This window comes from Pontibacter brevis, assembly GCF_054779655.1.
Genome location: NZ_BAAGXV010000089.1, coordinates 1 through 56,114 on the forward strand (window position 1 = coordinate 1; position 56,114 = coordinate 56,114).

At 46.8% G+C, this 56,114-nt stretch carries 67 protein-coding genes (1 of these 67 running past the window's edge); 9 read left to right on the forward strand and 58 right to left on the reverse strand.

Annotation, left to right across the window (positions count from 1 at the left end; translation table 11 throughout):
- The first annotated feature begins 176 nt into the window (after positions 1-176).
- The 5 genes from ACYVB1_RS20010 (at position 177) to tsf (ending at position 3,495) form a co-directional block, all read left to right on the forward strand.
- On the forward strand, positions 177-617 hold the full coding sequence (locus tag ACYVB1_RS20010; RefSeq protein ID WP_460925594.1) for a hypothetical protein: 441 nt from the start codon (positions 177-179) through the stop codon (positions 615-617).
- Between the two features lie 283 nt (positions 618-900).
- The gene (gene rplM / locus ACYVB1_RS20015) at positions 901-1,350 is read left to right on the forward strand and encodes a 50S ribosomal protein L13 (RefSeq protein ID WP_460925595.1); all 450 of its coding nucleotides are present in this window, start codon (positions 901-903) and stop codon (positions 1,348-1,350) included.
- Between the two features lie 4 nt (positions 1,351-1,354).
- Positions 1,355-1,741, forward strand: coding sequence for a 30S ribosomal protein S9 (gene rpsI / locus ACYVB1_RS20020; RefSeq protein ID WP_460925596.1), 387 nt, complete (start codon positions 1,355-1,357; stop codon positions 1,739-1,741).
- Positions 1,742-1,762: 21 nt separating this feature from the next.
- Positions 1,763-2,530 (forward strand): 30S ribosomal protein S2, encoded by a 768-nt coding sequence (gene rpsB / locus ACYVB1_RS20025; RefSeq protein WP_460925597.1) that lies wholly within the window; start codon positions 1,763-1,765, stop codon positions 2,528-2,530.
- A 131-nt stretch (positions 2,531-2,661) separates the two neighbouring features.
- Positions 2,662-3,495, forward strand: coding sequence for a translation elongation factor Ts (gene tsf / locus ACYVB1_RS20030; RefSeq protein ID WP_460925598.1), 834 nt, complete (start codon positions 2,662-2,664; stop codon positions 3,493-3,495).
- A gap of 566 nt (positions 3,496-4,061) precedes the next feature.
- Here the strand turns inward: tsf and ACYVB1_RS20035 are convergent.
- From ACYVB1_RS20035 to dapF, 18 genes are all read right to left on the reverse strand, one after another.
- Entirely contained in the window at positions 4,062-4,304 is a 243-nt protein-coding gene (locus ACYVB1_RS20035) for a hypothetical protein (protein WP_460925599.1), read from the reverse strand.
- On the reverse strand, positions 4,301-6,124 hold the full coding sequence (locus tag ACYVB1_RS20040) for a MutS-related protein (protein WP_460925600.1): 1,824 nt from the start codon (positions 6,122-6,124) through the stop codon (positions 4,301-4,303). Before ACYVB1_RS20040 ends, ACYVB1_RS20035 begins: the two co-directional genes overlap by 4 nt.
- 12 nt (positions 6,125-6,136) lie before the next feature.
- Entirely contained in the window at positions 6,137-6,586 is a 450-nt protein-coding gene (locus tag ACYVB1_RS20045; RefSeq protein WP_460925601.1) for a RidA family protein, read from the reverse strand.
- 134 nt (positions 6,587-6,720) lie between these two features.
- Positions 6,721-7,869 (reverse strand): DUF4097 family beta strand repeat-containing protein, encoded by a 1,149-nt coding sequence (locus ACYVB1_RS20050; protein ID WP_460925602.1) that lies wholly within the window; start codon positions 7,867-7,869, stop codon positions 6,721-6,723.
- Complete coding sequence (locus tag ACYVB1_RS20055) at positions 7,862-8,491, reverse strand: hypothetical protein (protein WP_460925603.1); 630 nt, start codon at positions 8,489-8,491, stop codon at positions 7,862-7,864. The genes ACYVB1_RS20050 and ACYVB1_RS20055 overlap by 8 nt, the downstream gene beginning before the upstream one ends.
- Positions 8,492-8,518: 27 nt before the next feature.
- Entirely contained in the window at positions 8,519-9,076 is a 558-nt protein-coding gene (locus ACYVB1_RS20060; RefSeq protein ID WP_460925758.1) for an RNA polymerase sigma factor, read from the reverse strand.
- Positions 9,077-9,989: 913 nt separating this feature from the next.
- Positions 9,990-11,567, reverse strand: coding sequence for an L-piperidine-6-carboxylate dehydrogenase (amaB, locus tag ACYVB1_RS20065; protein ID WP_460925604.1), 1,578 nt, complete (start codon positions 11,565-11,567; stop codon positions 9,990-9,992).
- 105 nt (positions 11,568-11,672) lie between these two features.
- Positions 11,673-13,163, reverse strand: a complete 1,491-nt coding sequence (locus tag ACYVB1_RS20070) for a Do family serine endopeptidase (protein ID WP_460925605.1) — start codon at positions 13,161-13,163, stop codon at positions 11,673-11,675.
- Between the two features lie 174 nt (positions 13,164-13,337).
- Complete coding sequence (locus tag ACYVB1_RS20075) at positions 13,338-13,874, reverse strand: Hsp20/alpha crystallin family protein (RefSeq protein ID WP_460925606.1); 537 nt, start codon at positions 13,872-13,874, stop codon at positions 13,338-13,340.
- 164 nt (positions 13,875-14,038) lie between these two features.
- Positions 14,039-14,836, reverse strand: a complete 798-nt coding sequence (locus ACYVB1_RS20080) for a DUF2490 domain-containing protein (protein WP_460925607.1) — start codon at positions 14,834-14,836, stop codon at positions 14,039-14,041.
- The gene (locus tag ACYVB1_RS20085) at positions 14,833-15,447 is read right to left on the reverse strand and encodes a hypothetical protein (protein ID WP_460925608.1); all 615 of its coding nucleotides are present in this window, start codon (positions 15,445-15,447) and stop codon (positions 14,833-14,835) included. Before ACYVB1_RS20085 ends, ACYVB1_RS20080 begins: the two co-directional genes overlap by 4 nt.
- Before the next feature lie 11 nt (positions 15,448-15,458).
- Positions 15,459-16,646 (reverse strand): M20 metallopeptidase family protein, encoded by a 1,188-nt coding sequence (locus ACYVB1_RS20090; RefSeq protein ID WP_460925609.1) that lies wholly within the window; start codon positions 16,644-16,646, stop codon positions 15,459-15,461.
- A 169-nt stretch (positions 16,647-16,815) separates the two neighbouring features.
- Positions 16,816-17,328, reverse strand: coding sequence for a sporulation protein (locus ACYVB1_RS20095; RefSeq protein ID WP_460925610.1), 513 nt, complete (start codon positions 17,326-17,328; stop codon positions 16,816-16,818).
- Positions 17,312-17,983: a deoxyribose-phosphate aldolase gene (deoC, locus tag ACYVB1_RS20100; protein ID WP_460925611.1), complete on the reverse strand. Its 672-nt coding sequence runs from the start codon at positions 17,981-17,983 to the stop codon at positions 17,312-17,314. Before deoC ends, ACYVB1_RS20095 begins: the two co-directional genes overlap by 17 nt.
- Positions 17,984-18,100: 117 nt before the next feature.
- Complete coding sequence (gene secA, locus ACYVB1_RS20105) at positions 18,101-21,481, reverse strand: preprotein translocase subunit SecA (protein WP_460925612.1); 3,381 nt, start codon at positions 21,479-21,481, stop codon at positions 18,101-18,103.
- Between the two features lie 302 nt (positions 21,482-21,783).
- A complete protein-coding gene (locus ACYVB1_RS20110) occupies positions 21,784-22,209 on the reverse strand; it encodes a GNAT family N-acetyltransferase (RefSeq protein WP_460925613.1) in 426 nt (141 codons plus the stop codon).
- Positions 22,210-22,284: 75 nt separating this feature from the next.
- Positions 22,285-22,803 (reverse strand): GNAT family N-acetyltransferase, encoded by a 519-nt coding sequence (locus ACYVB1_RS20115; RefSeq protein ID WP_460925614.1) that lies wholly within the window; start codon positions 22,801-22,803, stop codon positions 22,285-22,287.
- A 20-nt stretch (positions 22,804-22,823) separates the two neighbouring features.
- Positions 22,824-23,618 carry a diaminopimelate epimerase gene (dapF, locus tag ACYVB1_RS20120; protein ID WP_460925615.1) on the reverse strand — a complete coding sequence of 265 codons (795 nt, stop codon included), beginning with the start codon at positions 23,616-23,618 and terminating at the stop codon, positions 22,824-22,826.
- Positions 23,619-23,725: 107 nt separating this feature from the next.
- On the opposite strand from dapF, the gene ACYVB1_RS20125 reads away from it, so the two are divergent.
- From ACYVB1_RS20125 to ACYVB1_RS20140, 4 genes are all read left to right on the forward strand, one after another.
- Positions 23,726-24,616, forward strand: coding sequence for a class I SAM-dependent methyltransferase (locus ACYVB1_RS20125; RefSeq protein ID WP_460925616.1), 891 nt, complete (start codon positions 23,726-23,728; stop codon positions 24,614-24,616).
- 106 nt (positions 24,617-24,722) lie between these two features.
- A complete protein-coding gene (locus ACYVB1_RS20130) occupies positions 24,723-25,667 on the forward strand; it encodes a Ppx/GppA phosphatase family protein (protein WP_460925617.1) in 945 nt (314 codons plus the stop codon).
- Positions 25,668-25,947: 280 nt separating this feature from the next.
- Positions 25,948-27,015: an Ldh family oxidoreductase gene (locus ACYVB1_RS20135; protein WP_460925618.1), complete on the forward strand. Its 1,068-nt coding sequence runs from the start codon at positions 25,948-25,950 to the stop codon at positions 27,013-27,015.
- Positions 27,016-27,019: 4 nt separating this feature from the next.
- Positions 27,020-27,358 (forward strand): hypothetical protein, encoded by a 339-nt coding sequence (locus ACYVB1_RS20140; protein ID WP_460925619.1) that lies wholly within the window; start codon positions 27,020-27,022, stop codon positions 27,356-27,358.
- 246 nt (positions 27,359-27,604) lie between these two features.
- Here ACYVB1_RS20140 and dnaK read toward each other — a convergent pair whose 3' ends face one another.
- The 40 genes from dnaK to rpoB form a co-directional block, all read right to left on the reverse strand.
- Entirely contained in the window at positions 27,605-29,470 is a 1,866-nt protein-coding gene (gene dnaK, locus ACYVB1_RS20145; RefSeq protein WP_460925620.1) for a molecular chaperone DnaK, read from the reverse strand.
- A 177-nt stretch (positions 29,471-29,647) separates the two neighbouring features.
- Positions 29,648-29,944, reverse strand: coding sequence for an FtsB family cell division protein (locus tag ACYVB1_RS20150; RefSeq protein WP_460925621.1), 297 nt, complete (start codon positions 29,942-29,944; stop codon positions 29,648-29,650).
- Between the two features lie 90 nt (positions 29,945-30,034).
- A complete protein-coding gene (gene eno / locus ACYVB1_RS20155; RefSeq protein WP_460925622.1) occupies positions 30,035-31,312 on the reverse strand; it encodes a phosphopyruvate hydratase in 1,278 nt (425 codons plus the stop codon).
- 20 nt (positions 31,313-31,332) lie between these two features.
- Positions 31,333-32,445, reverse strand: a complete 1,113-nt coding sequence (gene carA / locus ACYVB1_RS20160; protein WP_460925623.1) for a glutamine-hydrolyzing carbamoyl-phosphate synthase small subunit — start codon at positions 32,443-32,445, stop codon at positions 31,333-31,335.
- Between the two features lie 75 nt (positions 32,446-32,520).
- On the reverse strand, positions 32,521-33,099 hold the full coding sequence (gene rplQ, locus ACYVB1_RS20165) for a 50S ribosomal protein L17 (RefSeq protein WP_460925624.1): 579 nt from the start codon (positions 33,097-33,099) through the stop codon (positions 32,521-32,523).
- Positions 33,100-33,169: 70 nt separating this feature from the next.
- Complete coding sequence (locus ACYVB1_RS20170) at positions 33,170-34,159, reverse strand: DNA-directed RNA polymerase subunit alpha (RefSeq protein WP_460925625.1); 990 nt, start codon at positions 34,157-34,159, stop codon at positions 33,170-33,172.
- A 37-nt stretch (positions 34,160-34,196) separates the two neighbouring features.
- The gene (gene rpsD, locus ACYVB1_RS20175) at positions 34,197-34,802 is read right to left on the reverse strand and encodes a 30S ribosomal protein S4 (RefSeq protein WP_460925626.1); all 606 of its coding nucleotides are present in this window, start codon (positions 34,800-34,802) and stop codon (positions 34,197-34,199) included.
- 20 nt (positions 34,803-34,822) lie between these two features.
- A complete protein-coding gene (gene rpsK, locus ACYVB1_RS20180) occupies positions 34,823-35,215 on the reverse strand; it encodes a 30S ribosomal protein S11 (RefSeq protein WP_460925627.1) in 393 nt (130 codons plus the stop codon).
- Between the two features lie 9 nt (positions 35,216-35,224).
- Positions 35,225-35,602: a 30S ribosomal protein S13 gene (gene rpsM / locus ACYVB1_RS20185; protein ID WP_460925628.1), complete on the reverse strand. Its 378-nt coding sequence runs from the start codon at positions 35,600-35,602 to the stop codon at positions 35,225-35,227.
- Positions 35,603-35,614: 12 nt separating this feature from the next.
- On the reverse strand, positions 35,615-35,731 hold the full coding sequence (gene ykgO / locus ACYVB1_RS20190; RefSeq protein WP_034256541.1) for a type B 50S ribosomal protein L36: 117 nt from the start codon (positions 35,729-35,731) through the stop codon (positions 35,615-35,617).
- A 5-nt stretch (positions 35,732-35,736) separates the two neighbouring features.
- Entirely contained in the window at positions 35,737-35,955 is a 219-nt protein-coding gene (gene infA / locus ACYVB1_RS20195) for a translation initiation factor IF-1 (RefSeq protein WP_115565614.1), read from the reverse strand.
- Positions 35,956-36,729, reverse strand: a complete 774-nt coding sequence (gene map / locus ACYVB1_RS20200) for a type I methionyl aminopeptidase (protein WP_460925629.1) — start codon at positions 36,727-36,729, stop codon at positions 35,956-35,958. It lies immediately after the preceding gene.
- A 3-nt stretch (positions 36,730-36,732) separates the two neighbouring features.
- Positions 36,733-38,052 (reverse strand): preprotein translocase subunit SecY, encoded by a 1,320-nt coding sequence (secY, locus tag ACYVB1_RS20205; protein ID WP_460925630.1) that lies wholly within the window; start codon positions 38,050-38,052, stop codon positions 36,733-36,735.
- 9 nt (positions 38,053-38,061) lie between these two features.
- Positions 38,062-38,508: a 50S ribosomal protein L15 gene (rplO, locus tag ACYVB1_RS20210; RefSeq protein ID WP_460925631.1), complete on the reverse strand. Its 447-nt coding sequence runs from the start codon at positions 38,506-38,508 to the stop codon at positions 38,062-38,064.
- Positions 38,508-38,690 carry a 50S ribosomal protein L30 gene (gene rpmD / locus ACYVB1_RS20215; protein WP_460925632.1) on the reverse strand — a complete coding sequence of 61 codons (183 nt, stop codon included), beginning with the start codon at positions 38,688-38,690 and terminating at the stop codon, positions 38,508-38,510. Before rpmD ends, rplO begins: the two co-directional genes overlap by 1 nt.
- A gap of 5 nt (positions 38,691-38,695) precedes the next feature.
- Positions 38,696-39,214, reverse strand: coding sequence for a 30S ribosomal protein S5 (rpsE, locus tag ACYVB1_RS20220; protein WP_377485108.1), 519 nt, complete (start codon positions 39,212-39,214; stop codon positions 38,696-38,698).
- Between the two features lie 5 nt (positions 39,215-39,219).
- Positions 39,220-39,567, reverse strand: a complete 348-nt coding sequence (gene rplR / locus ACYVB1_RS20225) for a 50S ribosomal protein L18 (protein ID WP_460925633.1) — start codon at positions 39,565-39,567, stop codon at positions 39,220-39,222.
- A gap of 8 nt (positions 39,568-39,575) precedes the next feature.
- Positions 39,576-40,130: a 50S ribosomal protein L6 gene (gene rplF / locus ACYVB1_RS20230; RefSeq protein ID WP_460925634.1), complete on the reverse strand. Its 555-nt coding sequence runs from the start codon at positions 40,128-40,130 to the stop codon at positions 39,576-39,578.
- A 15-nt stretch (positions 40,131-40,145) separates the two neighbouring features.
- On the reverse strand, positions 40,146-40,544 hold the full coding sequence (gene rpsH, locus ACYVB1_RS20235; protein WP_460925635.1) for a 30S ribosomal protein S8: 399 nt from the start codon (positions 40,542-40,544) through the stop codon (positions 40,146-40,148).
- An 89-nt stretch (positions 40,545-40,633) separates the two neighbouring features.
- Positions 40,634-40,903 carry a 30S ribosomal protein S14 gene (rpsN, locus tag ACYVB1_RS20240; RefSeq protein ID WP_460925636.1) on the reverse strand — a complete coding sequence of 90 codons (270 nt, stop codon included), beginning with the start codon at positions 40,901-40,903 and terminating at the stop codon, positions 40,634-40,636.
- A gap of 4 nt (positions 40,904-40,907) precedes the next feature.
- Entirely contained in the window at positions 40,908-41,462 is a 555-nt protein-coding gene (gene rplE / locus ACYVB1_RS20245; protein WP_460925637.1) for a 50S ribosomal protein L5, read from the reverse strand.
- A 1-nt stretch (position 41,463) separates the two neighbouring features.
- Complete coding sequence (rplX, locus tag ACYVB1_RS20250; RefSeq protein ID WP_460925638.1) at positions 41,464-41,787, reverse strand: 50S ribosomal protein L24; 324 nt, start codon at positions 41,785-41,787, stop codon at positions 41,464-41,466.
- 18 nt (positions 41,788-41,805) lie between these two features.
- A complete protein-coding gene (rplN, locus tag ACYVB1_RS20255; protein ID WP_229968292.1) occupies positions 41,806-42,174 on the reverse strand; it encodes a 50S ribosomal protein L14 in 369 nt (122 codons plus the stop codon).
- A 1-nt stretch (position 42,175) separates the two neighbouring features.
- On the reverse strand, positions 42,176-42,433 hold the full coding sequence (gene rpsQ, locus ACYVB1_RS20260; protein WP_460925639.1) for a 30S ribosomal protein S17: 258 nt from the start codon (positions 42,431-42,433) through the stop codon (positions 42,176-42,178).
- A gap of 13 nt (positions 42,434-42,446) precedes the next feature.
- Complete coding sequence (gene rpmC / locus ACYVB1_RS20265) at positions 42,447-42,644, reverse strand: 50S ribosomal protein L29 (RefSeq protein WP_460925640.1); 198 nt, start codon at positions 42,642-42,644, stop codon at positions 42,447-42,449.
- A 1-nt stretch (position 42,645) separates the two neighbouring features.
- Positions 42,646-43,068 (reverse strand): 50S ribosomal protein L16, encoded by a 423-nt coding sequence (gene rplP, locus ACYVB1_RS20270; protein WP_345159208.1) that lies wholly within the window; start codon positions 43,066-43,068, stop codon positions 42,646-42,648.
- A 30-nt stretch (positions 43,069-43,098) separates the two neighbouring features.
- Entirely contained in the window at positions 43,099-43,881 is a 783-nt protein-coding gene (gene rpsC, locus ACYVB1_RS20275) for a 30S ribosomal protein S3 (protein WP_460925641.1), read from the reverse strand.
- A gap of 3 nt (positions 43,882-43,884) precedes the next feature.
- A complete protein-coding gene (rplV, locus tag ACYVB1_RS20280; protein ID WP_460925642.1) occupies positions 43,885-44,280 on the reverse strand; it encodes a 50S ribosomal protein L22 in 396 nt (131 codons plus the stop codon).
- 2 nt (positions 44,281-44,282) lie between these two features.
- The gene (gene rpsS / locus ACYVB1_RS20285; RefSeq protein WP_460925643.1) at positions 44,283-44,561 is read right to left on the reverse strand and encodes a 30S ribosomal protein S19; all 279 of its coding nucleotides are present in this window, start codon (positions 44,559-44,561) and stop codon (positions 44,283-44,285) included.
- Positions 44,562-45,389 (reverse strand): 50S ribosomal protein L2, encoded by an 828-nt coding sequence (gene rplB, locus ACYVB1_RS20290; protein ID WP_460925644.1) that lies wholly within the window; start codon positions 45,387-45,389, stop codon positions 44,562-44,564. It lies immediately after the preceding gene.
- Positions 45,390-45,399: 10 nt separating this feature from the next.
- Complete coding sequence (gene rplW / locus ACYVB1_RS20295; protein ID WP_460925645.1) at positions 45,400-45,687, reverse strand: 50S ribosomal protein L23; 288 nt, start codon at positions 45,685-45,687, stop codon at positions 45,400-45,402.
- Complete coding sequence (gene rplD / locus ACYVB1_RS20300) at positions 45,687-46,316, reverse strand: 50S ribosomal protein L4 (RefSeq protein WP_460925646.1); 630 nt, start codon at positions 46,314-46,316, stop codon at positions 45,687-45,689. Before rplD ends, rplW begins: the two co-directional genes overlap by 1 nt.
- 2 nt (positions 46,317-46,318) lie before the next feature.
- A complete protein-coding gene (rplC, locus tag ACYVB1_RS20305) occupies positions 46,319-46,939 on the reverse strand; it encodes a 50S ribosomal protein L3 (protein WP_460925647.1) in 621 nt (206 codons plus the stop codon).
- A 181-nt stretch (positions 46,940-47,120) separates the two neighbouring features.
- Positions 47,121-47,426 carry a 30S ribosomal protein S10 gene (rpsJ, locus tag ACYVB1_RS20310; RefSeq protein ID WP_007654312.1) on the reverse strand — a complete coding sequence of 102 codons (306 nt, stop codon included), beginning with the start codon at positions 47,424-47,426 and terminating at the stop codon, positions 47,121-47,123.
- Positions 47,427-47,436: 10 nt separating this feature from the next.
- Complete coding sequence (gene fusA / locus ACYVB1_RS20315) at positions 47,437-49,542, reverse strand: elongation factor G (RefSeq protein ID WP_460925648.1); 2,106 nt, start codon at positions 49,540-49,542, stop codon at positions 47,437-47,439.
- Between the two features lie 3 nt (positions 49,543-49,545).
- Entirely contained in the window at positions 49,546-50,013 is a 468-nt protein-coding gene (rpsG, locus tag ACYVB1_RS20320) for a 30S ribosomal protein S7 (protein WP_460925649.1), read from the reverse strand.
- 19 nt (positions 50,014-50,032) lie between these two features.
- Entirely contained in the window at positions 50,033-50,443 is a 411-nt protein-coding gene (gene rpsL / locus ACYVB1_RS20325; protein ID WP_460925650.1) for a 30S ribosomal protein S12, read from the reverse strand.
- A 105-nt stretch (positions 50,444-50,548) separates the two neighbouring features.
- Complete coding sequence (locus ACYVB1_RS20330) at positions 50,549-50,866, reverse strand: DUF3467 domain-containing protein (protein WP_460925651.1); 318 nt, start codon at positions 50,864-50,866, stop codon at positions 50,549-50,551.
- Positions 50,867-50,873: 7 nt separating this feature from the next.
- Positions 50,874-55,187, reverse strand: coding sequence for a DNA-directed RNA polymerase subunit beta' (gene rpoC / locus ACYVB1_RS20335; protein ID WP_460925652.1), 4,314 nt, complete (start codon positions 55,185-55,187; stop codon positions 50,874-50,876).
- 107 nt (positions 55,188-55,294) lie between these two features.
- Positions 55,295-56,114: the final stretch of a DNA-directed RNA polymerase subunit beta gene (gene rpoB, locus ACYVB1_RS20340; RefSeq protein ID WP_460925653.1), read on the reverse strand. It continues 3,053 nt past the right edge of the window; 820 of the gene's 3,873 nt are visible here — the last part of the coding sequence; its start codon lies off the right edge, out of view; it ends in the stop codon at positions 55,295-55,297.

Sequence of the window (56,114 nt, forward strand, 5' to 3'; positions counted from 1 at the left end):
AGAACCTTGGTCAGACAGGAAAAGAAGGCTGATAATTACCTGGCATTCCTGCTGCTCGCGTGCATGAAGATAATGCTTAGGTATTTTTGAGATAGCTTCTAGAGTCTGTTGTCATCTATCTGAGGTCTGGTGGTGAAGAAGAGTACAAGTTTGAAGGCAAAAGAAGCATACCTGCCGTGGAGGAAAAATACGGTGAACTGCCTGCTCTGCCGGCACCACCGCCACCTGTTCCTTCTAAGCAGCAATTGCCTCCGCCGCCACCGCCAACAAAACATGGCACACCCTTATTCCCGGCCAGAACAACTGCCAAACTCATAGAGGATGAAAACATTGTGACGTACATCTTACGGCCAGGCGACATCACCAAAGGAGAGTTCGCAGCTGCTGAAAAGGCGTTCAAAGAAAACGGCTTTGACCTGAAACTGGATGGACAGTTTGACGGGGATAAACTAATCAACTTAAAAATAAGCCTATTATCCCCGGAAACAGGCGATAAAGCAAGCGCCGTTTATACTGCAGCTTCGCTGCAAAGTCTTAAAGAAGCCAACAATGTAGCGGTTATCAAGGCAGATAAGAAAACCGGAGAATTAATAATAGGCAACACAATAGCCCCGTAGTAATTCTGCCTTTACAAGAAAAACACAAAGCAGGGCCCTGTAGTACAGGGCCCTGCTTTGTGTTTAATTCCCTTGAAACACGTTTGTCTTATAGTAGGCCACACGGTACAATGGCTGTGGGAAACGGTGCAGATAGTGTTTGCATCTTGCTACATTCCTGTGTTTCAAGGATATTTCTACAACATCTATTGCATATCAGAATATTAACTTCTATCTTTGTGTCCATTTTTCAAAGACTGAAGAATCAATAATTAAATAAATAAATCGCTTACAACCACTAAAAATGGATCATTTAAGTTATAAAACTCAGTATGTCAACAAGAAGTCAGCCAACAAAGGCTGGGTGATTGTGGATGCTGGGCAAGGAAGCTTGGGTCGTGTGGCATCGGAAGTTGCCAAGATCCTGAAGGGCAAACACAAGCCTTCATACACTCCTAACACTGACTGCGGAGACAACGTGATCATCATCAATGCAGATGACACTCGTTTTACAGGCCGTAAGTGGGATCAGAAGTACTACCTGACACACACTGGTTACCCAGGCGGTCAGAAGAAAACTTCCCCGCGCGAGCTGAAGGCGAAATCGTCTACGCTATTGGTAGAGCGTGCTGTACGTGGCATGTTACCTAAAAACAGATTGGGCAGCGAGTTGTTCCGCAATCTGCATGTATTTGCTGGAAGCGAGCATCCTTTTGCCGCACAGCAACCAAAAGAACTAACCCTCAATATTTAATTTAATGGAAGTTATCAATACATCTGGTAGAAGAAAAACCTCGGTGGCGCGCATCTATCTGACGCCTGGGCAAGGGAATATCACTATTAACGGTAGAGATATCAAGAATTACTTCCCGAGTGAAGTACTTCAAACTATTGTGAATCAGCCCCTTAAAACCTTGGATTCAGTTGGCAAATACGATATTAAAGCCAATATCAAAGGTGGTGGTGTAAGCGGCCAGGCTGAGGCACTTAGACTTGCTATCTCTAAAGCACTGGTAGAAGAAAACGGCGAGAACAAGCCAGCTCTGAAGGCGGAAGGTTTCATGAAGAGAGACCCTCGTATGGTAGAGCGTAAGAAGTTCGGTAAGCGTAAAGCACGTCGTTCATTCCAGTTCAGTAAACGTTAATTTTAAAGGTGTATCTACAACATGGCTAGTACTAATTATAAAGAATTACTTGAGGCAGGTGTGCATTTCGGCCACCTTACCCGCAAGTGGGATCCGAAGATGGCACCGTACATCTTCATGGAGAAAAACGGTATTCACATCATCGACCTGAACAAAACTTTGGTTGCCCTTGACGAAGCTACGGCTGCTATCAAGAACATCGCGAAGTCTGGTCGTAAGATTTTGTTTGTGGCTACTAAAAAGCAGGCGCAGGAAATCGTGGCAGAAGAGGCGAAACGCCTGAAGATGCCTTATGTAACTGATCGTTGGTTAGGTGGTATGCTGACAAACTTCGCTACGGTGCGCAAGTCACTGAAGAAGATGTCTACCATCGACAAAATGATGAAAGACCCTGAGCAGTCTAAAGCCCTTGCAAAGCGTGAGAAGCTGATGCTTTCCCGTGAGCGTGAGAAGCTTGACCGCGTACTGGGTGGTATCACTGATTTGTCAAGACTGCCTGCAGCGCTGTTCATCGTTGACGTAAAGCGTGAGCACATTGCCGTTAAAGAGGCTCAGAAACTAAACCTGCCAGTTTTCGCTATCTGCGATACAAACTCTAACCCGGAGCTGGTAGATTTCCCAATCCCTGCAAACGACGACGCTTCTAAGTCTGTATCGCTTATCGTATCTCTGATAGGTAAGGCGATCGAAGAAGGCCTGTCTGAGCGCAAAGTGGACAAAGAGGAAACTGAGCGTAAGCGTTCTGAAGAAGAAGGCATCAAAGAAAAGCAGGAAGCTGACGAGCAATAAGCTTAAAGTTTATATTGCACTATAATAAACTGAACATTGGGCCCCGCTGCTTCAATGTTCAGTTTGTTTTAGGGGTTTAGGCCCGGAAAAATATTCTAATTAATAATTCATAATTCTTAATTATAAAGATCATGGCTATTACAGCACAAGATGTTAACAGACTCCGTCAGGAAACCGGAGCAGGTATGATGGACTGCAAGAAGGCCCTTACAGAAGCTAACGGCGACTTCGAAGCAGCTAAAGATATTCTGCGCAAGCAAGGTCAGAAAATTGCAAGCAAGCGTGCAGACAACGCTACTTCTGAAGGTGTAGTTCTAACGCAGGTAAGCGAAGATGGTACGACAGGTACAGTAGTAGCTTTGGCTTGCGAAACTGAACCGGTATCTAAAGTAGAGGATTTCCGCAACCTTGCGAAGCAGGTTCTGGATGCTGCCGTTTCAACAAAAGCAACTTCTAAAGAAGAGTTATTGGCTACTTCCCAGGCTGATGGCCGTTCGCTGCAGGACCACATCACGGACCTGATGGGTAAAATCGGTGAGAAAATCGATGTTGTGTCTTACGAGACTGTTTCTGCTGAGAAAGTTGTTTCTTACGACCACTCTAACGGTAAATTAGGTGTACTGGTAGGCTTAACCAACACAGGCAATGCTGAAGTAACAGAAGTTGGTAAGGACGTAGCCATGCAGATTGCTGCCATGAAGCCAATTGCTGTTGACAAAGACGGTGTGGATGCTGCTACTGTACAGCGCGAAATTGAGGTTGGTAAAGAGCAGGCGCGTGCTGAAGGCAAGCCAGAAGCAATGCTGGAGAAAATTGCACAGGGTAAACTGAACAAGTTCTACAAAGAAAACACGTTGCTGAACCAGGAGTTCGTAAAAGACTCTTCTCTTTCTATTGCCCAGTTGCTTGACAAAACCAACAAAGGCATGACTGTAACTGAGTTCAAGCGTGTAGCTATCGGTTAATTATAGTCAACTACAAATAATAGAAAAGCCCGCCATGATGGTGGGCTTTTTTTATGCTCTTCGTCTGGAGCTAACAGTCCTTTAAGAAAAATATTATTTCAGAAAGCCTTCCTTACCTGAAGAGGTCTATAACCCAGGAATCTCTACCGACCTCTTCGCCATTCAGGCTTATCATTTCAACGTCAGTTGTACTCGGGCAACATTCTGAAGCTGATCTACGGGAGATCTGAAGGCTCAGCATATCTGTTTTACCTAATGCATGAACATAGTATTCCTCTACATCATCATACAGGACCACCACAGCATACTGGGATTGAAACTGAACCTGAACCAGTTCTCTGGTACCGTTTAGCACATAAAATACCTCCACATCGTATTGGGAGATTTGCGGACTACTCCCAAACAGCAGGTCTTCCCCACTACTTTGTGACTTGATAGTAAAGGCAAATCGATCCTCCGACAGACATTCTAATCCTTCACAGGGATCTGAACAGGAACAAAGGAAAAGCAGGAAAGATAACAGGTGAAGTTTCCTCTTGTGAGGGACCAATCTGTACATTAGCCCCTTACCCATTCCTCCTTACTGTAGAAACAAAAGCATCGCGCATATCGATAAAGCGGTTCATGGCTGCTTCCAGGAACTCTTCGTCCAGAAGTGCCTTGGCACCCTCATCGCCTTCTACGTCCATTTCGCTTATTTTATAGGTCTGCTCAAAGTCTCCTTTTTCCAGTTTTATCAGGTATTTCCCGTTCCAGGCCATCAGCGTGACCTTCATGTTCGGATTTGGTATATCGGCTACAGTTCTCATATGTGTGGTTGTTTATTGTTTTCGATGTCGATTCCCATCAGCTGCATGAGCTTGCTGGCATTAAAGCTACGGCAAAGCCCTTTGGTCAGCTTATAGTCAAACCTGATTTCATCGCCTATGATGTCGCTGTTGAAGCTGTAGTTCTGCACGCTTCCGGGAAGCTCATCCTCCATGGCTCCCAGCTCTAAGTCGTGGGTAGAGATAAGGCCGGAGGCATTGCGGTGGTGCAGCTGCCGGATAAGCGACATGGCGCCCAGGTGCCGGTCGCGGGAGTTGGTGCCCTTCAGAATTTCATCCAGCAAATAAAAGACAGGCTGCCCCTGCTCTGTTAGCTCCAGCAGCATGCGCAGGCGCTTCAGTTCAGCATAGAAAGAGGAAGTGTTTTCTGCAAGGTTATCAGCGGTGCGCATCGCGGTGTAAACCTGTGCCGGTGCAACAAGCATGCGTTCCGCGCAGGCAGGAGCCCCCATCAGCGCCATCACCATGTTGATGCCCACCGTGCGCAGGAAAGTTGTTTTGCCGGACATGTTGGAGCCTGTAATCACCAACGTATGACCAGTTCCCTGTGTCTCAAAATCATTGGCAACGGGTGTTACCGAGAATATCAAGGGATGCGCCAGCGCTGCTGCCCTGTATTTAAAAGGCTGCTGGCTTAGCCGCGGCACCGCATAGTTTGGATGTGCATGCTGAAAAGCAGCTATACTTGCCAATGCTTCTATTTCTGCCAACACATCCAGCGACTCCCTCAGTTGCGGCAGGAATTTATCCCGCCAGTTCTCCAGCCTGTACATCCAGATAAAATCCCACATCAGGATGTTGTTCAGGAAAAAGGCCATCAGCGTGCTGAGGCGCCAGGAGAAATAGTCGATGATATTGGCAAGTTTATGCAGGTTTGCGGAAGATGTACCGGAGCGTTTCAGCACCTGCTGCAGTTGCCGTAGCTTAGAAGATGTGAAGCTGTGCTGCTCTACATGCTGCAGCTGACGCGTGTAACTGCGCATGGCCTCGTATATGCCGATGCTCTTCTCATAGTACTCGTCCCGCTCTACCCGGAATTTATAGGCCACCCAGAACTGCGCCACCAGTAAAGTCACAGTAACCCAGCCAGTAAAGCCATACAGCCAGGCCACAATGGCTACCACTGTGAGGAGCGGAAGCACCATTAACAGCACCTTTACCCATGGGTGTTGTCTAAAGAAAGCTTTTTCGGCAAACCAATCCATAAAGCCATCAGCTGGTTCCTTGTCATGCTTATAGTGCATCGGGAGAGCCAGCAGCGCCTGGAGCCAGTCTAACTGCTGCGGCTGTGCCAGTTCTGCTGCGGCCTCCTGCCGCAGGATAATTTCTGATGGAGCGGCTGCCCCCCGGAACCAGCCGGCCAGCCTCTTTTTGCCGATGCTGGTAACAGAACGGTTCATCAGCTGGAACAGGGAATTCTGCCCGAATATGTCGAGGTCGGAGGTATAAGGATGCTGGTCATTGATGAAGGCATCTCCGCCGTCAAAGTGCTTTAGCTTGCCCTGCAGCCGCTCTACCTCCTGCTCATTTATGCGCCGCAGCAACACCAGTTGCTGGTGCCTGAAGTCGAGGCGGCTATGCCAGCGCAGCACAATTACAAACAGGGCATAAAACAGCAGTACAGTAATAGCCCCCTCGGCCATTTGGTAGTTACTGAAAAAATACCAGGCTACCGCCACACCCACCACAAATACGGCTACCCGCAGCCAGGAAACCAGGCTTGATTTAGAGGCTGCGTCTTTCTCTTCTCCGGCAAGTACTTTGGCACGGGAGGTGTATAGTTCTTCTCTTGTTTTGCTCACAGTAATTTAAGGTTATGCTACCTGTACCTGCTCTGATGCCCCAATGGTGGCGATACATTTGAGTTCAATAGCAATGGGAGTTGGCAGCTTGTTAACCTCTACCGTGGTGCGGCAAGGTTGGTTGTCTTTAAAATATTCAGCGTAAATCTGGTTATAGGTCGCAAAATCAGCCTTCATGTTTGTCAGAAACACAGTTACGTCTACCAAATTCTCCCAGGCAGAACCAGTCTCTTCCAGTATATAGCGCACGTTCCGGAACACGGAGTGGCACTGCGCTGCAATGTCGTAGGCCATTATGTTTCCAGCATCATCCAGCTCTACGCCTGGTATCTGCTTTGTACCCCGCTCACGCGGGCCAACACCTGATAGAAACAGCAGGTTGCCTACGCGGCGCGCATGTGGGTATAAACCAACAGGCTCCGGCGCTTTAGATGAGGTGAAGGGCTCTTTTTCTTCTGCCATATTCAAAGATAAAAAGAATGAGGGACTATCCCCTCTACGTCTAAAAGCAAAAGAGCTGACATGTTGCCAGCTCCTTTCTCACTTTAAACAAACAATCTTAACAAACACAGTAGCTATGGCTGTTTCGGAACAGCTTATTTCATGAACTTCACATCACCGTACCTGGAGTTTACACTTACCAGCCCCTTAGGCGATGCACCTCCATATGCACCTCTATACTCTGCAGAGGTATGCCCTTTTTCCAGAGAAGTGATATTGACCAAAGACTTATCGTACCTGAAATCACCAAACTTCACGTTCACATCAAAATTAAAGGCCGTATTAGGGTCGAAGGTCAGGTTAATGGGAGTGAAACCGCTGGAGAGGACAATCTTTCGGATGTTTTTGCTGATGTTGTTTACAGCAAAGGAGCCATACTTTACATCCATCTCCATTGTTTCACCAAGGCTGCCTATTTTGAAGTCACTGTACTTGGCAGAACCTTGCAGCCCGTTGGCTCCTTCCACATTCATGTTCGCGTAGGACACATCTAGATTTCCTCCGTTGATGTAACCACAGGACCCAGAGCCATACGCCAAAGTCACTGTGTTGCCGGTGTTGCTTAGCCTGTCGCACTTAAGTGCGCCATACTTTACGTTGATATCGGCTCTGCCTTTCAACGACGCCAGGTACACATCCCCAAAGCTGTTTTTCACCGTCAGGGGATTCTCTTCAGGCATGCTAATGGTGTAATTCACTTCATAACCCTTGTTATTATTACCTGAAACGCGCATGGGTTCTATGCTTGTTCTAAAGGCGATGGTGCTTCCTTCGCGGCTCTCCATCACTTTTATTTTATCCAGTATTTCCTGGGCTAAACTCTCAGAGCCGGCACGTGCGACAATGTCCACCTTCACATGCACTTCATTCCTGTTCCATGTGTTAATGTGCACTTTGCCGAACTTGTTCTCGATGTTGAGCATGTCAGCCCTGTTAACCTTGTATGTTTTGTCAATGATCTTTCGCTTTTCAACATCATAGGCAGCTACTTCTGCCGTCACTTCACCTGTTTGGTAACGGGTAAGCTGCTCAGGCAGGCTCTCGAGGTGCTCCAACGCAGCTAAAGCTTTCAGTTCTACCAGATTTTCAAAATTCTGAAGCTTCGCAAGCTTGCGTTCAGAAGGAGTGCTCAGACCAGAGAGGTCTATCGTGATATCAGGACACGGTCCCTGGTTTTTACTTTGTGCCAGGGCCAGTGCAGGGGCCAGTGCAAGCACTAGCGCGCAGCGTAGAAAGTTAGACATTCGTGGTATCATCTTTTTGGGATTCTAAGTCGGGTTGTTCATTTAATTGTTCTAACCGCTGGAGTACCTCCAGTTGTCGGTTCAGCACCCTAATCCGTATCTGCAGGTTCTGGATAAGGGCACCAACTATTTCGTCCGTATTAGGAGTAGTGTATAGTTGCTTTTTCAGTTGGGTGTAGCTGCTGTCGAGGCGGGCCAGTTCCTGGTCTATCTCCTGCTGGTCGTCCAGCCCCAGCACTTTCAGGTCATACTCGCTCAGCTTGCTTTTCTTTTCTCTGATCTGGCTTACATAATAAGCCTCCACCTCGGCCAGCTCAGGCGCAATGTTGTTGATCACAGGGGCTGTGGTGGCTGCCGCTATGGCATTATCTGCCACCGGCGTATTCTGCTTCATCAGGAAAAGTGTGAGGCCACAGCCCAACAGCAGCACAACAGATGCAGCGATTCGCATGAACATGGAGTTGGCGCTGAAGCTGACGCCAAACTTAATGCTGATCACCTTTGCTTCTTTTCGCTTCTGCGGCAGTGCCTCGCAGATGTTCTGCCAAAGCTCCATCCGGGGCTCAAACACATCGAACTCATCCCGATGCTCGTCTACAAACTTTTTCAGTTTATCTTCCATGGTAAAGTTCTTCTCATATTATCTGTATTAAACCGCATACTGCGGCTCTCTCATTATCTCCAGTAATTTTTTCCGGGCCCGACTGTACTGCGATTTTGAAGTTGATTCTGTTATACCCAGCACTTCGCCAATCTCAGCATGGTCATAGCCCTCCAGCAGGTACAAACCCAGCACCACCCGGTAGCCATCCGGCAACTGCTGTATTGCCCTCCGCACCTTTTCTACCTGCCACTCTGTATCGTCGTCATATACCTCGTCGGCCACCTCGCCTACTACGCGCTCGTCCATAGGCACCAACTCTGAACGGCGCTTCCGGATGGCGTTGATAGCCGCATTCACTACAATTTTTTTGAGCCAGCTCCCGAATGAAGCCTCGGCTTTATAAGAATGGAGGTTTTTGAAAGCGCTGACAAAGGCCTCCTGCAGCACGTCCTCCGCCTCTGCATAGTCGTTAACGATGCGCATGCTCACGTTAAACATAGCCTTGGAGTATAGCTTATACAGCTCATACTGGGCTCTGTTATCGCCGCTCTTGCAGCGATCAATCACGTGGTGATTTACGTCCTGATAACCGAGTTTCTCCAAGGTGTTACGATTTAGCGTTTGCAAAACACTTGCTGCGCTTTCACGACTTTTAGTCTTTCATCCTTCTCCTTCCCTACTTCTGCACTAAAGACAAAGTGATTGACGCGAGGTTGCATGAAGTTGCAAAATAATTTCAAGAATTTTGGCAGACATGAAGCTACAGGCCCAGCGGGATGCTCTGTTACCAGAAGAGTTCTCCTACTTTTGAGCTCCGCCAGCGGGACTTATCTGATCATGTGTACAAGACGCCTGAAGGATCCAAAAAAAGGTAGCCTGGCAGGTCTGAATCTCCCGAAAGTGGGAGTAGCATGTTATTCTTTGATTACTTGTCCACTTTTCCACAGTATCCACAGCCTTATGTGTATAACACTAAATAAACACATCTACTTCATCTTCTTTATGTTATGAGCGGCTACAGCTGTAACTGCTCCAACACGCAGGCATTTTGTTTCTTTTTCGGTCTATGAAATCAAAAGAGAATTAAAGTTATCCACATATCCACATACAGTTTATAAACAAATGTGGATAACTACAGCTAAAACTGTGAATTACAAAACGAGCCATAAAACAGGACAGGCCAGCTCTGTTCCCAAAGCTGGCCTGTTTTGTTTCTTATCTGTAAAGCAGGTGCGTAATCTCCTTATTTACTACACCAAAAAGAGTAATTGGAGGGAAATTATTGCAGCTCGTTGCACAAGCTGATTTTATCCACTTATCCACGTTTATGTTGTGAAGTAAAGCTGACTTTCAGTCGCAGCGGGGCCTGCCAACAAAAGCCGGAGCCTGTAAAGTTATAGCTCCAGAGGAGCAACCTGTTTGTAGCGTACAGGTCGCTCCTCTGGAGCTATAGGTGCTTAATAGACCAGCAGGCGATCAACAAAACAACCTGCCGGATCATTTGCATAGCATCAAATTAATCCATCACCTTAAACTGTATGCCCTGTGCCAATGGCAACTCCCGACCATAGTTGATGGTGTTTGTCTGGCGGCGCATGTACACTTTCCAGGCATCGGAGCCTGACTCGCGGCCACCTCCTGTTTCTTTCTCACCGCCAAAGGCTCCTCCAATTTCAGCACCTGATGTACCGATGTTAACATTCGCAATACCGCAGTCGGAGCCCCAGTGGCTCAGGAAGGTCTCGGTCTCCAGGAGGTTTGTAGAGAAAATAGCTGACGACAACCCCTGTCGCACCCCATTCTGAATTTCAATGGCATTCTCTATGTCACCGCTGTACCTAATCAGGTATAGAATAGGCGCAAAGGTTTCTTCCTGCACCATCTCATAATGATTTTCAGCTTCCACGATGGCAGGCTTCACATAGGTGCCGGTCTCATAGCCTTCCCCGCTCAGCACTTCACCTCCTGTCAGCAAGGTGCCCCCTTCCTGCTGCACTTTCTCCAGTGCATTGGTGAATGCGTTCACAGCATCCTTGTCGATGAGCGGCCCTACCAGTGTGGTACTGTCCAGCGGGTGCCCGATAGGCAGGGTTGGGTATATTTTCAGCAGGCGCTCTTTTACCTGCTCGTAACGGTTCTCGTGTACAATAAGGCGGCGGGTAGAGGTGCAGCGCTGGCCACAGGTACCTACGGCACCAAACACAACCGCACGCATGGCCATTTCCAGGTCTGCGTTCTCTGTCAGAATAATGGCATTGTTACCACCTAGCTCCAGCAGCGATTTGCCCAGACGGGCTCCTACAGCCTCTCCTACTTTTTTACCCATGCGTGTGGATCCTGTTGCTGAAACCAACCCGATACGTTTGTCGTGGCTCATCAGGCTGCCGATCTCTGCATCCCCGGTAATGAGGTTGAAGACACCTTCCGGAATCTCATTGTCTGCCAGCGCCTCCCGGATGATGTGCTGACAGGCAATGGCAGTGAGAGGTGTTTTCTCAGAGGGCTTCCAGATAGTTACATCGCCGCACACTACGGCCAGCATCGTATTCCAGCTCCAGACAGCTACCGGAAAGTTGAAAGCAGAAATAACGCCCACCACACCCAACGGGTGGTACTGCTCGTACATGCGGTGCTCCGGGCGTTCTGAGTGCATGGTAAAGCCGTGCAACTGGCGGGAAAGACCCACCGCAAAGTCGCAGATGTCAATCATCTCCTGCACTTCGCCCAGTCCCTCCTGTAAAATCTTGCCCATCTCGTAACTTACCAGTTTGCCCAGCGCTTCTTTGTGCTCACGCAGCTTGTTTCCAATCTGCCGCACCACCTCCCCACGCTTGGGAGCGGGAACTTTACGCCATACTTTAAAAGCCTCCTGCGCCGCCTCCACTACTTTATCGTAATCTTCAGGCGTAGCCATGTGCACGGTAGCAATCAGGTTGCCATCGGCTGGGGAGTGTATGCTGCGGGTAGTGCTGTTGTCCTGCCCTCCCCAGGCAAGGCCGGTACTATAGGCAGGGTTTTTATCTTTTATGCCAAGCTGCTGGAGTACATCTGCTATCTCCTTGTTCAGCGGTAGCTGGTCTATGGACTGTTTCATAGGTTTTATCTTTTGTCTGATGAAAGGGGGTCTTATACAAAGCTAGAAAATAAAAAAGCTTCTGCAAGGTGCAGAAGCTTTCTGTAACTATCGGCTCCTATTAGCTTACTCTTTCCCGATTGGGTAGTAAGCCCTCAGGCCGTCCGGGTAAACACCTTCAATGTAAACCACGCCACTTTCAATATTTTTCAGATGTCTTTCAACATCAGCTGGCTCTTTTACCTGGAATCTATCAATCTTAGTAATGATAAAGCCATCTTTCATACCGGTATCACGGAACTTGCTATCGCTTACATTAGAGATTTTAGCACCACCCGTAATTCCGAGTTTGCTCAGTTCCTGTCTGCTTACCGGCTCAAATTTAGCACCGTCAAACGTAATAGGTTCTGCATTGCTACGCTTTACAAGTTCTGTGCTGTTGTTCAGGTTCTTCAGCGTTACAGTGGCAGTTCTTTCTTTGCCGGCACGCAAATAATCTACCTTCACCTTATCGCCAGGGCGGTAACGGGCAATTTGCTCCAGTAGTTCAGAAGACTTGGCTACTCTGGCACCATTGATTGCCGTAATTACATCTCCTCCTCTCAAACCAGCTTCCTTAGCACCACTGTTTTCTGTTACATCGTTGATGTACACGCCATTCAGTGTTTTCAGGTTCTGCTCTTTCGCGAAGGCAGCATCAATTTCACGAATAGAGGCACCTAACAGGGCACGCTGTACTTCACCATACTTCAGTAGGTCATCTACAACTTTGCTTACAATGGCGGAAGGCACGGCAAAAGAATAACCGGCAAAAGAACCAGTCTGAGAAGCAATAGCCGTATTGATACCGACCAGGTCACCATTCAGGTTCACAAGGGCACCACCAGAGTTACCAGGGTTAACGGCAGCATCTGTCTGAATAAAAGACTCGATGGCCATATCGTTGCCTCTGCGCAGGATATCAATGTTACGGCCTTTGGCACTTACAATACCAGCTGTTACAGTAGAGGTCAGGTTCATTGGGTTACCCACGGCAAGTACCCACTCCCCAATCTGCAAGTCATCAGAGTTACCGTAGCGCACAGTTGGGAGTTTATCTGCATCCACCTTCAACAAAGCAATGTCTGTTGTTGGGTCAGTACCTACCAGCGTAGCTGTAAGCCGACGCTTGTCGTCCATTACCACTTCAATTTTGTCGGCCTTGTCAATTACGTGGTTGTTTGTAACAATGTATCCGTTAGAGGCAATGATAACACCTGAACCAGAACCCTGCTGCGGACCACGTGGAGCACGCTCACCAAAGCCGTCTCCAAAGAACTCACGCAGGAACGGGTCCATCGGGCTGTTACCGCGGGCTGTTGCTCTGCCGCTGTACTCAGTCATCACGTGTACCACGGCTGGCGTAGAAACCTGGGCGGCCTTTATGAAATTAAGGCCTTCCGGCACAATTACGTTGCTGCTACGCATATCACTGGTATAGCGGACGGTAGGGCCCTGCTGCTGCTGCTCGATTGAAACAATGCTCCCATCTTCTAACAGCTTGTAGCTACCTACCGCTACACTACCGCCCAACACGGCTGAAAGTGCAACGCCAAGGATAAACTGTTTTGTCTTCATCTGATTAGTTTTAGTCGTTGTATTTATATTCAATTTCGTCTATATTCTAAGTTGCTAACGCTACACTTGTATACGATAGTATGTACAAATGTGATAGTTATCTTATCTACATGTTAATATACAAAAAGGAGGCCAGTTTTTTGAGCCTCCTTTTTGTATATGCATTTTACTTTTTTAAGCTACTTTAGCCTTACTTTTCTCGGACTTGCCGTTTTCAGAGGCAGCGGTGGCTTTCTCTTCTACCGCTTTGGTTTTGTTGCTGCTATTGTTTCCTGAACCGGATGTGATATTTATCTGTCGCTTCATTGTTTTCTTTTCATCCTTTGGTACATTCACAAGCAGCAGACCATCTTCAAAACTGGCTGTAATCTTGTCTGGATTTACTTTATCAGGCAAGTAGAATGTTCTGCTGAAAGAACCGTACTGTGTCTCCAGCATATGGTAGCGTCTGCCGTCGTCTTTTTTCTCCAGCTTGCGCTCACCGGTTATAGTTAGTCTACCTTCCTGGAAATCAATGTTGATGTTCTCTGCTTTTACACCGGGCAGTGCCAGTTGTATCTCGAAACCTTTTTCTGTTTCGCAGGCATCTACATGTGGTGTAAAGTCTGAGAAATTGCGGGTGTTCACAGACTCATTGAAGAATCTGTCTAACATAGAACTAAACGAATTTGGCATAGCGTCCTGCATGCCGTTATATCTGCTCAGTGCCATAGTTGTATATATTTTAAGTTTGTTAATTATGTCCTAAAATGATTTACAACTACAGTATATTAAAAACTGTACCAGTTGAATTATCCTGCTAAATCATGAAAAAATGTCATTTAAGACAACATGCTTTAGGTTAAATAGCTGACTAATTTACAGTTACCAAGGTTTTAATAAGTAATACTGGCAGTATTCGGGATTTTATTGAAGGTATAGTTCAACTCCAGCCCCACCACTGGCGAAATACGATTGCGTTTGGTGGTGTAGCTTTCCTTTACCAGTTTCTCTTCCTCATCATAAACAGGCGCCACGAGCGCATAGTAATAATTGGTCTGCCGCATAAAGTACGGAGTAAGGCGTAGCTTATCGTTCAATTCATAAGTCACGTTCACACGCAGGCGCAAGCGGTCTATGCCGCGCTCCTGCATTTCAATGTCACTATCCTGCCCGATTCCGGATAACAACAGGGCCTCACAGCTGATACTTGGTGTTATAAATTTACCTTTCAAAGGAAACCGCTTTCCCAATTCGGCTGCCAGGTGAAAACGGAGAGAAGCACTTATTTCTTCCTGTTTCGCCCGTTCTGCCATCACTTGTTTATTAAAATACAGGCTCTTAATGTTACCATTGTGGCGCAGGAACAAAGCATTGAAGACCGTTTTAGGATAATCCTCAGCTGCATAACGGAGCACAGCTCCGCCCCGCCAATGGTCGTTGAAGGTATGCTCGTAACCTAAGGTCAGTTCTACGCGCTCAAAAGTGCTGAGCGGCCCCGTCTCACGCAGATCATTGTAGCGGCCATCGGTATTGATGCGGTACTGGTTCCGGAAGAACAACAATCCGTCTTCGCCAACACCATAATTTACCTGCAGTTCGGGCCATACTGCAGCAGGAGCTGTTACCTTGTCCTGGGCCAGGGTAAAGAGCGGGAGCAGGACCAGCAGCAGCAGTGGGTACAGTTGTTTCATCTGTTTTCGTTAAATTTCTTTTCTTTCAGCGCTTCAATCACTCCAAGCAGAACCTCACTTCCCCACTCGTCAAACAGAATCCGTTCGTTCAGTTCAGGAAAGCTCTGGTTGTAAATAGCAAAATAATCTTCGTACTCCTTTACCCCCACATCCTCCCAGAAAGACAGGTGGTCTTTGTTGATAAAGTAAACGCCCTCGTCGGTTAAGCGAACTTCTCTTAACTCAAGCTCATGCGTCAGGTAAAACTGCTGGAGGTAAGCGTTTATGATATCCTGGAGGTAGTGCTCCCACATCCAATCCACTATTCTGTTAAAGGTCCTTATATAGGCGGTATTTTTATCGAAGTAACTTACAAACTTAATACGAAAAACACCCTTTTCCTTTGTTTTAATATCTATCCTGAAATCGCAGCCAACATAAAACCTGTACCATATAATCCAGTTCATGTTGAACTTAATGTCGAGGATGTCCTTTTTGTCGATTCTGGTCAGATGCCCCGGTTCAAAGAAGTTAGCTTCATACTCAAGATAACCAGGAGTAAGCCGTAGTGTCCGCTTTCTGTCGAACATACCTGCTGACAACTTAAAACGTAAGCTTCTGGCCTCCTCCATGTGCAACTCTTTTAAGCTTTCAACTCTTGCAGCGTCACATAGGCCATTAAGCCAATGCCTGTTTCGAGGGCAGCCTCATCTATATCAAAGGTTGGGGTATGCACCCCTGACACAATGCCACGCGCCTCGTTGCGGGTGCCGAGGCGGTAAAAGCAAGCAGGCACCTCCTGCGAATAGTAAGCGAAATCCTCTGCTCCCATCCATAAATCCAGGTCTACTACATTGTCTGCGCCCAAATAAGACGCAGCGGCAGCGCGGGCCCTGTCTGTAAGTTCAGGGTCGTTCTGCAGGAAAGGATACCCATTCTTGATGTCGATGTCGCAGCTGCCGCCCATACTCTCGCATAGGCTTTCCGCCAGTTTCTTAATGCGCTTGTGGGCCTCTTTCCGCCATACCTCGTTCATAGTCCGGAAAGTGCCTTCTATTTTTACCTCATCAGGGATAACGTTCGTGGCTCCCTTTGCCTCTACTTTACCAAAAGAGAGAACCGTTGGCACTTTGGGGCTGGCATGGCGGCTTACTATCTGCTGCAGCGCCACAATCAGGTGTGAGGCAATGAGTACGGTATCCACGTTCATCTCAGGCATGGCGGCGTGGCCGCCTTTGCCTTTCACAGTAATGTAAATTTCGTCGGCGCTCGCCATATACATGCCGGACCTGAAGCCTACTTTGCCTGCCGGCAGCATCGGGAACACGTGCTGGCCTACAATTGTCTCCGGAGCCGGATTCTGCAGCACCCCTTCTTTTATCATAATGGAAGCTCCTCCGGGAAATTTCTCCTCCCCCGGCTGGAAGATAAGTTTTACCGTGCCTTCAAACTCCTCCCGCATTTCCTGCAGGATGCGGGCAGCGCCCAGAAGCGAGGCCGTGTGTACATCATGGCCACAGGCATGCATCACTCCTTCATTTTTGGACTTGTAGGCTACATCGTTTGCCTCTACGATGGGCAGGGCATCCAAATCGGCACGCAGGGCAACGGTTTTTTTCCCTGGGTTACGGCCTTCAATTAAAGCCACCAGCCCTGTTTCGGCCATTGAGGCAGGTTTTAATCCATAACTCTCCAGCACCTGCTTTACATAAGCAGCAGTCTGATGCTCCTCAAACGACAGTTCAGGGTTTGCATGTATGTGTCGGCGCACCTGCACGGTGTCAGGAGCGTATGTCTGAGCCAGTTCTTTGATTCTATCTACAGTACTCATTCGTTAATATGCTAATGCAGGAATAAGTTCTTTGTCTGGTTCCTGCGCCAGAAGTTGAACATAGCAATTAAACGCTATGGTATCAAAAATAAAAGCGCTGCGACTATATCAGGCCACAACGCTTTCAGTAAAGTACATTGTCTTTGTCTAACGCCTTCAGTCTGAACTCTTAGTACGTCTTGTTAATGTTAATCTGCTCCTCCACAATCTGTGCATTCGGAATCAGGTCAGACAATTGATTTAGCACCTGCTGCGCTTCTATACGGCTAAAAAAGTCCCCTACTTTCAGGCGGAAGTTAGGTTGCTGATAGGTCAGGTAATCCTTTTCTTCCGGCACCCGTGCCAGTATAGATTTCCGCAGGTTCATCACTGTCTGTCGTTCAGAGCCATTATAGGCCAGGATGCGATACCCCTGGGCATACTTGATGTTCTTGTTCACGCTTGCCACCGTATCCATCAGCACGGCCACCTGCTGGTTTACGTGGTTGGTTGGCTCGATGCGCGCCACAGGGGCTGCTGCATTATCCACTGGGTACCTGGGCCTGTACTGACTCAGGTCTTCTGAAACTTTTACTCTGGCGGTTCCTCTGTCTGTGTCTCCTGTGGTTCTGCCTGACGAAGGGGAACAGGCTGAGCTGACAACGAAAGCCAGCAAAAGAAAAAGGCTAACTATTTTGTTCATGGGTAACTATTTTAATGCTGGCAGAGCATCCTAACCTGTCAGCACCAGCATTTATAAACGCTTCGGCATCGGCAAATGTTTTAATTCCTCCTGATGCTTTTATCTTGACTTTATTCGGCAGCACCCGGCGCATCAGCTTTACATCTTCCACAGAGGCTCCACGCGAGGCAAAACCCGTAGAGGTTTTTACGTAATCGGCTTCTGCGGCAACGCAAATCTCACATGCTTTCTCTATTTCCTCCGGCGACAGCAAGGCTGTTTCAATGATTACCTTTAGTACTGCCTTCTTCAGATGGCAGAACTGGGCCAGCTCGCCCAACTCCTTTTCTACTGCAGTGTATTTACCCGATTTGAAAGCGGAGATGTTCATGACTACGTCAATCTCATTTGCGCCATCTTCTATAGCCTGGTGCGTCTCCAGCAACTTTACCTTTTCGTGCTGGTAGCCCAGCGGGAAACCAACTACTGTCGCCACTTTTACCTGTGTACCCGGCCCCAGGCTTTCTTTAGCCAGAGCAACATAGCAGGGTGCCACACAAACTGCAGCAAAGCCGTAATTACGGGCCTCATTACAAAGCTGCACTACCTGGCTGGCTGTTGCCTCAGGGCGTAACTGCGTATGATCTATATAAATTGCCAATTCGTCTGCTTCCATAAAATAGATTTAAAAGAGAAAGGACATAAGAGGAAGGTTGCCCCTCCCTTATGCCCTTGTCCTTTTTATGTTTATCCTATAAAGAGCCTTATTCTTAATTTAACAGAAAAAGTTTCCTTATTTTTCTTCCTCAATCAGCATGCAGCGGTTGTTCAGCAGATCTTCCTCCACATTTTTGAACTTCACGTCCTTCAGCACACGGCCATCGCTGTACTGCACGCTTACACGGTCGTTACGTCCCGCTACCTTCTGAGAGTGGGCAGGCATGATTTTCTCCGGCTCCGGAGCTGGCGTGGTCGTTTGGCCAGCCTGGTTCTCGAGCGAGGAATGTACTTCCTGCTTCTGCTCCTGCAGCACCGGCGGCTTAGGTGCCATCGGCGGCCTTATGGGCTGCTGCACCTGCTGTGGTGCCTGCACCGGGATGTACGCATGGAACAGGAACTGGATGGTCTGCTCATTTACTTTACCAATCATGCGCTTGAACAGCTCAAACGATTCGAACTTGTAAATCAACAACGGATCTTTCTGCTCGTACACCGCGTTCTGCACACTTTGCTTCAGGTCGTCCATCTGGCGCAGGTGCTCTGTCCAGGCCTGGTCTATGGTGCCCAGCGTAATGATTTTCTCCATGGCACGGATAAGCTCCATACCATGCGAATCATACGCTTTGGTCAGGTTGGCTACAGCAGCCAACTGGCGCTTGCCATCTGTAAACGGCACCGCTACGTTCTCAATCATCGGTCCACGGTTCTGGTGGATATCCGCGATAATTGGGTAAGCCTGGTCCGCCGTCTGCTTGTTTCGCTGCAGGTAATGGTTCAACGCTTCGTTATACAGGCGCTCTGCCAGTTGGTTAGCCGGAACCGACTTGAAATCATCCTCTGTAATCTGCGTGTTGATACCGAACACACGGATAATGTGCAGCTGGAAGTTTTCGTAGTCGTTGATGTTCTTGTAGCTCACCACCACGTCTTCGCTGATATCATAAATCATGTTCCAGATATCCAGCTCCAGGCGCTCCCCGTACAGGGCATTGCGGCGGCGCTTGTACACTACCTCACGCTGTGCGTTCATCACGTCGTCGTACTCCAGCAGGCGCTTACGCTGTCCGAAGTTGTTTTCTTCCACTTTCTTCTGCGCACGCTCAATAGAGTTTGTGATCATGGAGTGCTGAATCACCTCACCTTCTTCCAGACCCATACGGTCCATCAGGCGGGCAATACGGTCAGAGCCGAACAAACGCATCAGGTTGTCTTCCAGCGATACGAAGAACTGCGAAGAACCCGGGTCACCCTGGCGACCGGCACGACCACGCAACTGGCGGTCTACACGGCGGGATTCGTGGCGCTCTGTACCTACAATGGCCAGACCACCGGCAGCTTTCGATTCCGGAGCCAGCTTAATGTCGGTACCACGACCGGCCATGTTTGTAGCGATGGTTACAGTACCCGGCTTACCAGCTTCAGCTACAATCTCCGCCTCTTTCTGGTGCATTTTGGCGTTCAGTACCTGGTGCTTGATGTTGCGCAGCTTCAGCATGCGGCTCAGGAGCTCTGATATTTCCACTGAAGTAGTACCTACCAGCACCGGACGGCCTTTCTGCGTCAGCTCTACAATCTCGTCTGCAACGGCATTATATTTTTCACGAACGGTTTTGTACACCTTGTCGTGCTCGTCTTTTCGCTGTATCGGGCGGTTGGTCGGGATAACTACCACATCCAGCTTATAGATGTCCCAGAATTCGCCTGCTTCTGTTTCGGCAGTACCGGTCATACCAGCGAGCTTATGGTACATGCGGAAGTAGTTCTGCAGCGTCACGGTAGCGTAAGTCTGTGTGGCATCTTCTACCTTCACGTTCTCTTTCGCCTCAATGGCCTGGTGCAAACCGTCAGAATAGCGGCGGCCTTCCATGACACGGCCAGTTTGCTCATCCACAATTTTCACTTTGTGGTCTGCAGTTACAATATACTCGGTGTCTTTTTCGAACAGGGTATACGCCTTCAGCAACTGGTTAATAGTGTGCACACGCTTCGTCTTGTCCTGGTAGTCAGCAATAAGCCTTTCTTTTGCATGCAGCTGGTCTTCCTCAGAAAGCGACTTGTCGTTTTCAATATTGGCGATTTCTGTACCGATATCCGGCAGGATGAACAGGTTTGGATCTTCGCCCTGGCCCGTAATCAGGTCAATACCCTTTTCGGTCAGTTCAATCTGGTTGTGCTTTTCATCGATGGTGAAGTACAGTGGCTCATCGGCCTCCGGCATCATGCGCGAGTTGTCCTGCAGGTAGTAATTCTCTACTTTCTGAAGGATGGCACGGTTACCTGTTTCACTCAGGTACTTAATCAACGGCTTGCTCTTTGGCAGACCACGGTATGCACGGAACAGGGAAAGACCGCCCTCCTGCGTGTTTCCTTCTTTGATTAAACGCTTCGCCTCTGTCAGGTAATTATTTACAAGTTTACGCTGTGCCTCTACCAGCATGGCAATGCGTGGCTTCAGCTGGTAAAACTCATGCTCATCACCGCGTGGCACCGGACCGGAAATAATTAATGGGGTACGGGCATCGTCAATCAGCACAGAGTCCACCTCATCTATCATCGCATAATGATGCTTGCGCTGTACCAGGTCCTGTGGTTCCCTGGACATGTTGTCACGCAGGTAGTCGAAGCCGAACTCATTATTGGTACCGTAGGTGATGTCTGCTTTGTAGGCATTGCGGCGGGCTTCAGAGTTTGGCTGGTGCTTGTCGATGCAGTCGATGGTCAGGCCATGGAACTCGAACAAAGGCGCCATCCACTCAGAGTCACGCTTGGCCAGGTAGTCGTTTACCGTTACCACGTGTACCCCACGCTTTGCCAGTGCATTCAGGTAGGCAGGCAGCGTAGCCACTAAAGTTTTACCTTCACCGGTCGCCATCTCTGCAATTTTACCCTGGTGCAGCACAATACCTCCAATCAGCTGTACATCGTAGTGCAGCATGTCCCAGGTAACTTCGTTGCCTGCGGCAATCCATTTATTTGCCCAGACAGCTTTGTCGCCGTCGATCTGTACGTTTGGTTTGCGGGATGCCAGTGCGCGGTCCTGGTCGTTGGCAGTTACGATCAGCTGCCCGTTTTCTTTCCAGCGGCGGGCTGTCTCTTTCACAACGGCAAAGCCAGTTGGCAGCACTTCCATCAGCACTACTTCCAGGTCTTTGTTACGCTGTTTCTCCAACTCATCAATTTCAGAGAAGATGTTCTCTTTCTGAACAATGTTCAGTTCCGGCTCATCAGCGATACGCTTGTGCAGCGCAGCAATTTTTTCATCTATAGGTCTAAGCCGCTCATCAATGATGCCCTTAATCTCCACCGTCTTCTGGCGGAGCTGATCATCGGTGATATCGGCAAGCTTCAGAAATTCTTCGTTTACTTTAGATACGTAGGGTACAACCTCTTTAATATCTCTGTCGGATTTGGTCCCGAATAGTTTCGCAACGGTTTTACCGAAAAAATCAAACATGTGCGTGTATCTTCTTTATTTAAATGCTCTGTTCTTAATATCGTCAAAAATAAGCTGTTTTTCCGACATTCTTGGTGTCTTGTACTAAAACAGTACCAGAATAACGGTTGCACAGCTTATCTGCCAAATTTACCGCTACAACATATAGCTTTTAATATACTTATGTAAGCGCCTTAATAGGCTATGCCATAATATGTAACATGTGGCAATGTGGCAGAAGTTCGATTTCCTTTAGTAATAGTTTCCTGCTGCTCTTTCTTTACAAAGATGCTGCGCTACTATGTCCTGATTTAGTATAAGGCCTAAGCAAGGCTGTTCAGTTTAAACCGGACTTCTCCATTCTGTTCTATACCTGTTTCTACCCAACCGGCTTTTCTGTAAAATGCTTCTGCCCGTGTGCCTGGGTCGGTGGTAAGCCACAGTTTAGGCTGCCCGGCAGCAAAACTCCAGGATACCATCAGGTCGTGCAACTTCCTGCCAATCCCTTTCTTTTCAAACAACGGATCCACAAACAAAGCCCAGACGTTAGACCGTGTCAGGTCCACAATAGCGAAGCCTACCACCTTCCCTTCAGCCTCGCATACCCAACCTGCTCCTCTTTCCAGCAGCATGTCTCTACACACTGCGTGCATAACCAATGCAGGGTCTGACAACTTATTCTCCCGTACGGCCATCCGTACCCGGAACATTCCTGCTATGTCCGCTACTGTAGCACGGCGAAAGACCATTCAGATAGTTTTAGATTACAGTTTACAGGTGGTGCAAACCTCGTCGTTGCCCCATGAAAAGGATGGACATGATTTTTACGAAAACACCCTCTGAAACTCCACCACAGCCTGCCAGCCATCGAGTGTTTGGAGCCAGTCTTTCCGGATGCCGATTTTTTCAAACCCTGCTTTCTGAAAAAGATGGATGCTGGCCAGGTTGGTGGCCGTTACGGTGCAGAACACCTGGTGCAGTTGCAGGGTGTTCTGGCAGTAGCTTAGCAACAACTGAAGAGCCTCCGGTGCATGCCCGTTGCCCCTGTGCGGAGCAGCCACTACAATACCCACGCCAGCCCGCCTGTGCAAAGGGTCAAAATCAAAAAGGTCTATCGCGCCAACAGATTCGTGGTTGTGGTTGCAGATAACCAGGCGCAGTTGTTTGATGGTATAGATATCCAGTGCGGCATTCTCCAGGTACTGTTCCAGCACAAACTTAGAGTAGGGCGTAAGCGTGTTGCCTACATGCCAGACAGAAATATCGTTTTCGAGATTGTATAAAAAATCCAGATCAGTGGGCTCCAGTGCTCTGAGATATGTTTTTTCTGAACGTAGAAACACGCTGATCCGGATTAAGAATTTTATAGTTGTTGTTGTGCCTGCGGAAGTGGCACCGAACCAGTGAAGACCTGCTTCGCCGGCCCTACCAGGTTGATGTATTTAAAGCTATCGCCATCCCGCTTAAAGGTTACCTCCAGTTCTCCTCCCAAAGTTTTCACCTTTACCGGACTCTGAAACCCTTTCAAACCGGCCACCAAGGCACTGGCCGTTACGCCCGTTCCGCATGAAAGTGTCTCGTCTTCCACACCGCGCTCATAGGTGCGCACAAAAATCTCGTTATCTGAAATCCGCTCTACAAAGTTTACATTTGTGCCCTCTGCGGCAAAGCGGCTGTTATAGCGGATGGCACGGCCTTCTGCATACACATCCAGGTCCTGCACATTCTCTACAAAGCGCACATAGTGCGGAGAGCCTGTGTTTAGGTAAAAATCATCCCCTATCTGCTCTACAGCATGCACGTCGTTCATTTTAAGCTGGATGAGGTCACGCTCTACACTGGCCTGGTGCTCTCCATCTGCAGCCAGGAAACAAGCCACGTCCTCTATCACGCCCAGGTGCCTTGCAAAACGCACGGTGCAGCGCCCTCCGTTCCCGCACATAGAACCCAGGCGGCCGTCGGCGTTATAGTACACCATCTCAAAGTCATAGTCCGGGTGGTCCTGCAGCAGAATTAAGCCATCTGCCCCTACACCGGTGCGTCTGTCACAAATTTGCTTTACCAAAGCCTCATCGTCTGTTGGAAAAGCGTGTTTACGATTATCGACCATCACGAAGTCATTGCCCGTGCCCTGGTACTTATAAAAGGTTATTGCCATATCAGTGTAACAAAAAAATTCGCGACTGCGTGCACTTTTTAAGGTTCGGCGGATATTGAGTACTTTTGCCCTCAACCGGCACACAGCCAGAAATTAACGACAAAGATATGTATTCCTTTCTTACAACAGAAAATTGGGCTGACTATGAATTAGTAGATTCCGGAAATTTTGAGAAACTGGAGCGTTTTGGCCAATATTATGTGGCGCGTCCTGAGCCTCAGGCTATTTGGGATAAGCACCTTTCTGAGCAGGAGTGGCAGCGCATGGCCAATGCCGTGTTCACCCGCGACAAAAACAGCACCGAAAAAGGACAATGGCAGCTGAAGAAAGGAATGCCAGAGCAGTGGTATATCAACTACAACTACAACGACCTGAAACTGCGTTTCCGCCTGGGCCTTTCCTCCTTTAAGCATGTGGGCCTGTTCCCGGAGCAGGACAGCAACTGGAAGTTTATTTACGACACTACCCGCAGGTTAAAGACGCCGCAGCCCAAGATACTTAACATGTTTGCCTACACAGGAGCCGCAACCCTGGCTGCCAAAGCCGCCGGAGCCGATGTAACGCACCTCGACTCGGTGAAGCAGGTAAACTTCTGGGCCCGCGATAACATGGAAGCCAGCAGCCTCGACAACGTGCGCTGGATTGTGGAAGATGCCATGAAATACGCCCGCCGTGAAGTAAAACGCGGCAACACCTACAACGGCATTATCCTGGACCCGCCTGCCTATGGCCGCGGCCCGAACGGCGAAAAATGGCAACTGGAAAATGAACTGAACGAAATGATCAAGCTGTGCCGTGAGCTGCTGGACAAAACCGATTACTTCCTGCTCATTAACCTATACTCCATCGGCTTCTCCGCTATGGTGCTGGACAACCTGATGCGGGAGACTTTCGGAGAGCAGGTGAAGAATGAGGAGTTAGGCGAGTTGTACCTGCACGACAGCGGCAACAGAAAACTGCCTTTGGGTACCTTTTTCCGGTTTACTTCGGCCAAGTAACCTCTACAGCTAAACCTGCGGCAGAGAGCCGATGTACAGCATCAAGAACATCCTGATTTTATTTCAGCCCCTTTTACAAATATCCACATCCTTAAACCTTCACCGCATGAAAAAACGCTTCGCACTCATCGACATGGGCACCAATACCTTTCACCTGCTCCTGACAGAAGTAGATGAAAACGGAAAACGGCATGACTTTATCAAAACCAAAGTACCGGTGCGTTTAGGCCAGGGCGGCATCAGCAGCGGAGCTATTGCCCCGGAAGCCTATGAGCGGGCTATTAAAACGCTCAAGGATTTCAGGAGGCAGATTGATGAGTATGAGGTGGAGGCAATACAGGCAATGGCAACGAGCATGGTGCGCAATGCTTCAAACGGCGATGATTTTATCAAGGACATCTTCAAAGAGACAGACATACAGGTGCAGGTAATAGACGGTAACAAGGAGGCAGAGTTTATTTATTATGGTGTGCGGGCAGCCGGTGTGCTCGATGAGCAAACGTCGTTGGTGATGGACATTGGCGGGGGCAGTGTAGAATTTATTATCTGCAATAAACAGGAGATATTCTGGAAGCGCAGCTTCGAAGTTGGGGCACAGCGCATGATGGACCGGTTCTTTAAGCAGGACCCAATTGCCCCCGAAAGTGCAGAAGCAGAAAAAGCTTATTTAAGAGAAGAGCTACAGCCGCTCACTGAAGCAGTAGCACAATACAAGCCAACCATACTGGTAGGTTCTTCCGGCACCTTTGATACGCTGTGTGACATTAATGCGCATAGTAAAGGTGACTTTAGCCGTCAGCAGGACCAGCCCGCAGCCTCTACATTAGCCATAGCTGATTTCTACAGGATACACCAAGACCTGCTGCGCAAAAACCATGAAGAACGTCTTGCGATACCGGGGATGCTGGAGATGCGTGTAGATATGATTGTGCTGGCCAGTATCGCTGTGGACTTTGTGCTACAAGCCTATAACCTGCAGGAAATACGTGTGTCTGCGTATGCGCTCAAAGAGGGTGTGTTGCAGAAAATGCTCGAGGAAGAACGGGTGTAACTGATATCTCTAAAGATAGCTGGCTTCGAACGTTCCTGTTCGAAGCCAGCTATCGGAGACATCCATGTCTCCGTTTCTGCTTTACCGGGTTAAACTGTCCCTTCTTCTCTGAGGAGGGACGGTTACATACTTTCTGCCATTTAAGATTCAGAAGCAGGAGTGTGCCGCATTAAAATTACCGCCGAAAAGCTTATAACCCTGCGCCAGCATCTATTATACAGATACAAGGCATTGGTTCTATAATTTGTTAATTTGCCGCCTCTACCGGAGAATCTTATCTATGCATTCATACAGACAACTTTTCGATTTTACACAAGAGGTTTTTCTGCACATGGGATGTCCGCCCAAAGACGCCAAACTGGCTGCCGAGGTACTTTTAGAGGCCGATTTACGTGGTGTGGACTCACATGGCGTGGCACGTTTAAGCGGCTATGTACGCCTGTGGGAAGCTGGCCGTATCAACCCAAAGCCCAACATGCGCATTGTACACGAAACGCCCAGCACCGCTACCGTAGACGGTGACGGCGGTTTAGGATTGGTGATTGCCCCCAAGGCAATGGACATTGCCATCGACAAGGCCGCCAAAGTAGGTACAGGCTGGGTATCAGTGAAAAACTCGAATCATTTTGGTATTGCAGGTTATCATGCCATGGAGGCCTTATCCTCAGACATGATAGGCATAGCCATGACCAATGCCTCCCCACTGGTGGCTCCCACTTTCTCTACCGACCGGATGCTGGGTACCAACCCGATTGCGGTAGCCATTCCAACGAAAGAGCAGCCTGCGTTTGTGGCTGACTTCGCCACAGCCTCTGCCGCCAATGGTAAGCTGGAGATTCTGCAGCGAAAAGAGAAAAAGGCACCCGTAGGCTGGATTCAAACAAAAGAGGGAGACCGTTCTACCAATGCAAATGAACTGAAGGCTGGGGGCGCTCTGCTGCCATTGGGTAGCGACAAAGTACACGGGAGCCACAAGGGTTATGCCCTTGCCTCGATTGTAGATATTTTTTCTGCAGTGCTTTCAGGTGCCAACTATGGCCCGTGGGTGCCACCGTTTGTGAGTTTCCTACCAGTGGCGGAGAATCTGGTTGGGGAAGGCATCGGCCACTTCCTGGGTGCTATGCGCATAGATGCTTTCCGCCCGGCTGACGAATTTAAGTCTCACATGGACAACTGGATTGAGACTTTCCGTAAAGCAAAAGTGAAGAAAGGAGAGAAAGCGGTGTTGATCCCCGGTGACCCGGAACGGGAGATGACAGAAAAGCGTCTGAAAAAAGGAATTCCGCTTTTGCCGCCTGTAGAGCGTGACCTGGAAGAACTTGGCAAGCGTTTCGGCATTAAATTATAACAGCATGGCACAAACCGCTACTGCAAAATTTTTCAGGGGCATTGGTATAGGCTCCACCAACAGAAGTATTCTGATGATGGTGGTGGCGTGGGCGCTGAACGTGCTGTGGCTTGGCCTTAACTACTTCTGGCGTTTTGCGTCTGTAGAGGTTTTGCTGGCTATACCCATCCTGCTGCTATTGTACGCACTGTTGGCGCTGCTGGGCTACACTTACTGGGGGGTGAGGGAAGTGCGGGAACAGGATGCCCCCTATGCCAATGTAATGGTAGGGGTGATTGTTGCTGTCACGCTGCTGTATTTCAATTATAATCTGCTGGAGTTTGTGCTGGGTGTCTTAAATTAATTTAAGCAACACAAGTATTACAACATAAGCCATAGGACCCTTTCCTTGCATTAGGTATAAATCCGGAGGAGTTACTGACGCGGGAATTTGTCTCGTGAAGCCGTCATAAGGGGTGAAAGCCTTCCTACTCCCTCTGTGCAGGTGAAAGGGCACCTGTACAACAAAGGGAACAACAACAGGCCTCTTATATACAAAAAGCGTTGGCAGATTCCTGCCAGCGCTTTTTGTATATAGCTAAACTTAATCTTACTCTATCTTCTTCCCGGACATTGCCTTCTTGATAGAAATCTGCATCACGCGCTCTGCAAAAGGACTGGTCTGTGCTTCCAGCACGTCTACCGCGCCATAGATAGCATCTTTATCGCCGCCGGAAGCCAGCACGTCTTTCAGGTGCTGCACATTTTTACGGGTCAGGGCAATTTCTTCCTCCGTCAGGTGTTCCCCGTTCTTCTCAATAAAGCGCTCTACCTGGTATAGCATCTGCTCGGCTGTACTACGGGCCTCAATCTGCATACGCGCCGACACGTCGTCTTTTGCGTGCGTAATGGAGTCCATCAGCATTTGCTCTACCTGCTCATCGGTCAGGCCATACTGAGGCTTCACTTCTACCTCCTGGCGTGTGCCGGAACGCAACTCAATTGCCTCCACTTTCAGGATACCATCCGCATTCAAAATAAAGTTCACATCTACTTTCGGGAAACCTGCCGGCATAGCCGGAATACCTTTCAGGTCGAACTCTGCCAGCTTACGGTTCTCCTTCACAATGTCGCGCTCGCCCTGGTAAACTGAAATCTTCATGTTTACCTGTCCGTCCACAGACGTGGTATACTGGCGGCCAGCCTTTGTTGGTATTTTGGAATTCCTTGGAATGATCGGGTCCATCAGGCCACCTATGGTTTCAATACCCAGCGTCAGGGGCGTTACATCCAGCAGCAGGATGTCTTTACGGTTACCAGCCAGGATATCGGCCTGAATGGCCGCACCTAATGCCACCACCTCATCCGGATTCAGTGTGTTGTTGGCTGGTTTGCCAAAGAACTCTGAAACGGCATTATATACCATGGGCACGCGTGTAGAACCTCCTACCATGATCACGGCATCTATCTGCTCCGGCTTCAGTTTGGCATCGGCCATGGCCTGGCGGCAGCTCTCCATTGTTCTGGCAACAATAGGCGCTATCAGCCCTTCAAAAGTGTGGCGCTCAATGTGGCATTCAATGGTGCCGTTGATGTTGCTGGTATATACTTCCTGCGAGCTCAGCGCTTTCTTCGCCTCCTCTGCCTTCAGGCGCAGCTCCTGCGACAGGTTCTTGTCCTGGTTTATAGTGTCTGCTACCAGTTGGTTTTCGCTTATCCAGTGGTTGATGATAGCCCGGTCGAAGTCGTCGCCACCCAGGTATGTATCTCCGTTAGTGGAAAGCACTTCGAATATGCCCTGGTGTATGCTCAGGATAGAGATATCGAATGTACCGCCGCCTAAGTCGTATACCGCCACCGTCTTCTCTTCATTCGGGTCTATACCAATACCGTAAGCGAGTGCCGCTGCCGTAGGTTCGTTCACAATGCGGAGAACCTCCAGCCCTGCCAGCTTTCCGGCATCGCGGGTAGCTTGGCGCTGTGAATCATTGAAGTAAGCGGGTACTGTAATCACAGCACGGTTGACCGGTGTTTTAAGGGAATGCTCTGCCCGCTCCCGCAGTTCTTTCAGTATTTCTGCCGATAGCTCTATTGGGGAATAGAATTTATCCTGTACCCGGATTTTTACCAATCCTTCACTATCGTCGTCTATTATCTTATATCCAAAATAGTCTTTGTGCTCGCCAAGGTCACGGTAGGACTTGCCAAGCAGGCGCTTTACAGAGTAAATAGTATTAGCAGGATCTGTGATGAGATAGTCTTTCGCCTCTGTACCAACCAGCGTTTCGCCATTTTGTGCGAAGTGCACAATTGAGGGCACAATGGTGCCACGGCCCTGGTCGTTTATAGCGATGGCTTTTTTATCTTCAGGATGAATATAGGCCACCAAGCTGTTGGTCGTTCCTAAATCTATACCTACTATTACTTCTGCCTGCTGAAGTGCACCAGTAGAAAGGTTTATTGCAACTTTTGCCATAGTATCTTTTATTACGTGAGGCTGCCGCTATTTAGCAACAGCACATAGCACAAAGTTACAAATAATTTGGGGAGGGGTTTTGTTTTGAGGTGGGGATAACTAAAATGCAAGTAGCCTGTGCTTTTGCGCAGGCTACACATCTACCCGTACGAGGGGTTACTCTTTGGCTTGCTTCTGCTAGTCCTCCTTTGGCACAATGATGAACACATCTTCGTTCGGGCGTTTCATCAGGTACTTTTCGCGGGCAAACTTCTCCAGCAGTTCCGCATTGCTCATCAGCTCCTTCCGGTCCTGCTGCACTTCTTCCATTTTTTCCAGGTAATGTTCCTTCTCCTCCTCCAGGTTGCGGAGGGTTTTGTTCATCTGGTACTGCGTAATAAAATCGTTTGAATCAAAAAAGAGCATCCAGATTAAAAACAGGAAAGAAGTGATGAAATAGAAGTTGCGGAAAATTTTGGGAATGCGTCTGTACATAGCGGTAAGGATAATAAGTGCTTATACAAAAATAAGGCTGTGAGTCAGATAACCCACAGCCTTACCACATTTATTTTATGTTCTGTATTACTAGAACTTTCTTCCAGGGAAGTAAGCTACCTCACCCAGCTCCTCCTCAATGCGGAGCAGTTGGTTGTACTTGGCCATACGGTCAGAGCGGGAAGCGGAGCCCGTTTTGATCTGGCCTGTGTTCAGGGCAACAGCAAGGTCAGCAATGGTGTTGTCCTCAGTCTCGCCGGAACGGTGGCTCATCACGCTCTTATAGCCATGGCTACGGCCAAGGTTGATGGCGTTGATAGTCTCCGTCAGGGTACCAATCTGGTTTACTTTGATTAGGATAGAGTTAGCAACGCCCTGGTCGATACCCTGCTGCAGGCGGTCTACGTTCGTTACGAACAGGTCATCACCTACCAGCTGTACTTTATCACCTGTTTTCTCTGTCAGTTCTTTCCAGCCCTTCCAGTCGTCTTCAGCCATACCATCTTCAATAGAGATGATAGGGTATTTGTTCACCCACTCGTTCCAGTAGCTCACCATGTCAGAAGAAGAAAGCTTATCGCCGGTAGACTTCTTGAAGTGATAAGTACCTGAAGAAGCATCGTAGAACTCAGAAGAGGCAGCATCCATGGCGATCATCATGTCGTCGCCTGGCTTGTAACCGGCAGCTTCAATAGCCTGAAGTACTACTTCAATAGCCTCTACGTTAGAAGCGATATTAGGTGCAAAGCCACCCTCATCACCAACGTTTGTAGAAAGACCTTTTTTCTTCAGTACGTTTTTCAGGTGATGGAATACCTCAGAACCCATACGAAGTGCCTCAGAGAATGAAGCGGCACCCACAGGCATAATCATGAATTCCTGGAAGTCGATGGCATTGTCTGCATGGCTACCACCGTTCAGGATGTTCATCATCGGCACTGGCAAGGTGTTGGCGTTCACACCACCTACATAGCGGTAAAGCGGCATGTTCAGTTCCTGAGCTGCTGCACGGGCAATAGCCAGTGATACACCTAAGATAGCGTTGGCACCTAAGTTACCTTTGTTACCAGAACCGTCCAGCTCGATCATAATCTTATCAAGCAGGTTCTGCTCATACACCTGAAATCCGATAAGCTCTTCAGCAATTTTCTCGTTCACGTTCTGCACAGCCTGCAGTACGCCTTTGCCCATGTATTTGCTCTTATCGTTATCGCGGAGCTCTACTGCTTCGTGTACACCTGTTGATGCGCCGGAAGGAACTGCAGCACGCCCTAGTGCACCGTACTCTGTAAATACATCTACTTCAACAGTAGGATTACCTCTTGAGTCGAAGATTTGTCTCGCTTTAATGTCTGTGATTAAGCTCATGTTTGTTTTTAACTATAGTTTTACTTGATTTTATTTTGTTCTAACAGCTCAATGAAATCATCGAACAGGTACTCTGAATCGTGCGGTCCTGGTGATGACTCCGGGTGATACTGTACAGAGAAGGCAGGCTTTGATTTCATACGGATGCCTTCAATAGTGTTATCGTTCAGGTTAATGTGCGTGACCTCTACCTCCGGGTGATTACGTAACTGCTCTGCATCCACCACAAAGCCATGGTTCTGGCTCGTAATCTCGGAACGACCTGTGCGCAGGTTCTTCACCGGGTGATTAAGCCCGCGGTGACCGTTGTGCATTTTGTAGGTCGCAATGCCATTTGCCTGCGCCAGCATTTGGTGCCCCATACAGATACCGAAAAGCGGCTTCTGCTTCTCCAGCATTTGCTTTACACTATTCACCGCTACTGTCGTAGCAGCCGGGTCACCGGGTCCGTTAGAGATAAAGTAACCATCAGGGTTCCAGGCTTCCATTTCTTCAAATGGAGTATTGTAAGGGAAAACTTTTACTTCGCAACCTCTTGCCACTAGGTTCTTCAGGCTGTTTTGCTTTACACCCAGGTCAAGCACTGCTACTCTGTATTTTACTTCCTCAGGGGAGTAATGATAAACAGTAGGTGTGCTCACTTTTGATGACAGCTCCAAACCTGCCATAGACGGCACTTCTGCCAATTTTTTACGCAACTCTTCTATGTCTGTTGTTTCAGAAGAAACAATTGCGTTCATGGCACCTTTGTCACGGATATGGCGCACCAAAGCTCTGGTATCTATTTCACATATACCTACCACACCGGCCTTTTCAAAATATTCCTGTAAGGAGCCTTCTGCCGTTTTTCTGGAAAAGAAATCTGAAAAGTCTTTGCATACAAGACCACTGATCTGAACTCTGTCAGACTCTACTTCTTTAGACTGTACACCATAGTTGCCCACGTGCGATACAGTTGTCACCACCATCTGTCCATAATAAGAGGGGTCAGTGAAAATCTCCTGGTAGCCTGTCATTCCGGTATTAAAACACAACTCGCCACCGGATGTACCGATTTTACCTAAACTCTTACCTTTATAAACGGTACCATCTTCTAAAAGAAGTATTGCTTCTGTTGAAATTTGCTTCTTCATATTCATGATTTGTTACAAAAATAAAAAAGGGACACGACTTCCGTCATGTCCCCTTAAATTATTTACAAAAAAAGCTTATTGTGCATCTTTTGTCTCATCGTTAGAATCAGTAGACTCTGCCGGAGCATCTGGAGTTTCAGTTGCAGCCTGAGCTGAAGCTTCAACAGCCGGAGCAGTTGTACCAGCATCCGTTGCAGGAGCCGTAGCACCAGCGTTGTCGCTGCTCTTCTTACCACCACGACGACGTGTTTTCTTCGCACCGCCAGTAGCAGTAGATGCTGTTGTCAGCATGTCCTCGTTGTAGTCTACCAACTCGATAACGCACATTTCTGCGTTGTCACCCAGTCTGTAGCCAGTCTTCAGGATACGGGTATAGCCGCCTGGCCTGTTAGCTACTTTTACTGATACCTCATCAAAAAGCTCCTTTACAGACTCTTTGTTCTGCAGGTAAGCAAAACAAGTTCTTCTTGAGTGAGTAGTATCGTTTTTAGATTTAGTAAGCAGAGGCTCCACATACTTACGTAGTGCTTTCGCCTTCGCTACTGTAGTTGAAACGCGCTTGTGCAGGATAAGGGAAGCTGCCATGTTTGACAACATTGCCTTACGGTGTGAAGCGGTTCTTCCTAAGTGATTTACTTTTTTACCGTGTCTCATTATTGTAATTTGTGCACGTGCATACCGTCGATCAACCTATGAAGGGATCGGGAATTATGCCGTAGATTTATTAATCTTCTTCTAATTTGTACTTAGAAAGGTCCATACCGAAAACCAATCCTTTTTCCTGAACCAGGTTCTCCAACTCCGTCAACGACTTCTTACCAAAGTTCCTGAACTTCATCATATCGGCTATATCAAGCTGTACAAGGTCGCCGAGAGTTTTGATATCGGCTGCCTTTAAGCAGTTGTAGGCGCGCACGGACAGGTCCATATCCTGAAGAGAAGTCTTCAGAACTTTGCGCATATGAAGCAGTTCCTCGTCTACAGCTTCTTCCTCTTCAGGTTTCGCTGTTTCGAAAGTCATTGTGTTATCAGAGAACAGCATGAAGTGCTGTATCAGGATGTTCGCCGCACCTTTCAATGCTTCTTCGGGATGAATCGAACCGTCCGTCTGGATGTCAAGAACAAGTTTCTCGTAGTCAGTTTTCTGCTCTACTCGCGTGTTCTCAACACTAAACTTCACGTTTTTGATAGGTGTGTAGATGGCATCAATAGGAATTTGACCAAATACTTGTTCGGCTGGCTTGTTTTCGTCAGCGGGAACGTAACCACGTCCTTTCTGAACTGTCAGCTCAACCTCAAAGTTAATGCTGCTATCCAGGTGGCAGATTACCAGTTCTGGGTTTAGCACCTGGAAGCTTGAAGTGAACTTGTTTATATCACCAGCGGTGAAAGTATCCTGACCACTGAGACTAACAGTGATTTTTTCGTCCAAAACTTCGCTGACTTTTTTCAAGCGAACCATCTTCAAGTTAAGGATTACGTCTGAAACGTCCTCAACCACCCCTTCAACAGACGAGAACTCATGCAATACACCACCTATACGGATGCTCGTGATGGCATAGCCTTCCAGTGAAGAAAGTAAAATTCTTCGCAGAGCATTACCGATGGTTACACCGTAACCTTTTTCAAGCGGCTTGAATTCAAATAACCCATGAAAGTCGTCGGCTTTTTCCATCACAACTTTCTCTGGCATTTGAAATGCTAATATTGACATACTTGCAGTGTTAAAGGTTATAAATTGATTATGCTGCTTACTTAGAGTAAAGCTCGACGATCAGCTGCTCCTGGATTTTCTCAGGAATCTGCTCTCTGTCAGGAGTAGCGATGTACTTACCTGCCATTTCGGTAGCATCCCACTCTAACCAGCTAAACTGACGCGCATTACGCGTAGTAAGGGAAGTAGTGATTGCTTCAAGAGACTTTGATTTCTCTCTTACTGAAACTACATCACCAACTTTAAGGCTGAAAGAAGGAATGTTAACGATATCGCCGTTAACTAAAATGTGCTTATGCAACACAAGCTGACGGGCAGCTCTTCTTGTTGGAGCTATACCTAAACGGTAAACAGTGTTATCTAATCTAGACTCCAGTAACGCTAACAAGTTCTCACCGGTGATACCACCTTTTCTGTGAGCTTTTTCGAAGATATTAGCGAATTGTTTCTCCAGAATACCGTATATATATTTCGCTTTCTGCTTTTCAGCTAACTGAATAGCATATTCTGATTGCTTCTTACGACGGCCACGGCCGTGCATCCCCGGAGGGTAAGCTTTCTTTTTAAGTGCTTTGCTTGGGCCAAAAATCTCTTCGTTAAACTTGCGAGAGATCTTGCTTTTAGGACCAGTATATCTTGCCATTTCTTAAATTAATTTTGAAATTAAACTCTTCTGCGTTTCGGTGGACGACATCCGTTGTGAGGTAGAGGCGTAACGTCTTTGATGGAAGTTACCTCTATACCTGTGTTCTGTACAGTACGGATAGCAGATTCTCTACCTGCACCAGGACCTTTTACAAACACCTCAGCCTTGCGCATTCCAAGGTCATAAGCAACTTTAGCGCAATCGCCAGCTGCCATCTGAGCGGCATACGGAGTGTTCTTTTTAGAACCTTTAAAGCCCATTTTACCAGCAGAAGCCCAAGATATTACCTGACCTACGTTATTGGTTACTGATATAATGATGTTGTTGAAAGAAGCTTTGATGTGTACCTGACCAGTTGGTTCTACAACAACTACTCGCTTTTTAGCTTTATCTTTTCTTTTCTGAGCCATGATCAATTATTATTTAGAAGCTTTCTTCTTGTTTGCAACTGTCTTACGCTTACCTTTTCTGGTACGTGAGTTGTTTTTGGTACGCTGTCCGCGCACTGGCAAACCCTTACGATGTCTTAACCCACGGTAGCTACCGATGTCCATCAAACGCTTGATGTGCAGCTGCACTTCAGAACGGAGAACACCTTCAGTTTTGTGATCAGCTGCAATAATTGATCTGATCTCTCCGGCTTCGTCTTCCGACCAATCCTTCACTTTTTTGTCAAGATCCACCCCGGCCTTAGTAAGTATCTGCTGCGCTAAGCTACGACCAATACCAAAAATATAAGTCAAAGCGATTTCGCCTCTTTTGTTATCCGGAATATCTACTCCTGCAATTCTAGCCATACTATTATTTAATTATCCTTGTCTTTGTTTATATCTTGGATTCTTTTTGTTGATTACATAAAGCTTCCCCTTGCGGCGGATAACTTTACAATCAGCACTTCTCTTTTTTACTGATGCTTTAACTTTCATTTTATTTATTTATATCGGTAAACAATTCTGCCTTTTGTAAGGTCATAAGGCGACATTTCTAATTTTACTCTGTCACCTGGTAAAATTTTGATGTAATGCATTCTCATTTTACCGGAGATATGAGCGACTACCTGATGACCATTTTCAAGCTCCACTCTAAACATGGCGTTAGACAAAGCTTCAATTATAGTTCCGTCTTGCTCTATGGACGACTGTTTTGCCATTTATGATTTGTTTGCTGCTTCTATATAATCAAATGTTGTTAAAATCTCAGCCTTATCCTTTCGCACCACTACGGAGTGCTCGAAATGGGCAGAAGGTTTTTTATCTTTTGTTCTGATAGTCCAGCCATCATCCTCCTGCACTATATGCCGGGTGCCAAGATTAATCATGGGCTCAATAGCAATAACCAAACCGTTCTGAAGTTTGATACCTTGCCCCCGACGTCCATAATTGGGAACTTCAGGAGATTCATGAAGATTGCGGCCAATACCATGACCGACAAGTTCTCTCACCACACTATACCCATGCGATTCAGCATGTTCCTGTATGGTGTAGGAAACATCTCCTAGCCTCGCGCCAACTGTTGCTTTCTCTATACCTTTATAAAGCGACTCCTTCGTCACTTTCAAGAGGTCTTTTACCTCTTCCGTCACGTTGCCCACAGCATGCGTATAAGCACAGTCGCTGTGGAATCCTTTGTAGTAAACACCTGCATCAACAGAGATAATGTCTCCATCGTTCAAAACGTATTCACCAGGAAAGCCATGTACAACAGTTGAGTTAACTGATATACAAAGGCTGTAAGGAAAACCATTATAGTTTTTAAAAGACGGCTGCCCTCCATTATCTCTGATGAATTCTTCAGCACGCTTATCTAATGCAAGTGTCGAAACACCTGGCTTTATAAGACGAGCAATTTCGCCATGTGCTTTGCTCAAAATCAAAGCACTCTGGCGAATTAGCTCTATTTCTTCTTCCGTTTTATAATTAATCATTTACTAAGATGCCATGGTAGCTATGTTCTCAGTTCTACCGCGAAGCTTTCCTGATTTCATCATACCATCGTAGTGACGCATAAGCAGATAGCTTTCTACTTGCTGCAGGGTATCCAGCACAACACCAACCATGATGATGAGTGAAGTTCCACCGAAGAATTGAGAAAACTCTCTTGTTACACCTAATAGCATTGCTATGGAAGGGAATATCGCCACAAGCGCCAGGTAAATAGCACCAGGAAGCGTAATTCTTGTCAGGATAGTGTCGATATATTCAGAGGTTGCTCTGCCCGGCTTCACACCTGGTATAAAGCCCCCGCTTCTCTTCAGGTCATCTGCAATCTGGTTCGGATTTACACTGATAGCAGTGTAGAAATAAGTGAACACCAGAATCAGTAGACCAAACACCAGGTTATACTGCCATGATGTAAAATCTGAGAAAGTAGCACCGATGTAATTTGCAGTTTCATTTGAGTCAGCCCAGATAGACGCAATCATGGAAGGTAAAAACATCAGAGACTGCGCGAATATGATAGGCATAACACCTGCTGCATTCACTTTAAGTGGAATAAACTGACGCTGACCACTGTAAAGAGAACTACCTCCTACCTGCTTTGCATACTGAACTGGAATTCTTCTGATTGCTTGTGTCAGCATCACAACCGACATCACCACGAAGAACAGAACGAACAATTCAAATAAGAATAATAATGCGCCATTGAGCTGTTTTGACAATGCTTCAGCAAAAATAGCACCTGGGAATCGGGAGATAATACCGATCATAATCAGCATCGAAATACCGTTACCGATACCCTTATCTGTTATTCTCTCACCTAACCACATACAGAAGATAGTACCTGAAGTAAGCACAATCATCGACGTGATGGTGAAGAGCGTCTGATTGATAACAATCGCTTCAGCATTAAGCGTGGCAACAAAGCCTACCGCCTGTGCTAAAGTGATGACAATGGTAAGAACTCGGGTGATTTGGTTGATTTTCTTTCTACCAGACTCACCCTCCTTCTGCATTTTTTGGAAATAAGGAACAGCGATGGTTAACAGCTGCAGTACAATCGAAGCGGAAATGTAAGGCATGATACCTAACGCAAAGATAGACGCATTGCTAAATGCTCCACCAAGGAATGTATCTAACAAACCAAACAGGCCACCAGTGTTGGCCTGTAGTTGGTTAGGATCAACACCAGGTAAAACAACAAAAGAACCAAGTCTGAATATTGCAATGAAGAAAATAGTGTTGAAGATTCGAACCCTAAGGTCTTCAATAGCAAAAATGTTCTTAAAAGTTGTTATAAGCTTCTTCATACCGATCGATTAGAGCGCTACTGTTTTACCGCCTGCTTTTTCTATGGATGATGTTGCAGTTCCAGAGAATGCATGGGCATGTACTTCTACAGCTTTGTTCAACTCTCCTCTGCCTAATATTTTTACTTTATCGTTTTTCTGAACCAATCCGTGTGCTTTGAAGAACTCAAAGTTGAAAACTGTTTCATTAGCTGACTCCGCCAGTGACTGTAATACATCTAAGTTGATGGCTTTATACTCAACACGGTTGATGTTTTTGAAGCCGTACTTAGGTACACGTCTCTGAAGTGGCATCTGACCACCTTCGAAGCCGGATTTCTGTGAATAACCAGAACGAGATTTGGCACCTTTGTGGCCACGGGTAGATGTTCCACCTTTACCGGATCCAGTACCTCTACCTATTCTTTTTCTGGCTTTAACAGCACCTTCTGCAGGTTTTAAAGAATTTAAGTACATTATTGAAAGTCTTTAACTTCTACTAAACTGTGAACTTTTTTTACCATACCAGCAATCTGTGGAGTTAGTTCAACAGATACTGATTTGCTTATTTTTCCTAGACCAAGCGCTTTCATAGTAGCCTTCTGGTCTTTCGGACGGTCGATAATACTCTTAACCTGAGTGATTGTTACTTTAGCCATATCAATTATCCGTTGAATACTTTCTGTAAATTAACACCACGTTGCTGCGCAACAGCCAAAGGATCACGCATTTTAGAAAGAGCGTCGAAAGTTGCTTTTACCACGTTGTGTGGGTTAGAAGAACCTTTAGACTTGCAAAGTACGTCTTTGATACCAGCACTCTCTAACACAGCACGCATCGCACCACCGGCAATTACACCGGTACCCGCAGCAGCTGGCTTAATCAGTACAAAACCACCAGAGTATTTACCCTCCATTGGGTGTGGCACTGTGCTATGGTAAATCGGAACCTTTACCAGGTTCTTCTTTGCATCATCAATTCCTTTTGCAATAGCGTCAGTTACTTCATTGGCTTTACCAAGTCCGTATCCTACAACGCCGTTTCCGTCGCCAACAACAACGATGGCTGCGAAACTGAATCTTCTACCACCTTTAACAACCTTGGCAACACGGTTAATGGCTACTACTCTCTCTTTTAATTCGATTTCGCTAGCCTTTACGCTTCGTATATTATTCTTCAACATAATTTTTAGAATTTAAGGCCAGCTTCACGAGCGCCTTCTGCCAATGATTTTACTTTACCGTGATAGAGGTAACCTGAACGGTCAAATACTACTTCAGAGATACCTTTTTCGATAGCTTTCGCAGCGATCTCTCTACCTACTCTACCGGCAGTTTCAACATTTGCTTTTGCATCATCAAGTTTCAGGGAAGAGGCAGCTGCTAGTGTCACACCAGTAGTATCATCGATTAGCTGTGCGTATATACCTTTGTTACTGCGGAACACAGACAATCTTGGCCTTGTAGAAGTACCAGAAATTTTGTTTCTGATACTTCTTTTGATTCTTAGTCTTCTTGTAATCTTATTCGTAGACATGATGATGATTATTTAGACGCTGTCTTACCAGCTTTTCTTCTGATTACTTCACCTACGAAGCGGATACCCTTACCTTTGTATGGCTCAACCTTACGCAGTGATCTGATTTTAGCAGCAACCTGTCCGAGCAATTGCTTGTCGTTACTCTCAAGCGTGATGATTGGAGACTTACCTTTTTCTGTTACTGCTGTAGCTGTAACGCCTTCTGGTAAGCTCATGAAAATGTTGTGAGAGTAACCCAGGGAAAGCTCAAGAACTGAACCTACCATAGATGCTTTATAACCAACACCTACTAACTCAAGTTGCTCTTTGTAACCTTCGCTCACGCCAACTACCATGTTATTGATAAGAGACCTGTACAAGCCGTGCATCGCCTTGTGGCGTTTCTGCTCTGTTGGGCGCTCTACAACAAGTTCGTTATCCTGCTGCTTCACAATAATATCTTTGTCTACCGGAGTAGACAAAGATCCTTTTGGTCCTTTTACCGTAACAACGTTGTTATCAGCAACAGATACTTCGATATTTCCTGGCAGGGTGATTGGCAATTTTCCTATACGTGACATTGTCTATCCTCCTTATTAATAAACATAACATAACACCTCGCCACCAATGTTCAGGGAGCGGGCTTCTTTTTCTGTCATTACGCCTTTGGAAGTAGACAATATTGCAATGCCTAAACCGTTCAGTACACGTGGCAGGTTTTCACTTCCGGCGTATTTACGCAGCCCTGGCTTACTTACCCTGTCCAATTTCACAATAGCAGACTGCTTAGTGTTAGGGTTGTACTTCAGAGCTATCTTGATTGTACCTTGTACAGCAGAGTCTTCAAATTTATAACTCTGTATGTACCCTTTGTCGTACAATACCTTTGTAATCTCTTTTTTTATGTTGCTAGATGGTATTTCAACTATTCTATGGTTCGCCTTGATAGCGTTACGCACTCTAGTTAAATAATCTGCTATTGGATCTGTGTTCATTCTGATTTAATAAAATAACGAATGCTTTATCTAAGCGAGGGGCAAAGATACTAATATCTTTTGATGATTCTTAATATGTTAAGAAAAATTTACCAGCTCGCTTTGGTTACACCAGGAATTTTACCCATAACAGCCAGTTCTCTGAAAACCACACGAGAGATACCGAATTTTCTCATGTAACCTCTTGGTCTTCCAGACAGTTTGCAGCGGTTATGAAGTCTCACAGGGGATGCGTTACGAGGAAGCTTGTCTAAAGCCTCGTAGTCTCCGTTTGCTTTAAGCTCAGCTCTTTTAGTAGCATATTTCGCTACCGCCTTCTGTCTTTTAAGCTCTCTAGCTTTTACTGATTCTCTTGCCATTTTCTTATCTCTTAATGTTTACGAAAGGCATACCGAATGCTCTCAACAGTTCGTAGCTTTCTTCGTCTGTGTTAGCTGTTGTTACAAAAGTAATGTCCATACCTGTGATGGCTTTTACTTTGTCAATGCTGATCTCAGGGAAGATAATCTGCTCTTTTACACCTAATGTGTAGTTACCACGACCATCAAAGCCTTTATCGCTCACACCTCTGAAGTCACGTACTCGTGGAAGTGCGATTGTCAGCAAACGGTCCAGGAACTCATACATCTTCTCGCCTCTAAGCGTCACACGGGCACCGATTGGCATACCCTCACGAAGTTTGAAGTTCGAAACCGACTTCTTCGCGATGGTTGCAACAGCTTTTTGTCCGGTGATGGTAGTAAGCTCATCCACTCCGATATCAACCAACTTTTTGTCAGACACGGCAGCACCGATGCCTTTGTTGATTGAAATTTTAGTGAGTTTAGGCACCTGCATGATGTTCTTGTACTGGAACTTCTCTCTCAAGGCAGGCACTACCTCATTTTCGTATTTTTCTTTAAATCTTGTAGTTGCCATCTTAGATTACCTCTCCTGTCTTTTTAGAGTAACGCTCTGTTTTACCTTCGCTGTTTTTTCTTGTAGCAGCTTTCGTTGTTTCTCCTGTTTTAGGATCTACAAGCGCTACATTGCTAGCATGGATAGGAGCTTCTACTTTAGTTATGCCACCCTGTGGGTTCTGAGCACTCGGCTTGTTGTGCTTTGTTACCAGGTTCAAGCCTTCAATTGTTACTCTCTGCTTTTCTAAATTAACGGCAGTTATACGGCCAGTCTTGCCGCGCTCGTCACCGGCAATAACTTTAACTGTATCGCCAGTTTTTACATGAAGTTTTTTCTTATTCATTTTAATCTGAATTATTGGTTATAGAACTTCAGGCGCTAACGAAACAATTTTCATGAATTGCTTTTCACGAAGTTCACGTGCAACCGGGCCAAAGATACGCGTACCGCGTGGCTCATTGTTTGCATTCAAAAGAACAGCAGCGTTGTCGTCAAAACGGATATAAGACCCGTCTTTTCTTCTAACCTCTTTCTTTGTTCTTACAATAACTGCCTTAGAAACAGTTCCCTTTTTTACGTTACCAGAAGAAAGAGCTGACTTTACAGTTACTACAATTTTATCACCAATTGAAGCATATTTCTTACCAGTACCGCCTAATACGCGGATGCAAAGAACTTCTTTGGCACCGCTGTTATCAGCTACAGATAGTCTTGATTCCTGCTGTATCATCTTATTTCGCTCTTTCTATGATTTCTACTAAACGCCAGTTCTTATTCTTGCTAAGCGGACGTGTCTCCTGGATGCGAACAGTGTCACCAATGTTGCAATCGTTGTTCTCGTCGTGAGCCATGAACTTAGTGGACTTCTTCAAAAACTTTCCGTAAATCGGGTGTTTCATTCTGCTTTCCACCAGTACCGTGATAGACTTGTTCATCTTGTTGCTAACAACTCTGCCACTTCTTTCTTTTCTTAGGTTTCTCTCTTCCATGATATTTGAGGTCTTAAGAGTTAGCTATTTCACGACTGCGTTTTTCCGTGTTAAGACGAGCGATAGTACGCTTCGTCTCACGGATTTTCATGGGGTTCTCCAAAGGAGATATAGCATGTGCAAAACGTAGGTTCTGCATGTTAGCGCGCTCAGTGTTTAGCCTTTCGTTCAGCTCTTCTGAAGACAAAGCTTTGATCTCTGAATTTTTCATTTTATTTCTCAACGTAATCTCTACGTACTACAAATTTTGTTTTTACCGGCAGCTTCTGCGCAGCAAGTCTCAGTGACTCTTTTGCTACTTCTAAGCTAACTCCATCAGATTCAAACATAATGGTACCAGGCTTTACTACTGCTACCCAATATTCCGGGGAACCTTTACCTTTACCCATTCGAACCTCTGCAGGCTTCTTGGTGATAGGCTTGTCAGGGAAAATACGAATCCATACCTGACCTTCACGCTTCATTGCTCTCGTCATCGCGATACGAGCGGCCTCTATCTGGCGGCTGGTAATCCAAGTAGCTTCCAGCGATTTGATTGCGAAAGAACCAAATGAAATAGTACTGCCTCTATGAGCCAGACCTTTCACGCGGCCTTTTTGCATTTTTCTATATTTAGTCCTTTTAGGCTGTAACATTTTCTAAAACGTAATAATGTTAACAATCAATTATTGACGACGCTTGTTGCGGTTGCCACCACGTCTGTCACCACCGGCACCATCCGCTTTCTTGTTGCGGTTGCCACCACGTCTGTCGCCACCACCAGTGTTTCCACTAGGTCCGCCTTTGCCACTTTCTAAGCCAGCGTTCGGAGTAAGGTCTTTCTTGCCGTAAACTTCGCCTTTGAAGATCCATACTTTGATACCTAGTTTACCATATACTGTCTGAGCTTCAGACAGAGCGTAGTCGATATCAGCACGAAGCGTGTGAAGAGGAGTTCTTCCTTCTTTGTAATGCTCTGTTCTTGCCATTTCAGCACCACCTAAACGGCCTGAAACCTGCACTTTGATACCTTCAGCTCCTACTCTCAAAGCAGAAGCAATGGCTTGCTTCATGGCACGGCGGAAAGAGATACGAGCCTGCAGCTGCTGGGCGATAGACTCACCTACCAGCTTGGCATCTAACTCAGGACGCTTGATTTCAAAGATATTGATTTGAATATCTTTGTTTGTCAGCTTCTTAAGCTCTTCTTTGATCTTATCTACTTCCTGACCGCCTTTACCAATAACAACACCTGGTCTGGCTGTGTTAACAGTAATCGTGATGCGCTTCAGCGTTCTCTCAATAATGATTTTGGAAATGCCGCCCTTAGGAATACGCGCTAGTATATATTTTCTGATTTTCTCGTCTTCAATCAGCTTATCAGCGAAATCTTTGCCGCCATACCAGTTAGAATCCCAACCTTTGATAATGCCGAGTCGAAAACCGATTGGATTTACTTTCTGTCCCATTTCTTACTTGTTGGCTTTTTTAGATTTCTTTGATTGCTGCTGCTCGATTTGCTCTTCAGTCATGCTGTCGATAACAACAGTTACATGGTTTGATCTCTTTCTGATGCGGTGACCGCGGCCTTGTGGAGCCGGGCGCAGGCGCTTCAGCATTCTTCCTTCGTTCACGAAGATCTCACGGATGTAAAGATTTGCATCTTCAATGCGAGCATCCTCATTCTTCTGCTGCCAGTTTGATAAAGCAGATAAAAGAAGCTTTTCGAGTTTTTCTGAACCAGAGTTTGCCTCAAATTTCAACAAATTCAGGGCTCTTGCTACGCTTTTGCCGCGTATCAAGCCAGCTACTAATCTCATTTTGCGAGGAGAAGTAGGCACGTTATTTAATCTTGCTACTGCTTCCATGATTATCGCTTGCCTTTATCTTTTTTAGCAACGTGACCTCTGAAGTTTCTGGTTGGAGCAAACTCGCCGAGTTTATGACCTACCATGTTTTCCGTCACATATACCGGAATAAATTTATTACCATTATGAACTGCGAAGGTGTGGCCTACGAAATCCGGAGATATCATAGAGCGGCGAGACCAGGTCTTTATAACCGTCTTCTTATTGCCTTCGTTCATTACATTCACTTTCTTTTCGAGCCTATAGTCAATGTAAGGCCCTTTTTTTAATGATCTAGCCATTTATTTCTTCTTTCCTCTATTAACTATAAGCTGTTCAGAATACTTGTTCTTGTTGCGGGTCTTCTGACCTTTCGCATACAAGCCCTTACGTGAGCGTGGGTGACCGCCTGAAGATTTACCTTCACCACCACCCATAGGGTGATCAACCGGGTTCATGGCAACACCACGTACTCTCGGACGCTTACCTAACCATCTGTTACGACCTGCTTTACCAAGGTTGATGTTCATGTGGTCAGAGTTAGAAACTGTACCTACCGTGGCAACACAGTTTACCAACACCATTCTAAGCTCACCTGAAGGAAGCTTGATAGTGGCATAACGCGCTTCACGAGCTACCAGCTGTGCGTAAGATCCGGCGCTTCTTGCAAGCACCGCGCCAGCACCTGGCTGCAACTCAATGTTGTGTATGATTGTACCAAGAGGAATTTCAGATAGAGGCAGGCAGTTACCTACTTCCGGCGCAATACCAGGTCCTGAGTTTACTACAGTACCAACCTGTAGTCCTGCAGGAGCAATGATATATGTTTTCTCGCCATCCACGTAGTGCAACAGGGCGATACGTGCCGTTCTGTTTGGATCGTACTCGATCGTTTTAACAGTTGCAGGAACACCGTGCTTTGTACGCTTGAAATCGATTACTCTGTATCTCTTCTTATGACCACCGCCCGTATAGCGCATTGTCATTTTACCAGAGTCATTGCGTCCACCAGATTTTTTGATAGGTGCCAACAAAGATTTCTCAGGAGTAGATGTAGTTACCTCGTCGAAGGCAGGGGCTACTCTGAATCTTTGACCTGGTGATGTTGGTCTTAACTTCTTTAAAGCCATTTTAATTTAATTATATGCCGCTGTAAAAGTCTATTACTTCACCCTCTTTCAGGGTTACTATCGCTTTTTTGATCAGAGAGGTACGACCACTTACTGCTCCGGACTTGGTGTATTTTGTTTTTACTTTACCAAGTGAACGCATGGTAGCTACTTTCACAACAGTAACTCCGTACATCTGCTCAATCGTTTTCTTTATCTCTACTTTATTGGCGTTTTTATGTACCTCAAAAGCATATTTACCTACCTCGTTCAAGGCAGCAAATTTTTCAGTGATGATGGGTCTTTTCAGAACGTTCATTATTTCGCGCTTAAGAGGTTTTCCAATACATTAACAGACTCCTCAACCAATAACAGCTTCTCTGTGTTCAACAGGTCGTAAGTATTTACATCGCTGGCTGTAGAAATCTTTACTTTCGGAAGGTTTCTGCCAGACAATACAATATTCTTATCAACAGCAGGTAATAACACGAGTGTTTTGCCAGTTGACTGTAGGTTGTTCAGGATACCTTTGAACTCGCTTGTTTTAGGAGCATCTAAAGAGAAAGACTCTACTAGGGCTACCTGGTTGTTGCGGGCTAAAAGAGACAGTGCAGAAAGACGCGCAGCTCTCTTCAACTTCTTGTTCAGCTTGAAGCTGTAGTTTCTCGGCTTAGGACCGAACACGCGGCCACCACCTACAAAAAGAGGGGATTTGATGCTACCTGCACGGGCGCCACCAGTACCTTTTTGCTTTTTTATTTTTTTAGTAGAACCTGCTACTTCGTTGCGTTCTTTTGACTTGTGTGTACCTTGTCTCTGGTTGGCCAGGTACTGTTTCACGTCAAGATACATTGCATGCTCGTTTGGCTCTAAACCAAACACAGCATCAGAAAGGGTTACCTTTCTGCCTGTATCTTCACCTTTGATATTTAATACAGAAAGCTCCATTTTTATTTCTCAATTAACACGTAAGAATTTTTGGCACCTGGTACAGAGCCACTAACAACCAAAAGGTTTTTTTCAGCAATAACACGCAGTACAGTCAAGTTTTCAATCTTTACTCTGTTACCGCCTGTTCTACCTGCCATGCGCATACCTTTGAACACTCTTGAAGGCCATGAGGCAGCACCGATTGAACCTGGGTGCCTTGCCCTGTTGTGCTGACCGTGCGTCTGACCGCCCACACCAGCAAAACCGTGGCGCTTCACAACACCCTGGAAACCTTTACCTTTTGATGTTCCTACAACGTCGATGAATTCTCCTTCAATGAACAGGTTTACATCTACAGTCTCTCCCAGTGTGTGGGTAGTACCTTCTTCGATGGTAAATTCTGCCACCTTCTTAGCAGGAGCTGTATTCGCTTTCTTGTAATGTCCGGCCTCCGCCTTAGTTACTCTCTTAAGCTTCTTCTCGCCATAGGCAAGCTGAACAGCTTCATAGCCATCCGTCTCGACTGTCTTCACCTGAGTAACTACACATGGGCCAGCTTGGATAATCGTAACTGGTGTGTATTTACCATCTGCTGTGAAGAGGCTTGTCATTCCGATTTTTTTACCGATAATTCCAGGCATTCAACTTATTTTTTAAAAGATGGATATAGTTTATTATTCCCCTCAGTTTTCTAAGGGAGTGCAAAGTTATGAAATTATTTTTTCTTTCAATAGCTTTCACCTAAAATATTTATGAATCATACAGTTATAAAAAAAGAGAACCGATTTCTCGGTTCTCTTTTTTTACTCGTTTCTGTATTTATCAAACTTTGATTTCTACATCAACACCGCTTGGCAGCTCAAGTTTCATCAAAGCATCTACTGTTTTAGAGCTCGTAGAGTAGATATCTACCAAGCGCTTGTAAGTGCAAAGCTGGAACTGCTCACGAGACTTCTTGTTCACGTGTGGTGAGCGTAGTACAGTGAATTTATCCTTCTCAGTTGGAAGAGGAATTGGTCCGCTTACGATAGCACCAGTAGCTTTCACAGCTTTCACAATCTTCTCAGAAGACTTGTCTACCAGGTTGTGGTCGTAAGACTTTAATTTAATTCTTATTTTCTGATTCATTATTTTACTACTATTTAGCTGCAGTTCCTTTTAATTTGGCAATGATGGCATCTGCTAAGTTCTGCGGTACTTGCTCATAATGTGAGAAAGTAAGAGAAGCTGTCGCTCTACCAGAAGTAATGGTTCTCAGGTCAGTTACATAACCGAACAGTTCAGAAAGTGGAACGTCAGCCTTCACAACTGTAGAAGTACCTTTTGTATCCATACCTTTCATTAAACCTCTTCTTCTGTTCAGGTCACCAGTTACCGGACCAGTGTATTCATCTGGTGTCACTACGTCAACTGCCATGATTGGCTCAAGAAGCTTTGGAGCACACTGCTTACCTGCTTCTTTGAAGCCCTGACGTGCAGCCAGTTCGAATGACAAGGCATCGGAGTCAACATCGTGGAATGAACCGTGGAACAGACGCACTTTCATAGAGTCAACCGGGAAGCCTGCCAGGATACCATTCTTCATAGCTTCTTCGAAACCTTTCTGAACAGCTGGAATGAATTCACGAGGGATAACACCACCAACGATAGCATTCTCGAACTCAAGTCCCTGCTTGCCGTCTTCACGTGGTCCCATGTTGAACACGATGTCGGCGAACTTACCACGACCACCGGACTGCTTCTTGAATACCTCACGGTGCTCAACAGTTTTGGTGATTGTCTCTTTATAAGCTACCTGCGGAGCACCCTGGTTCAGCTCAACCTTGAATTCGCGCTTCATACGGTCGATGATGATTTCAAGGTGAAGCTCACCCATACCCCTCAAGATTGTCTGACCAGTTTCCTCGTCAGTGTTTACCTGCAAGGTTGGATCCTCCTCCACAAGCTTGGCAATCGCCATACCCATTTTATCAGAGTCAGCCTGCGTTTTAGGCTCGATTGCATATCCGATTACCGGCTCTGGGAACTCCATAGACTCGAGTACAATCTTTGCATTTTGATCGCAAAGGGTGTCACCCGTCTTGATGTCTTTAAAGCCTACTACCGCAGCGATGTCACCAGCAGCCAGTCTTTCAATCTGATTCTGCTTGTTGGCGTGCATCTGGAAGATGCGGGAAATACGCTCTTTGTTACCAGAACGTGTGTTGAAGATATAAGAACCAGACTCCAGTACACCAGAGTAAGCTCTCACGAAGCACAGACGACCTACATAAGGGTCAGTAGCGATTTTGAAAGCCAGACCTGCGAAAGGCTCCGTCTCACTTGGCTTACGTGCTACTTCAGCACCTGTATCCGGGTTAGTTCCTACGATGCTCTCTTTGTCCATAGGTGACGGGCAAAGCGCCATCACGTAGTCAAGCATTGTCTGAACACCTTTGTTTTTGAAAGAAGAACCACACAGCATTGGCACGATGGCCATGTCGATTGTAGCGGCACGAAGTGCAGCCAAGATCTCATCTTCTGAAATAGAGTCCGGATCTTCGAAGTATTTCTCCATCAAAGTTTCATCGTACTCTGCTACAGCTTCCAGAAGTTTCTCTCTGTATTCAGCGGCTTCTTCTACCATGTCATCCGGAATCGGAACCTCAGTAAAGGTCATCCCTTTATCTTCTTCGTTCCAGATGATACCACGGTTGTTTACCAGGTCCACAACACCTTTGAAGTTATCTTCAGCACCAATCGGTAACTGAAGGGCTACAGCGTTGCTTCCCAGCATTTCTTTCACCTGCTTGCAAACAGCAAGGAAATCAGCTCCTGAACGGTCCATTTTATTAACGAAACCGATACGAGCTACTTTGTAGTTGTCAGCAAGGCGCCAGTTTGTCTCAGACTGTGGCTCCACACCGTCAACGGCACTGAAAAGGAACACCAGACCATCCAGTACGCGAAGGGAACGGTTTACCTCTACGGTAAAGTCCACGTGGCCCGGAGTGTCAATGATGTTGATATGGTAGTCCTGCCCTCTGTAAGGCCACTTTACTGTTGTAGCGGCAGAGGTAATGGTAATACCACGCTCCTGCTCCTGCTCCATCCAGTCCATTGTTGCAGCGCCATCATGCACTTCACCAATTTTATGGCTTACACCAGCATAATATAGAATTCGTTCGGTCGTAGTGGTCTTACCGGCATCAATGTGCGCGGCAATACCAATATTCCGTGTGTATTTTAAATCTCTTGTTGCCATTCTTTAGAATCTAAAGTGTGAGAATGCTTTGTTTGCTTCTGCCATTCTGTGCATGTCGTCTTTTTTCTTCACGGCAGCACCTTCGCCTTTAGCAGCAGCAATAATCTCTCCTGCTAATCTGTCTTTCATTGTCTTCTCACCTCTCTTGCGGGCAAGAGAAATCATCCACTTAATACCCAGAGATACTCTGCGGTCTGGTCGAACCTCAGTCGGCACTTGGAATGTAGCTCCCCCTACCCTGCGGCTCTTCACCTCTACGCTTGGCATGATGTTGTTCAATGCCTTTTTCCAGGTTTCAAGACCGTTTTCTTTTGTTCTTTGCTCTACTATTTCTACAGCATCGTAGAAGATTCCGTAAGCAACACTTTTCTTACCGTCAACCATCATGTAGTTCACGAAACGTGTTACCAGGGTCTCTTTGTATTTAGGATCAGGAAGGAGAATTCTACTTTTAGGCTTTGCTTTTCTCATTGTATTTGTACTCTATGGATTATCGTTTTTTACCTTTTGCGGCAGCTGGAGCCTGTCCTGGTTTTGGTCGCTTCGCACCGTACTTAGAACGTGACTGAAGACGGCCGCTTACACCAGCTGTATCCAACGCACCACGTACGATGTGGTAACGTACTCCCGGAAGGTCTTTCACTCTACCTCCTCTGATAAGCACAATCGAGTGCTCCTGAAGGTTGTGGCCTTCACCTGGGATATAGGCGTTGACTTCTTTACCGTTTGTTAGTCTTACCCTTGCCACTTTTCGCATGGCAGAGTTTGGCTTCTTAGGCGTTGTGGTATATACTCTTGTACATACACCACGGCGCTGTGGGCATGAATCTAGGGCAGGAGATTTTGATTTAGTTGTTAGTTTCTCTCTTCCCTTTCTTACTAATTGCTGTATAGTAGGCATTTACAATCTGTTAATTATAGATTTTTTCTACTCAAAATTTCGGACTGCAAAGGTATATAAATCCCGCTGCAATATCAAAATATTAATTCATTAATTATTAGCACCTTAGGCTTCCCCAACTGTTCCGCCGAAGTTCATCGGGAAAGAGGGAGCTTCCTGTGCATGCTTTATCTCGCCGAAGCTGTCCTCAAATTTTTTAACGTTATCAGCCAGAGCAGCCAATAATCTTTTGGCATGCTCCGGCGTAATAACGACTCTTGATTTGACTTTTGCTTTTGGCAGACCTGGCATCAATCTTATAAAATCGATCACAAATTCGCTGCTCGAGTGCGCTATCATCGCTAAGTTGGCGTATTCGCCTTCCGCTACTTCCTCTGACAGTTCAATGTTTATCTGATTTTGCTTTTGCAGATCTTCCGCCATGGCTCAACTATCTTTTCTGTAATTCTTGCTGTCTTTTGGTAGTGGCCTTCTTAGACTCTACCAATGCTTCGTACTCATCCTTGCTTCCTACAATCAGTTTCTGATATTCTCTCAGACCTGTACCTGCAGGAATCAGGTGACCTACAATCACGTTTTCTTTCAGACCAAGCAGTTCATCAGCTTTACCTTTGATTGCCGCCTCGCTCAGAACTTTTGTTGTTTCCTGGAACGATGCCGCTGAGATAAAGCTTTGCGTACCCAATGAAGCCTGTGTGATACCCTGCAATGTTGGTCTTGACACGGCTGGAGATGCATCACGCACTGTCACCAGTTTCATATCACGACGCTTCAGGCTGGAGTTCTCATCACGGAGCCTTCTGGCGGTTACAATCTGGCCTGGCTTCAGGTTCACAGAGTCACCGGCATCTTCAACCACTTTCATGTCGATGATGCGGTCGTTCTCTTCCATGAAGGTGATTTTGTCCACTACCTGGTTTTCCAGGAAGCTTGTATCACCTGCATCCACTACAATCACTTTCTGCATCATCTGGCGTACTACCACCTCAATGTGCTTGTCGTTGATCTTCACACCCTGCAGACGGTATACTTCCTGAATCTCATTCACCAGGTATTCCTGAACGGCACCCGGACCCTGAATATTCAGAATGTCGGACGGTGTGATAGCACCATCTGACAACGGCATACCCGCACGTACGAAGTCATTGTCCTGCACCAGGATGTGCTTGGAAAGCGGCACCATGTACTTCTTCTTCACTCCGTCTTTCGACTCGATGTAGATTTCACGGTTACCACGCTTCACGCTACCATAGGTTACCACACCATCAATTTCAGACACAACGGCCGGGTTAGATGGGTTACGCGCTTCGAATAATTCTGTCACACGTGGCAGACCACCCGTGATGTCACGTGTCTTACCTATCGCGCGAGGAATCTTCACCAGGATTTGACCGGCTTTGATCTTCTCGCCGTTCTCTACCGTTAAGTGCGCTCCTACCGGAATGTTATAGCCCTTCGGCTCGCCATTCTTCGGATTCACCACAATAGCAGGGTTCTGCGTTTTATCTTTTGTATCGATGATCACTTTCTCACGATAACCTGTCTGCTCATCCGACTCCTCACGGTAGGTGATACCCTCAATGATGGACTCATAAGTGATTTCACCGTCGAATTCGGACAAGATAACCGCGTTGTATGGATCCCAGTTACAGATTTGTGCGCCTTTCTCAATGATCTGACCGTCTTCCACATGCAGGAATGAACCGTAAGGCACGTGGTTGCTGATCAATAGTTTGCCAGTGTTCGGATCCACGACTTTAACCTCGCCTGAACGACCCATTACTACTCTTACCGGCTCCCCTTCATTGTTCACTGTCTCCAGCGAGCGTACATCTTCGTATTCAATCTTACCGCCGAACTTCGCCAGGATAGTAGCATCTACCGCAATGTTAGACGCAGTACCACCCACGTGGAAGGTACGGAGTGTCAGCTGTGTACCCGGCTCACCGATGGACTGTGCGGCAATTACACCTACAGCCTCACCTTTCTGCACCATAAATCCTGTTGCCAGGTTACGGCCGTAGCACTTCGCGCAGATACCGCGCTTCGACTCGCAAGTCAAAACAGAGCGGATTTCAACAGTCTCGATGGCAGTGGCTTCTACAGCTCGTGCAATTTCCTCTGTTATTTCCGAGCCAGACTCAGCTATCAGGTCGTTTGTGATTGGGTCATACACATCATGCACCAGTACACGGCCCAGAATACGCTCTGACAGAGACTCCACGATATCTTCGTTGTCTTTCAGTGCACTTACTTCCAGACCTCTCAGCGTACCGCAGTCTTCCTCGTTTACAATCACGTCCTGCGACACGTCTACCAGACGTCGTGTCAGGTAACCGGCATCGGCTGTTTTAAGGGCCGTATCCGCAAGACCTTTACGGGCACCGTGTGTAGAGATGAAGTACTCGATTACATCCAGACCTTCCTTAAAGTTGGAAAGGATTGGGTTTTCGATAATTTCACCCACAGAACCCTGAAGTGACTTCTGAGGCTTTGCCATCAGACCTCGCATACCACCTAACTGACGGATCTGCTCTCTTGAACCACGGGCTCCGGAGTGCATCATCATGAAGATAGAGTTAAAGCCCTGATCGTCGTTCTCCAGACGTCGCATCAACGTTTCCGTGATCTGGTTGTTGATACGTGTCCAGATATCGATCACCTGGTTGTAACGCTCGTTGTCTGTAATCAGACCCATGGAGTAGTTCTGCCATACAGCATCCACATCCTTCTTGGCCTGCGCTACCAGTATGTCTTTCTCAGCCGGGATTTGGATATCACCCAGACCCATTGACAGACCGCCTTTATAGGCAGACTGGAATCCAAGGGTTTTGATATCGTCCAGGAACTGAGCTGTACGCGCCATACCTGTTTCCTTGAATACGCGGGAGATGATCTGCTGCAGTTTCTTCTTCGTTAGCAGTTCATCGATGTACCCCACTTCTTCCGGTACAAACTGGTTGAATATAACACGGCCGGCAACGGTTTCGATTGTTTTCTTAACCAGTTCGCCTTGCTCGTTTTTAACAGTTGTTCTTACTTTAATGTATGCCTGCTTCGAAAGACGACCTTCGTTGATGGCGATGATGACTTCCTCCGGAGAGTAGAAGCTCATTCCTTCACCTGGGATCACTTCATTTTCAGTCGTACGCTTTCCTTTTGATACATAGTATAAACCAAGTACCATGTCCTGAGAAGGTACTGCAATTGGAGCACCGTTGGCAGGGTTCAGGATGTTGTGCGACGCCAGCATCAGCATAGAGGCTTCCAGTACAGCAGCAGGTCCTAGTGGAACGTGCACCGCCATCTGGTCACCGTCAAAGTCGGCGTTGAAGGCCGTACACACCAGTGGGTGCAGCTGAATCGCCTTTCCTTCGATCAGTTTCGGCTGGAATGCTTGGATACCTAATCTGTGGAGCGTAGGAGCACGGTTAAGGAGTACCGGATGGCCTTTCAGCACATTCTCCAGGATATCCCAAACAACAGGGTCCTTACGGTCAACGATTTTCTTCGCAGACTTCACCGTCTTCACAATACCTCTTTCGATCAGCTTGCGGATGATGAACGGCTTGAAGAGCTCAGCTGCCATGTTTTTAGGCAGACCGCACTCGTGCAGCTTCAGTTCAGGACCAACCACGATTACCGAACGGCCAGAGTAGTCCACACGCTTACCAAGCAAGTTCTGACGGAAACGTCCCTGCTTACCTTTCAGCATGTCAGAAAGCGACTTCAGCGCACGGTTACCTTCTGCACGAACAGCGTTCACTTTACGTGAGTTGTCGAACAGGGAGTCTACCGCTTCCTGCAGCATGCGCTTCTCGTTACGGAGGATTACCTCAGGAGCCTTGATCTCGATAAGACGCTTCAGACGGTTGTTACGGATAATCACGCGTCTGTACAGGTCGTTCAAGTCAGAAGTGGCGAAACGGCCACCATCCAACGGAACCAATGGGCGAAGCTCTGGCGGAATAACAGGCACCATGCGGATGACCATCCACTCTGGTCTGTTTTCGATGCGGGTAGCGGCATCACGGAAAGCCTCTACAACACGCAGGCGCTTTAAGGCATCTGCTTTACGTTGCTGAGAAGTTTCGTGTGCAGCAGCGTGACGCAGCTCGTAAGACAAATCATCCAGGTTGGTGCGCTCTAACAGCATTTGCAGCGCCTCAGCTCCCATCTTCGCGATGAACTTGTTCGGGTCGTTGTTATCTAACGCCTGGTTCTCACGCGGAAGTTTGTCTACCATATCCAGGTACTCATCCTCCGTCAGGAAGTCCAGTGTGTTCACACCGTCTTCTGCCAGGATACCCGGCTGGATTACTGCATATCTTTCGTAATAGATAATCTGGTCAAGCTTCTTGGTTGGCAAGCCTAACAGATATCCGATTTTATTCGGAAGCGATTTGAAGTACCAGATATGTGCCACCGGAACTACCAGCTCGATGTGGCCCATGCGCTCGCGGCGCACTTTTTTCTCAGTCACCTCTACACCGCAACGGTCGCAGATGATGCCCTTATATCTGATTCTCTTATACTTTCCGCAGTGGCATTCCCAATCCTTTACAGGTCCGAATATTCTTTCGCAGAATAGACCACCCATTTCAGGCTTGTAAGTTCTATAATTTATGGTCTCAGGCTTTGTTACTTCCCCGTTGGAACGCTCCAGGATGGATTCTGGTGAAGCCAGGCTGATCGTTACTTTAGAGAAATCCTGAGAAAGCTTTTTGTTTTTCGCAAATGCCATATTATATAATAATAATGTCGATACAATGAATTGGCTTTACAGCTAAAATCGGTCCAAATACAAGCTAAGCGCTTTGGACTTAGCCTCAGCGCTTAGCTTTTTATTTGTTATTCTAACGTAATCTCCAGTGCCAGACCTCTTAACTCATGAATCAGTACGTTGAATGATTCAGGGATATTTGGTTTCGGCAACACGTCGCCTTTTACGATTGCCTCATAGGCTTTCGCACGGCCAATCACGTCATCTGATTTCACTGTAAGTATTTCCTGCAGCACGTTTGAAGCACCGAAGGCCTCCAACGCCCACACCTCCATCTCACCGAAACGCTGACCACCGAACTGGGCTTTACCACCCAATGGCTGCTGCGTAATAAGCGAGTATGGTCCGATAGAACGAGCGTGCATCTTGTCGTCCACCAGGTGACCCAGTTTCAGCATGTAAATCACACCTACTGTTACCGGCTGGTCAAAACGGTCGCCGCTCAGGCCATCATACAGGTAGGTTCGGCCAAAGCTTGGAAGACCCGCCTCTGCTAATTCTGCCTGAACCTGTTCTTCAGAGGCACCGTCGAAAATCGGTGTAGCATATTTTCTACCCAATTTAAGACCTGCCCATCCAAGTACAGTCTCGTATATCTGGCCGATGTTCATCCTTGAAGGTACACCCAGCGGGTTCAGCACGATGTCCATTGGAGTTCCGTCTTCTAAGAACGGCATGTCCTCCTCACGAACGATTCTTGCCACCACACCTTTGTTACCGTGACGTCCCGCCATCTTATCACCCACTTTCAGCTTACGCTTCTTGGCGATGTACACTTTGGCTAGCTGCACGATACCTGCCGGTAACTCATCTCCTACCTCCAGTGTGAAACGCTCACGCTTGAAGTGTGCGGAAGTGATGTTTCTGCGCTTGTTGTAGTTCTTAACA

Bases quoted from the DNA above. Each gene is read 5' to 3' on its own strand.
- rplM (WP_460925595.1), top strand. From the start codon at position 901: ATGGATCATTTAAGTTATAAAACTCAGTATGTCAACAAGAAGTCAGCC.
- rplN (WP_229968292.1), bottom strand. From the start codon at position 42,174: ATGATACAGCAGGAATCAAGACTATCTGTAGCTGATAACAGCGGTGCC.
- ACYVB1_RS20135 (WP_460925618.1), top strand. From the start codon at position 25,948: ATGCATTCATACAGACAACTTTTCGATTTTACACAAGAGGTTTTTCTG.
- rpoC (WP_460925652.1), bottom strand. From the start codon at position 55,187: ATGGCATTTGCGAAAAACAAAAAGCTTTCTCAGGATTTCTCTAAAGTA.
- rplO (WP_460925631.1), bottom strand. From the start codon at position 38,508: ATGTACTTAAATTCTTTAAAACCTGCAGAAGGTGCTGTTAAAGCCAGA.
- ACYVB1_RS20080 (WP_460925607.1), bottom strand. From the start codon at position 14,836: ATGAAACAACTGTACCCACTGCTGCTGCTGGTCCTGCTCCCGCTCTTT.
- ACYVB1_RS20150 (WP_460925621.1), bottom strand. From the start codon at position 29,944: ATGTACAGACGCATTCCCAAAATTTTCCGCAACTTCTATTTCATCACT.
- tsf (WP_460925598.1), top strand. From the start codon at position 2,662: ATGGCTATTACAGCACAAGATGTTAACAGACTCCGTCAGGAAACCGGA.
- rpsJ (WP_007654312.1), bottom strand. From the start codon at position 47,426: ATGAATCAGAAAATAAGAATTAAATTAAAGTCTTACGACCACAACCTG.
- ACYVB1_RS20330 (WP_460925651.1), bottom strand. From the start codon at position 50,866: ATGGCGGAAGATCTGCAAAAGCAAAATCAGATAAACATTGAACTGTCA.
- ACYVB1_RS20170 (WP_460925625.1), bottom strand. From the start codon at position 34,159: ATGTCAATATTAGCATTTCAAATGCCAGAGAAAGTTGTGATGGAAAAA.
- rpmC (WP_460925640.1), bottom strand. From the start codon at position 42,644: ATGAAAAATTCAGAGATCAAAGCTTTGTCTTCAGAAGAGCTGAACGAA.
- secA (WP_460925612.1), bottom strand. From the start codon at position 21,481: ATGTTTGATTTTTTCGGTAAAACCGTTGCGAAACTATTCGGGACCAAA.
- fusA (WP_460925648.1), bottom strand. From the start codon at position 49,542: ATGGCAACAAGAGATTTAAAATACACACGGAATATTGGTATTGCCGCG.
- secY (WP_460925630.1), bottom strand. From the start codon at position 38,052: ATGAAGAAGCTTATAACAACTTTTAAGAACATTTTTGCTATTGAAGAC.
- ACYVB1_RS20050 (WP_460925602.1), bottom strand. From the start codon at position 7,869: ATGTCTAACTTTCTACGCTGCGCGCTAGTGCTTGCACTGGCCCCTGCA.
- rplP (WP_345159208.1), bottom strand. From the start codon at position 43,068: ATGTTACAGCCTAAAAGGACTAAATATAGAAAAATGCAAAAAGGCCGC.
- ACYVB1_RS20045 (WP_460925601.1), bottom strand. From the start codon at position 6,586: ATGGCAGAAGAAAAAGAGCCCTTCACCTCATCTAAAGCGCCGGAGCCT.
- rpsL (WP_460925650.1), bottom strand. From the start codon at position 50,443: ATGCCTACTATACAGCAATTAGTAAGAAAGGGAAGAGAGAAACTAACA.
- rpsB (WP_460925597.1), top strand. From the start codon at position 1,763: ATGGCTAGTACTAATTATAAAGAATTACTTGAGGCAGGTGTGCATTTC.
- infA (WP_115565614.1), bottom strand. From the start codon at position 35,955: ATGGCAAAACAGTCGTCCATAGAGCAAGACGGAACTATAATTGAAGCT.
- rplD (WP_460925646.1), bottom strand. From the start codon at position 46,316: ATGGAGCTTTCTGTATTAAATATCAAAGGTGAAGATACAGGCAGAAAG.
- rpsD (WP_460925626.1), bottom strand. From the start codon at position 34,802: ATGGCAAGATATACTGGTCCTAAAAGCAAGATCTCTCGCAAGTTTAAC.
- deoC (WP_460925611.1), bottom strand. From the start codon at position 17,983: ATGGAAGCAGACGAATTGGCAATTTATATAGATCATACGCAGTTACGC.
- rpsS (WP_460925643.1), bottom strand. From the start codon at position 44,561: ATGGCTAGATCATTAAAAAAAGGGCCTTACATTGACTATAGGCTCGAA.
- ACYVB1_RS20055 (WP_460925603.1), bottom strand. From the start codon at position 8,491: ATGGAAGATAAACTGAAAAAGTTTGTAGACGAGCATCGGGATGAGTTC.
- rpsC (WP_460925641.1), bottom strand. From the start codon at position 43,881: ATGGGACAGAAAGTAAATCCAATCGGTTTTCGACTCGGCATTATCAAA.
- ACYVB1_RS20035 (WP_460925599.1), bottom strand. From the start codon at position 4,304: ATGAGAACTGTAGCCGATATACCAAATCCGAACATGAAGGTCACGCTG.
- rplQ (WP_460925624.1), bottom strand. From the start codon at position 33,099: ATGAGACACGGTAAAAAAGTAAATCACTTAGGAAGAACCGCTTCACAC.
- dapF (WP_460925615.1), bottom strand. From the start codon at position 23,618: ATGGCAATAACCTTTTATAAGTACCAGGGCACGGGCAATGACTTCGTG.
- ACYVB1_RS20140 (WP_460925619.1), top strand. From the start codon at position 27,020: ATGGCACAAACCGCTACTGCAAAATTTTTCAGGGGCATTGGTATAGGC.
- rplW (WP_460925645.1), bottom strand. From the start codon at position 45,687: ATGAACGTTCTGAAAAGACCCATCATCACTGAAAAATTTGCTGCCTTG.
- rpsQ (WP_460925639.1), bottom strand. From the start codon at position 42,433: ATGGAAGAGAGAAACCTAAGAAAAGAAAGAAGTGGCAGAGTTGTTAGC.
- amaB (WP_460925604.1), bottom strand. From the start codon at position 11,567: ATGAAACAGTCCATAGACCAGCTACCGCTGAACAAGGAGATAGCAGAT.
- rplB (WP_460925644.1), bottom strand. From the start codon at position 45,389: ATGGCTTTAAAGAAGTTAAGACCAACATCACCAGGTCAAAGATTCAGA.
- rplV (WP_460925642.1), bottom strand. From the start codon at position 44,280: ATGGAAGCAGTAGCAAGATTAAATAACGTGCCTACTTCTCCTCGCAAA.
- ACYVB1_RS20125 (WP_460925616.1), top strand. From the start codon at position 23,726: ATGTATTCCTTTCTTACAACAGAAAATTGGGCTGACTATGAATTAGTA.
- ACYVB1_RS20090 (WP_460925609.1), bottom strand. From the start codon at position 16,646: ATGAGTACTGTAGATAGAATCAAAGAACTGGCTCAGACATACGCTCCT.
- carA (WP_460925623.1), bottom strand. From the start codon at position 32,445: ATGAAGAAGCAAATTTCAACAGAAGCAATACTTCTTTTAGAAGATGGT.
- eno (WP_460925622.1), bottom strand. From the start codon at position 31,312: ATGAGCTTAATCACAGACATTAAAGCGAGACAAATCTTCGACTCAAGA.
- rpsN (WP_460925636.1), bottom strand. From the start codon at position 40,903: ATGGCAAGAGAATCAGTAAAAGCTAGAGAGCTTAAAAGACAGAAGGCG.
- ACYVB1_RS20110 (WP_460925613.1), bottom strand. From the start codon at position 22,209: ATGGTCTTTCGCCGTGCTACAGTAGCGGACATAGCAGGAATGTTCCGG.
- rplE (WP_460925637.1), bottom strand. From the start codon at position 41,462: ATGGCAACTACAAGATTTAAAGAAAAATACGAAAATGAGGTAGTGCCT.
- ykgO (WP_034256541.1), bottom strand. From the start codon at position 35,731: ATGAAAGTTAAAGCATCAGTAAAAAAGAGAAGTGCTGATTGTAAAGTT.
- ACYVB1_RS20070 (WP_460925605.1), bottom strand. From the start codon at position 13,163: ATGAAGACAAAACAGTTTATCCTTGGCGTTGCACTTTCAGCCGTGTTG.
- rpsE (WP_377485108.1), bottom strand. From the start codon at position 39,214: ATGTTGAAGAATAATATACGAAGCGTAAAGGCTAGCGAAATCGAATTA.
- rpsH (WP_460925635.1), bottom strand. From the start codon at position 40,544: ATGAACACAGATCCAATAGCAGATTATTTAACTAGAGTGCGTAACGCT.
- ACYVB1_RS20085 (WP_460925608.1), bottom strand. From the start codon at position 15,447: ATGGAGGAGGCCAGAAGCTTACGTTTTAAGTTGTCAGCAGGTATGTTC.
- rplR (WP_460925633.1), bottom strand. From the start codon at position 39,567: ATGTCTACGAATAAGATTACAAGAAGACTAAGAATCAAAAGAAGTATC.
- rpsM (WP_460925628.1), bottom strand. From the start codon at position 35,602: ATGGCTAGAATTGCAGGAGTAGATATTCCGGATAACAAAAGAGGCGAA.
- rpsK (WP_460925627.1), bottom strand. From the start codon at position 35,215: ATGGCTCAGAAAAGAAAAGATAAAGCTAAAAAGCGAGTAGTTGTTGTA.
- map (WP_460925629.1), bottom strand. From the start codon at position 36,729: ATGATTAATTATAAAACGGAAGAAGAAATAGAGCTAATTCGCCAGAGT.
- rpsI (WP_460925596.1), top strand. From the start codon at position 1,355: ATGGAAGTTATCAATACATCTGGTAGAAGAAAAACCTCGGTGGCGCGC.
- rplX (WP_460925638.1), bottom strand. From the start codon at position 41,787: ATGAATAAGAAAAAACTTCATGTAAAAACTGGCGATACAGTTAAAGTT.
- rplF (WP_460925634.1), bottom strand. From the start codon at position 40,130: ATGTCACGTATAGGAAAATTGCCAATCACCCTGCCAGGAAATATCGAA.
- ACYVB1_RS20130 (WP_460925617.1), top strand. From the start codon at position 24,723: ATGAAAAAACGCTTCGCACTCATCGACATGGGCACCAATACCTTTCAC.
- rplC (WP_460925647.1), bottom strand. From the start codon at position 46,939: ATGCCTGGAATTATCGGTAAAAAAATCGGAATGACAAGCCTCTTCACA.
- ACYVB1_RS20095 (WP_460925610.1), bottom strand. From the start codon at position 17,328: ATGAACAAAATAGTTAGCCTTTTTCTTTTGCTGGCTTTCGTTGTCAGC.
- dnaK (WP_460925620.1), bottom strand. From the start codon at position 29,470: ATGGCAAAAGTTGCAATAAACCTTTCTACTGGTGCACTTCAGCAGGCA.
- rpmD (WP_460925632.1), bottom strand. From the start codon at position 38,690: ATGGCTAAAGTAACAATCACTCAGGTTAAGAGTATTATCGACCGTCCG.
- ACYVB1_RS20075 (WP_460925606.1), bottom strand. From the start codon at position 13,874: ATGGCACTGAGCAGATATAACGGCATGCAGGACGCTATGCCAAATTCG.
- rpsG (WP_460925649.1), bottom strand. From the start codon at position 50,013: ATGAGAAAAGCAAAGCCTAAAAGTAGAATTCTCCTTCCTGATCCTAAA.